General features: G+C 65.1%; 58 protein-coding genes (2 of these 58 cut by a window edge). 20 read left to right on the top strand and 38 right to left on the bottom strand.

Features of this window, described 5'->3' with window-relative positions:
• Positions 1–1,834, top strand: partial view of a glycoside hydrolase family 3 C-terminal domain-containing protein gene (locus A5785_RS03970; protein WP_064864660.1) — the 3' portion only. Its footprint begins 404 nt before the window's first position; 1,834 of the gene's 2,238 nt are visible here — the last part of the coding sequence; its start codon lies off the left edge, out of view; its stop codon occupies positions 1,832–1,834.
• A 14-nt stretch (positions 1,835–1,848) separates the two neighbouring features.
• Here A5785_RS03970 and A5785_RS23440 read toward each other — a convergent pair whose 3' ends face one another.
• From A5785_RS23440 to A5785_RS03950, 4 genes are all read right to left on the bottom strand, one after another.
• Positions 1,849–3,138, bottom strand: coding sequence for a PE-PPE domain-containing protein (locus A5785_RS23440; protein WP_231894320.1), 1,290 nt, complete (start codon positions 3,136–3,138; stop codon positions 1,849–1,851).
• 306 nt (positions 3,139–3,444) lie between these two features.
• Entirely contained in the window at positions 3,445–4,752 is a 1,308-nt protein-coding gene (locus tag A5785_RS03960; RefSeq protein WP_064864656.1) for a deoxyguanosinetriphosphate triphosphohydrolase, read from the bottom strand.
• Positions 4,745–5,218, bottom strand: coding sequence for a cold-shock protein (locus tag A5785_RS03955; RefSeq protein ID WP_064864654.1), 474 nt, complete (start codon positions 5,216–5,218; stop codon positions 4,745–4,747). Before A5785_RS03955 ends, A5785_RS03960 begins: the two co-directional genes overlap by 8 nt.
• 126 nt (positions 5,219–5,344) lie before the next feature.
• The gene (locus A5785_RS03950; protein ID WP_005206493.1) at positions 5,345–6,748 is read right to left on the bottom strand and encodes a glycine--tRNA ligase; all 1,404 of its coding nucleotides are present in this window, start codon (positions 6,746–6,748) and stop codon (positions 5,345–5,347) included.
• 187 nt (positions 6,749–6,935) lie between these two features.
• Here A5785_RS03950 and A5785_RS03945 point away from each other — a divergent pair, with 187 nt between their 5' ends.
• Together A5785_RS03945 and A5785_RS03940 are read left to right on the top strand one after the other, a co-directional pair.
• A complete protein-coding gene (locus A5785_RS03945) occupies positions 6,936–7,376 on the top strand; it encodes an ArsR/SmtB family transcription factor (RefSeq protein WP_064864652.1) in 441 nt (146 codons plus the stop codon).
• Entirely contained in the window at positions 7,373–7,828 is a 456-nt protein-coding gene (locus tag A5785_RS03940) for a Fur family transcriptional regulator (protein ID WP_064864650.1), read from the top strand. Before A5785_RS03945 ends, A5785_RS03940 begins: the two co-directional genes overlap by 4 nt.
• A gap of 31 nt (positions 7,829–7,859) precedes the next feature.
• On the opposite strand, the gene A5785_RS03935 is transcribed toward A5785_RS03940, so the two are convergent.
• From A5785_RS03935 to hrcA, 13 genes are all read right to left on the bottom strand, one after another.
• Positions 7,860–8,291, bottom strand: a complete 432-nt coding sequence (locus A5785_RS03935; protein ID WP_064864648.1) for a hypothetical protein — start codon at positions 8,289–8,291, stop codon at positions 7,860–7,862.
• A 13-nt stretch (positions 8,292–8,304) separates the two neighbouring features.
• Positions 8,305–9,141 carry an isoprenyl transferase gene (locus tag A5785_RS03930; protein ID WP_064864646.1) on the bottom strand — a complete coding sequence of 279 codons (837 nt, stop codon included), beginning with the start codon at positions 9,139–9,141 and terminating at the stop codon, positions 8,305–8,307.
• Positions 9,107–9,913, bottom strand: coding sequence for a DNA repair protein RecO (recO, locus tag A5785_RS03925; RefSeq protein WP_064864644.1), 807 nt, complete (start codon positions 9,911–9,913; stop codon positions 9,107–9,109). The genes A5785_RS03930 and recO overlap by 35 nt, the downstream gene beginning before the upstream one ends.
• Before the next feature lie 48 nt (positions 9,914–9,961).
• The gene (locus tag A5785_RS03920; protein WP_064864642.1) at positions 9,962–11,626 is read right to left on the bottom strand and encodes a YhgE/Pip domain-containing protein; all 1,665 of its coding nucleotides are present in this window, start codon (positions 11,624–11,626) and stop codon (positions 9,962–9,964) included.
• A 27-nt stretch (positions 11,627–11,653) separates the two neighbouring features.
• Positions 11,654–12,568: a GTPase Era gene (gene era, locus A5785_RS03915; RefSeq protein ID WP_064864640.1), complete on the bottom strand. Its 915-nt coding sequence runs from the start codon at positions 12,566–12,568 to the stop codon at positions 11,654–11,656.
• A complete protein-coding gene (locus A5785_RS03910) occupies positions 12,565–12,900 on the bottom strand; it encodes a hypothetical protein (protein WP_064864638.1) in 336 nt (111 codons plus the stop codon). The genes era and A5785_RS03910 overlap by 4 nt, the downstream gene beginning before the upstream one ends.
• Entirely contained in the window at positions 12,897–14,372 is a 1,476-nt protein-coding gene (locus A5785_RS03905; RefSeq protein WP_197494614.1) for a hemolysin family protein, read from the bottom strand. The genes A5785_RS03910 and A5785_RS03905 overlap by 4 nt, the downstream gene beginning before the upstream one ends.
• A gap of 2 nt (positions 14,373–14,374) precedes the next feature.
• On the bottom strand, positions 14,375–14,968 hold the full coding sequence (gene ybeY, locus A5785_RS03900; RefSeq protein ID WP_049698337.1) for an rRNA maturation RNase YbeY: 594 nt from the start codon (positions 14,966–14,968) through the stop codon (positions 14,375–14,377).
• The gene (locus tag A5785_RS03895) at positions 14,965–16,059 is read right to left on the bottom strand and encodes a PhoH family protein (RefSeq protein WP_049698603.1); all 1,095 of its coding nucleotides are present in this window, start codon (positions 16,057–16,059) and stop codon (positions 14,965–14,967) included. The genes ybeY and A5785_RS03895 overlap by 4 nt, the downstream gene beginning before the upstream one ends.
• A gap of 156 nt (positions 16,060–16,215) precedes the next feature.
• A complete protein-coding gene (locus tag A5785_RS03890; RefSeq protein ID WP_156525526.1) occupies positions 16,216–17,010 on the bottom strand; it encodes an alpha/beta hydrolase family protein in 795 nt (264 codons plus the stop codon).
• Positions 16,998–17,747: a 16S rRNA (uracil(1498)-N(3))-methyltransferase gene (locus A5785_RS03885; RefSeq protein WP_049698338.1), complete on the bottom strand. Its 750-nt coding sequence runs from the start codon at positions 17,745–17,747 to the stop codon at positions 16,998–17,000. Before A5785_RS03885 ends, A5785_RS03890 begins: the two co-directional genes overlap by 13 nt.
• Positions 17,748–17,802: 55 nt before the next feature.
• Positions 17,803–18,948, bottom strand: coding sequence for a molecular chaperone DnaJ (dnaJ, locus tag A5785_RS03880; protein WP_049698339.1), 1,146 nt, complete (start codon positions 18,946–18,948; stop codon positions 17,803–17,805).
• 164 nt (positions 18,949–19,112) lie between these two features.
• On the bottom strand, positions 19,113–20,147 hold the full coding sequence (gene hrcA / locus A5785_RS03875; RefSeq protein WP_049698605.1) for a heat-inducible transcriptional repressor HrcA: 1,035 nt from the start codon (positions 20,145–20,147) through the stop codon (positions 19,113–19,115).
• Positions 20,148–20,390: 243 nt separating this feature from the next.
• On the opposite strand from hrcA, the gene A5785_RS03870 reads away from it, so the two are divergent.
• Entirely contained in the window at positions 20,391–20,867 is a 477-nt protein-coding gene (locus A5785_RS03870; RefSeq protein WP_049698340.1) for a type II toxin-antitoxin system VapB family antitoxin, read from the top strand.
• A gap of 26 nt (positions 20,868–20,893) precedes the next feature.
• Here the strand turns inward: A5785_RS03870 and A5785_RS03865 are convergent, their stop codons facing one another.
• Positions 20,894–21,931 (bottom strand): aliphatic amidase, encoded by a 1,038-nt coding sequence (locus A5785_RS03865; protein WP_064864634.1) that lies wholly within the window; start codon positions 21,929–21,931, stop codon positions 20,894–20,896.
• A 244-nt stretch (positions 21,932–22,175) separates the two neighbouring features.
• Here A5785_RS03865 and A5785_RS03860 point away from each other — a divergent pair, with 244 nt between their 5' ends.
• On the top strand, positions 22,176–23,240 hold the full coding sequence (locus A5785_RS03860) for an AAA family ATPase (protein WP_049698342.1): 1,065 nt from the start codon (positions 22,176–22,178) through the stop codon (positions 23,238–23,240).
• A gap of 25 nt (positions 23,241–23,265) precedes the next feature.
• Here A5785_RS03860 and A5785_RS03855 read toward each other — a convergent pair whose 3' ends face one another.
• Positions 23,266–24,333: a substrate-binding domain-containing protein gene (locus tag A5785_RS03855; RefSeq protein WP_064864632.1), complete on the bottom strand. Its 1,068-nt coding sequence runs from the start codon at positions 24,331–24,333 to the stop codon at positions 23,266–23,268.
• A gap of 35 nt (positions 24,334–24,368) precedes the next feature.
• Between A5785_RS03855 and A5785_RS03850 the strand changes: the two genes are divergently transcribed.
• Positions 24,369–24,890 (top strand): MarR family winged helix-turn-helix transcriptional regulator, encoded by a 522-nt coding sequence (locus A5785_RS03850; protein ID WP_064864630.1) that lies wholly within the window; start codon positions 24,369–24,371, stop codon positions 24,888–24,890.
• Here A5785_RS03850 and hemW read toward each other — a convergent pair.
• On the bottom strand, positions 24,877–26,085 hold the full coding sequence (gene hemW, locus A5785_RS03845; protein WP_442902840.1) for a radical SAM family heme chaperone HemW: 1,209 nt from the start codon (positions 26,083–26,085) through the stop codon (positions 24,877–24,879). The two genes, A5785_RS03850 and hemW, sit on opposite strands and share 14 nt — an antisense overlap.
• A 229-nt stretch (positions 26,086–26,314) precedes the next feature.
• A complete protein-coding gene (locus A5785_RS23435) occupies positions 26,315–26,494 on the bottom strand; it encodes a hypothetical protein (protein WP_197494610.1) in 180 nt (59 codons plus the stop codon).
• On the opposite strand from A5785_RS23435, the gene A5785_RS03840 reads away from it, so the two are divergent.
• From A5785_RS03840 to A5785_RS03820, 5 genes are read left to right on the top strand one after another with little or no spacing between them, the layout of a single operon-like run.
• Positions 26,493–28,307 carry a nitrite/sulfite reductase gene (locus A5785_RS03840; RefSeq protein ID WP_049698345.1) on the top strand — a complete coding sequence of 605 codons (1,815 nt, stop codon included), beginning with the start codon at positions 26,493–26,495 and terminating at the stop codon, positions 28,305–28,307. The genes A5785_RS23435 and A5785_RS03840 overlap by 2 nt on opposite strands.
• Positions 28,304–29,053, top strand: coding sequence for a phosphoadenylyl-sulfate reductase (locus tag A5785_RS03835; RefSeq protein WP_064864628.1), 750 nt, complete (start codon positions 28,304–28,306; stop codon positions 29,051–29,053). Before A5785_RS03840 ends, A5785_RS03835 begins: the two co-directional genes overlap by 4 nt.
• On the top strand, positions 29,050–29,994 hold the full coding sequence (gene cysD / locus A5785_RS03830; RefSeq protein WP_064864626.1) for a sulfate adenylyltransferase subunit CysD: 945 nt from the start codon (positions 29,050–29,052) through the stop codon (positions 29,992–29,994). Before A5785_RS03835 ends, cysD begins: the two co-directional genes overlap by 4 nt.
• Positions 29,994–31,304 carry a sulfate adenylyltransferase subunit 1 gene (locus A5785_RS03825; RefSeq protein WP_064864624.1) on the top strand — a complete coding sequence of 437 codons (1,311 nt, stop codon included), beginning with the start codon at positions 29,994–29,996 and terminating at the stop codon, positions 31,302–31,304. The genes cysD and A5785_RS03825 overlap by 1 nt, the downstream gene beginning before the upstream one ends.
• Positions 31,301–32,032 carry a sirohydrochlorin chelatase gene (locus tag A5785_RS03820; RefSeq protein WP_064864622.1) on the top strand — a complete coding sequence of 244 codons (732 nt, stop codon included), beginning with the start codon at positions 31,301–31,303 and terminating at the stop codon, positions 32,030–32,032. The genes A5785_RS03825 and A5785_RS03820 overlap by 4 nt, the downstream gene beginning before the upstream one ends.
• A 27-nt stretch (positions 32,033–32,059) precedes the next feature.
• Here the strand turns inward: A5785_RS03820 and A5785_RS03815 are convergent, their stop codons facing one another.
• The 11 genes from A5785_RS03815 to A5785_RS03765 all read right to left on the bottom strand — a co-directional run bounded on the left by A5785_RS03815 (position 32,060) and on the right by A5785_RS03765 (position 44,281).
• Positions 32,060–33,055 carry a sulfate/molybdate ABC transporter ATP-binding protein gene (locus A5785_RS03815; protein WP_005205094.1) on the bottom strand — a complete coding sequence of 332 codons (996 nt, stop codon included), beginning with the start codon at positions 33,053–33,055 and terminating at the stop codon, positions 32,060–32,062.
• Position 33,056: 1 nt separating this feature from the next.
• Entirely contained in the window at positions 33,057–33,986 is a 930-nt protein-coding gene (gene cysW / locus A5785_RS03810) for a sulfate ABC transporter permease subunit CysW (RefSeq protein WP_049698350.1), read from the bottom strand.
• Positions 33,983–34,882: a sulfate ABC transporter permease subunit CysT gene (cysT, locus tag A5785_RS03805; RefSeq protein ID WP_082938109.1), complete on the bottom strand. Its 900-nt coding sequence runs from the start codon at positions 34,880–34,882 to the stop codon at positions 33,983–33,985. Before cysT ends, cysW begins: the two co-directional genes overlap by 4 nt.
• Positions 34,879–35,955 (bottom strand): sulfate ABC transporter substrate-binding protein, encoded by a 1,077-nt coding sequence (locus tag A5785_RS03800; RefSeq protein WP_197494615.1) that lies wholly within the window; start codon positions 35,953–35,955, stop codon positions 34,879–34,881. Before A5785_RS03800 ends, cysT begins: the two co-directional genes overlap by 4 nt.
• A 241-nt stretch (positions 35,956–36,196) precedes the next feature.
• Entirely contained in the window at positions 36,197–36,397 is a 201-nt protein-coding gene (locus A5785_RS03795; RefSeq protein ID WP_049698351.1) for a hypothetical protein, read from the bottom strand.
• 179 nt (positions 36,398–36,576) lie between these two features.
• Positions 36,577–37,953 (bottom strand): APC family permease, encoded by a 1,377-nt coding sequence (locus A5785_RS03790; protein WP_064864620.1) that lies wholly within the window; start codon positions 37,951–37,953, stop codon positions 36,577–36,579.
• A 110-nt stretch (positions 37,954–38,063) separates the two neighbouring features.
• The gene (locus A5785_RS03785; protein WP_064864618.1) at positions 38,064–38,990 is read right to left on the bottom strand and encodes a cation diffusion facilitator family transporter; all 927 of its coding nucleotides are present in this window, start codon (positions 38,988–38,990) and stop codon (positions 38,064–38,066) included.
• A gap of 57 nt (positions 38,991–39,047) precedes the next feature.
• Positions 39,048–39,650, bottom strand: coding sequence for a TetR/AcrR family transcriptional regulator (locus A5785_RS03780; protein WP_082938110.1), 603 nt, complete (start codon positions 39,648–39,650; stop codon positions 39,048–39,050).
• A 110-nt stretch (positions 39,651–39,760) separates the two neighbouring features.
• Positions 39,761–41,800, bottom strand: coding sequence for a M3 family metallopeptidase (locus A5785_RS03775; protein ID WP_064864615.1), 2,040 nt, complete (start codon positions 41,798–41,800; stop codon positions 39,761–39,763).
• A 4-nt stretch (positions 41,801–41,804) separates the two neighbouring features.
• The gene (lepA, locus tag A5785_RS03770; protein WP_039855239.1) at positions 41,805–43,688 is read right to left on the bottom strand and encodes a translation elongation factor 4; all 1,884 of its coding nucleotides are present in this window, start codon (positions 43,686–43,688) and stop codon (positions 41,805–41,807) included.
• A 143-nt stretch (positions 43,689–43,831) separates the two neighbouring features.
• On the bottom strand, positions 43,832–44,281 hold the full coding sequence (locus A5785_RS03765) for a hypothetical protein (RefSeq protein WP_064864613.1): 450 nt from the start codon (positions 44,279–44,281) through the stop codon (positions 43,832–43,834).
• Between A5785_RS03765 and A5785_RS03760 the strand changes: the two genes are divergently transcribed.
• Both A5785_RS03760 and A5785_RS03755 read left to right on the top strand, forming a co-directional pair.
• Positions 44,280–44,963: an alpha/beta hydrolase family protein gene (locus tag A5785_RS03760; protein ID WP_064864611.1), complete on the top strand. Its 684-nt coding sequence runs from the start codon at positions 44,280–44,282 to the stop codon at positions 44,961–44,963. The genes A5785_RS03765 and A5785_RS03760 overlap by 2 nt on opposite strands.
• The gene (locus A5785_RS03755) at positions 44,960–45,376 is read left to right on the top strand and encodes a type II toxin-antitoxin system PemK/MazF family toxin (RefSeq protein ID WP_064864609.1); all 417 of its coding nucleotides are present in this window, start codon (positions 44,960–44,962) and stop codon (positions 45,374–45,376) included. Before A5785_RS03760 ends, A5785_RS03755 begins: the two co-directional genes overlap by 4 nt.
• 111 nt (positions 45,377–45,487) lie before the next feature.
• Here A5785_RS03755 and A5785_RS03750 read toward each other — a convergent pair whose 3' ends face one another.
• Genes A5785_RS03750 through A5785_RS03740 form a run of 3 tightly spaced genes read right to left on the bottom strand, consistent with a single transcriptional unit; the run spans position 45,488 to position 49,064 of the window.
• Complete coding sequence (locus tag A5785_RS03750) at positions 45,488–46,336, bottom strand: transglutaminase family protein (protein WP_064864607.1); 849 nt, start codon at positions 46,334–46,336, stop codon at positions 45,488–45,490.
• The gene (locus tag A5785_RS03745; protein WP_197494616.1) at positions 46,333–47,313 is read right to left on the bottom strand and encodes an alpha-E domain-containing protein; all 981 of its coding nucleotides are present in this window, start codon (positions 47,311–47,313) and stop codon (positions 46,333–46,335) included. The genes A5785_RS03750 and A5785_RS03745 overlap by 4 nt, the downstream gene beginning before the upstream one ends.
• Positions 47,313–49,064, bottom strand: a complete 1,752-nt coding sequence (locus A5785_RS03740; protein ID WP_064864605.1) for a circularly permuted type 2 ATP-grasp protein — start codon at positions 49,062–49,064, stop codon at positions 47,313–47,315. Before A5785_RS03740 ends, A5785_RS03745 begins: the two co-directional genes overlap by 1 nt.
• Positions 49,065–49,417: 353 nt before the next feature.
• Here A5785_RS03740 and A5785_RS03735 point away from each other — a divergent pair, with 353 nt between their 5' ends.
• The 6 genes from A5785_RS03735 to A5785_RS03710 all read left to right on the top strand — a co-directional run bounded on the left by A5785_RS03735 (position 49,418) and on the right by A5785_RS03710 (position 53,757).
• Complete coding sequence (locus A5785_RS03735) at positions 49,418–49,618, top strand: hypothetical protein (protein ID WP_064864603.1); 201 nt, start codon at positions 49,418–49,420, stop codon at positions 49,616–49,618.
• A gap of 9 nt (positions 49,619–49,627) precedes the next feature.
• Positions 49,628–50,941, top strand: a complete 1,314-nt coding sequence (locus A5785_RS03730; protein ID WP_064864601.1) for a TPR repeat region-containing protein — start codon at positions 49,628–49,630, stop codon at positions 50,939–50,941.
• Positions 50,929–52,035: a hypothetical protein gene (locus tag A5785_RS03725; RefSeq protein ID WP_064864599.1), complete on the top strand. Its 1,107-nt coding sequence runs from the start codon at positions 50,929–50,931 to the stop codon at positions 52,033–52,035. Before A5785_RS03730 ends, A5785_RS03725 begins: the two co-directional genes overlap by 13 nt.
• A 188-nt stretch (positions 52,036–52,223) precedes the next feature.
• Entirely contained in the window at positions 52,224–52,718 is a 495-nt protein-coding gene (locus tag A5785_RS03720; protein ID WP_064864597.1) for a hypothetical protein, read from the top strand.
• On the top strand, positions 52,715–53,377 hold the full coding sequence (locus tag A5785_RS03715; RefSeq protein WP_082946526.1) for a hypothetical protein: 663 nt from the start codon (positions 52,715–52,717) through the stop codon (positions 53,375–53,377). The genes A5785_RS03720 and A5785_RS03715 overlap by 4 nt, the downstream gene beginning before the upstream one ends.
• Positions 53,374–53,757, top strand: coding sequence for a hypothetical protein (locus tag A5785_RS03710; RefSeq protein WP_064864595.1), 384 nt, complete (start codon positions 53,374–53,376; stop codon positions 53,755–53,757). The genes A5785_RS03715 and A5785_RS03710 overlap by 4 nt, the downstream gene beginning before the upstream one ends.
• A gap of 14 nt (positions 53,758–53,771) precedes the next feature.
• Here A5785_RS03710 and A5785_RS03705 read toward each other — a convergent pair whose 3' ends face one another.
• Entirely contained in the window at positions 53,772–54,905 is a 1,134-nt protein-coding gene (locus tag A5785_RS03705; protein WP_064864593.1) for a hypothetical protein, read from the bottom strand.
• 250 nt (positions 54,906–55,155) lie between these two features.
• Between A5785_RS03705 and rpsT the strand changes: the two genes are divergently transcribed.
• Positions 55,156–55,416 (top strand): 30S ribosomal protein S20, encoded by a 261-nt coding sequence (gene rpsT / locus A5785_RS03700; RefSeq protein WP_005205136.1) that lies wholly within the window; start codon positions 55,156–55,158, stop codon positions 55,414–55,416.
• Between the two features lie 218 nt (positions 55,417–55,634).
• On the opposite strand, the gene holA is transcribed toward rpsT, so the two are convergent.
• Both holA and A5785_RS03690 read right to left on the bottom strand, forming a co-directional pair.
• On the bottom strand, positions 55,635–56,609 hold the full coding sequence (gene holA, locus A5785_RS03695) for a DNA polymerase III subunit delta (RefSeq protein ID WP_005205138.1): 975 nt from the start codon (positions 56,607–56,609) through the stop codon (positions 55,635–55,637).
• 50 nt (positions 56,610–56,659) lie between these two features.
• Positions 56,660–57,671, bottom strand: partial view of a ComEC/Rec2 family competence protein gene (locus tag A5785_RS03690; RefSeq protein ID WP_005205139.1) — the 3' portion only. Its footprint extends 515 nt past the window's final position; 1,012 of the gene's 1,527 nt are visible here — the last part of the coding sequence; its start codon lies beyond the right edge, outside the window — the gene reads right to left on this strand; its stop codon occupies positions 56,660–56,662.

The raw sequence follows: 57,671 nt of genomic DNA, 5'->3' as shown, positions 1-57,671 counted from the left end.
GAGCGTCGACGTGGGTGCGTCGCTCAAGCACTTCGCGGCCAACAACCAGGAGACCGATCGCATGCGGGTGAGCGCCGCGATCGACGAGCGCACACTGCACGAGCTGTACCTTCGAGCGTTCGGCCACATCGTCCGCACCGCCCGACCGTGGACGGTGATGTGCTCGTACAACCGCATCAACGGCGTCCACGCGAGTGAGAGCCGCGAACTGCTCACCGACATCCTGCGAGACACATGGGGGTTCGACGGCGTGGTGGTCAGCGACTGGGGCGCAGTTGTCGACCGTGTCCGCTCGGTGGCCGCCGGACTCGACCTGATGATGCCGTTCGGGGGCGACGAACTCGACGACGACGTGGCGGCTGCCGTGGACGACGGCCGCCTCGACCCGCAGGCACTGCAGGAGTCTGCCGACCGGATGATCGCGCTCGTCGAACGAGCAGCACCGCACATCCGTTCGGAGAACGGCACATTCGACGTCGACGCCCATCACGCGCTGGCACGCGAGGCCGCTGCCCAGGCAATCGTGTTGTTGCGCAACGACGACAACCTCCTCCCCTTCGACACCTCCGAATCGCTGGCCGTCATCGGCACGATGGCCGCGCAACCGCGTTATCAGGGCGGCGGGTCGTCGAAGGTCAACGCCACCAAGGTCGACATCCCGCTCGACGAGATCAAGAGCCATGCGGGCTCGGAAGTCGTCTACGCCGCCGGCTACACCACCGACGACAACGATTCCCAGAACCGCAGCGACCTCATTTCCGATGCCGTCGCCGCGGCGCGATCGGCCACCAACGTCGTGCTGTTCCTCGGGCTCGCCGAGCACCAGGAGTCAGAGGGATTCGACAGGACCACCATCGACCTTCCCGCCGATCAACTCGAACTCGCCGAGGCGGTTCTGGCCGCGAATCCCCGTACGGCCGTTGTGCTCTCACGCGGCGGAGTGCTCCGCGTCGCGCCGCTTCTCGCTCCCGCGATCCTCGACGGTGCGCTTCTCGGCCAGGCAGGCGGAGGCGCCATCGCCGACGTTCTGTTCGGTAGCGTCAATCCGTCCGGGCGACTGTCGGAGACCATCCCGCTGCGCCACGAAGACAACCCGAGCTACCTGAACTTTCCTGGCGAATTCCAGCACGTCACCTACGGCGAGGGACTGTTCATCGGCTACCGCTGGTACGACGCACGCAAGATGAACCTCTCCTATCCGTTCGGACATGGCTTGTCCTACACCGACTTCGACTACCGCAACCTATCGGTCACCGAGACCGCCGACGGCCTGGCCGTCGAGGTCACCATCGCGAACGTCGGTAGCGTCGACGGACGCGAGGTCGTGCAGGTCTATTCTGGCATCGAGACCTCGTCCGTCTCGCGACCGGTGCGCGAACTGAAGGCCTTCGCCAGCGTTGACGTCAAGGCCGGCGAAGAGCAGCGCGTCACCATCAGCGTGCCGCGGGATGTGTTGGCGTACTGGGATGTTCGCGTCCACGATTTCGTCGTCGAAGGCGCGACGTATCGGATCGACGTCGGAGCGTCGAGTCGCGATATCCGCCTGCACGCCGATGTCGAGGTCAAGGGAGACGAGATCACCATCCCACTGACCACCAATTCGACCATCGCCGAGGTGGTTTCGGTCCCCAGCGGCAAGGATGCGTTGACCGACCTGGTCAAGAGCTCCTTCCCCGACGTCACCGAGGCCGACGGACCGGGACTGCTGGCCATGATCGGCTCGGTTCCTGTCGACAGACTGCCCGAATTCACCACGGGCGCGGTCACCAAGAGGGCGCTGGCCGAGAAGCTCGACGCCGTCAACGTCGACGCCGGAAACTCATCCGCCGAGTAGTCGCCGATCGACGGCTACGCGCCACCTGCCGCTGAGGCATCCGCCGCACGGGCAGGAGCTTCGGACGGCGCCCCTGTCGTCGCACCCTCAGTCGTCGCGCCTTCAGTCGTCCCGCCCTCAGTCGTCGCGCCCTCGGAGCCGGCCGACCCCTCCGTTCCGTTCGACACGGTCGGACTGCTCGGCACAGCGGGTTCGGTGGGCACAGCGGGTTCGGTCGGCACCGGTGACGCGGGCGGCGACTCCACGACGCTCGATTCGGTTGCAGGCCCGGATGTTCCAGAGCTGTCCGAGGATTCGGGCGTGCTCGAGGATTCGGTCGTGGCAGCGGATTCGGTCGTGTCAGCGGATTCGGGGGCAGTCGCTCGCGGTTCGGACGTGGCTGCGGCTCTCGACAGACCCGTGGTCGTGCGTGCCGCCGCAGTCGCGGCGCCAGAGTCCGCCGCGTCGGCCGCCGTGGCGGAAGGCGTTTGGGCTGCGACGTCGGAGGCGCTCTGCGGATGGTCGTAAGCGCTGTCGACGATCTTTTTGAGCGGATCGTTGAGCGCGTCTGCGACAAACCCGAGTCCGATGAATCGCAGCGGCTGCAGCAGCGGGAGGTCGTGGGACGGAATCATCACGTAGGTGGTGTTGCCGTCGGTCCACCTGACATTGTTCGGATCGTCGGGATCGGCGTCCACATAGGCGAACGGGTGGACGTACAACATGCCTGCGATGGCATTCGCGTAGGCGATGAGGTTGAAGTGCGTCGGCCAATCCGCCCACCCGTCGTACTGCCGCCACAACTCGGTGACCTGGTAGCCGGTGTCAGTTGGTGTCTTCGGCAACCAGGGCGGGCTGTAGGTGTTCTCCGGGTTGCCAACGAGCAGAAACGACGTCGTCGACGGCGGCGCGTACGAGGATGCGTTCTGGCTCAGGTTGCGCAGCCAGAATGCCGCGACCTGGCCGCCCTGTGAGTACCCGAGAACCACGACGTTCTTGTCGCCGTCGCTACGAAACGCAGCGTCGAGCGCGAAGGCGCCGATCGAGATCGGACCAACCTCGCCGAGGACTCCCCGCAGATGCGACGGGTCAAGCGCTGCCGGAGTCCAGATCTTCGTGCAGTTCGGTTCAGCTTTCAGACACGCTCCCCGCAACAGCGTTTTCATCACGGGAAAAAGGTTGTAGTCGAGTGGTTCGAGCGTGTAAATCGATGTGTCCGACGACGGGGCCGGCAGTACCGCCGCAGTCGCCCGCGGACTACCACTGAACAACGCGAGACTGACCATGCTGCAGGCGAAGAATGCAATGATTCCAGTGTTGCTCAATCGACTCCGGAGGCGGGCCATCCGCGTCATTCCTTTCGACAGCCCCCGGAGGTCTCCCAAAACAAACTGTACGCATAGATAGCGAACCAGACGCGCGTTAATCCGAATTGGAATTGCCTTTTACGTCAATAAATTCACTGAACCCAGATACCGTAAGAATCCGCTTGTACAAACCGCGGCGAATCACAATGCACACGCAACTAGTCGATACATTCTGAAACCCTGGCGTATCCCGATTCTGGGTCGCATCCGAGTCCTGCGCGCTCCCGGGTGCCGGTGCACGCCAAGGCCCGGCCAGTCTGAACCTCAGCCGAGGTGCGCCTGGGCTCCGGAGTTCTGCTTGTCCATGCGCTCGAGGCGCCCCTCGGTCATCGACGCGATCTGATCGACGATGACGCGCAATCGCGCGGCGTCGGTCTCGGCGGCCTGCCAGGTCGGGACGAAGATCGGATCGAGTCCGCCAGGAGCCGCGGCCATCAACCATCCCGCGACTCGGTGGATACGCTCGCGTTGGCGGGCCTGGTGCGACTTGTGGCGTTCGTTGGAGAAGATGAATCGCAGCGCCAAGGTCTTGAGGATCGCGACCTCGGCGGCGATCAGCGGCGGCACCGTCAGATCGGCGTCGTAGCGAGCGATCGAGCGCCCACCGACCTGTTCGCGGGTACCCGTGATGGCGGCGGACGCAAACCTGCCGATAAGTTCGCTCGTGAGTCTCTTGAGTCGCACCGATGCGTCGAGACTGCCGTCGAACACCCCTACTACACGCACGATGTCCATTTGCGAGAGCCTGCCCGCGGCGTCGATCAGCGGTTCCGGTTCCAGCTCGGGAAACTCCGCGACACCTATCTCCGCCAGCGTGCGTTGATCGTCAGGGTCGCCGAGTGACCGGAGATCGATACGGTTGGCGATGACCCCGTCTTCAAGGTCGTGCACCGAGTATGCGACGTCGTCCGACCAGTCCATGACCTGTGCTTCGATGCACTGCCGATCGCCCGGCGCACCCTTGCGAACCCACGCGAGGGTGTCAGCGTCGTCGTCGTAGGCACCGAACTTGCGGGCCGGTGGCCGGCGCAGCCACGGGTACTTGAGCGTGGCGTCCAGCGACGCGCGGGTCAGGTTCAGGCCCGCGGAAGCACCGTCGGCGTCGAGCAGTTTCGGTTCGAGTCGAGTCAGGATGCGCAGGTTCTGCGCGTTGCCCTCGAACCCGCCGATGTCGACGGCAACCTCGTCGAGCGCTCGTTCGCCGTTGTGTCCGTACGGCGGATGCCCGATGTCGTGAGCGAGACCGGCGAGTTCGACGAGATCGGGCTCGCAGCCGAGACCGATCGCGATGCCGCGTCCGATCTGTCCCACCTCGAGCGAATGCGTGAGGCGGGTGCGCGGAGTATCACCCTCGCGTGGTCCGACGACCTGGGTCTTGTCCGCAAGCCGACGCAATGCGGCCGAATGGAGTACGCGCGCACGGTCGCGCGCGTACTCACTGCGGTGATCTGTCCTGGTACCGGGCAGGCTGGCTGTCTTCGCGCCCTCACGAACGATGCGCTCGACAGCCTCCTCGCCGTACTCAGCAGTCGGAGGTATACCGGTCAGGCCAGAGAGCGGGGTACTAGTCAAGCACCCAGCCCCGACCGACCGCGAAGTCGGTGACGCGCTGACGGATGGCGACGATCTGCTTGGCAGTCAGGTCACCGGAGGCGTCGAGGAGCAGTTCGGTGATCTCCTCGGTGAATGCCGCTGCATCGAGTGACCCGCCGCCTCCACGGGGACGTCGACGGTCGGCTCCGTGCGAGCGGTCGGAACCGTGCGACCGACCGTGGTGGTCGTGTGAATCACGACGATGTGGGCGCCCCGATCCCGACTCGTCGGCGGGCGCTTCTTCGGTGACCGCGACGTTGACCGCCTTGGCTCCGCGGTCGGTTTCCTCGATGTCGAACGAGACCTTGGCGCCCGGCTTCAGCGAATCCTCGTCGATATCGATGTCATTGATGTGCAAGAACACATCGGCACCGCCGGACTCCGGAGCCAAGAATCCGAATCCTCTGTTCGTGTCGTAATGAACAACTTTCCCGCTGACCGCCACGACTCCACTCACTCTCCTCGCCGCCCGGTCGGACCCCGTGTCCGACCGCGCACGGCAACTCTTCTCAATTGTGACAGACCACCGCAGGTCAGGCCTACCCAACGACCGACTGGCGAACCGCAGACGTCACGCCCCGAGCAGTTTGCTCCCCAGATATTCGACGACGCGGTCGAGCGCGATCCGCTCCTGGCTCATCGTGTCGCGTTCGCGAATCGTCACGGCCTGGTCGTCGAGGGTGTCGAAATCGACCGTCACACAGAACGGCGTTCCGACCTCGTCCTGCCTGCGGTAACGCTTTCCGATCCCCTGGGCGTCGTCGAAGTCGACGTTCCAGTACTTGCGCAGTTCCGCGGCGAGGTCCTTGGCCTTCGGCGACAGCTTCTCGTTGCGCGAGAGCGGAAGCACCGCCACCTTCACCGGAGCGAGTCGACGATCGAGGCGGAGCACAGTACGAGTATCGGTGCCGCCCTTGGCATTCGGCACCTCTTCCTCGGTCAGCGCGTCACACAGGAACGCCATCACCGAACGCGTCAGACCGGCGGCGGGCTCGATCACGTAGGGGGTGTACCGCTCGCCCGTCGCCTGGTCGAAGAAGGACAGGTCTTCACCCGAATGCTTGGCGTGGGTGGACAGATCGAAGTCGGTGCGATTGGCAACGCCTTCGAGTTCGCCCCACGGGTTACCCGAGAAGCCGAACTTGTACTCGACGTCGACGGTGCGCTTGGAATAGTGCGACAGCTTTTCCTTGGGATGGTCGTAGAGCCGCAGGTTCTCCGGATTGATACCGAGATCGGTGTACCAGGCGAAGCGTTGATCGATCCAGTACTGGTGCCATTCCTCGTCTTCACCCGGCTTGACGAAGAATTCCATCTCCATTTGCTCGAACTCGCGAGTACGGAAGATGAAGTTGCCGGGGGTGATCTCGTTACGGAAGCTCTTGCCGATCTGTGCGATGCCGAACGGCGGCTTCTTGCGCGAGGTCGTCATGACGTTCTTGAAGTTGACGAAGATTCCCTGAGCGGTCTCCGGACGGAGGTAGTGCAGCCCCTCCTCGTCGTCGACCGGCCCCAGGTAGGTCTTCATCAATCCGCTGAACGCACGCGGCTCGGTCCAGTTGCCCGGCTGACCCGTCTCCGGGTCGTTGATGTCGGCAAGCCCGTTCTCCGGAGGATGTCCGTGCTTGAGTTCGTACGCCTCGATCAGGTGGTCGGCGCGGTAGCGCTTGTGGGTGTACAGCGATTCGACGAGCGGATCGGTGAAGACCTCGACGTGGCCACTGGCTTCCCACACGGGCCGCGGGAGGATGACGGACGAATCGAGTCCGACGACGTCGTCGCGACTGGTGACCATGCTCCGCCACCACTGCCGCTTGATGTTCTCCTTGAGCTCCACTCCGAGCGGCCCGTAATCCCACGCCGACCGTGTTCCGCCGTAGATCTCGCCGCTCGGGTACACAAGACCCCGACGCTTGGCGAGGTTGACGACGGCTTCGACTTTGGCAGGGGCAGCATTCGACGGGCGGGAGGCCACAGGGATCTTTCTCCACGGACGTTGGGACAGGTCACAAACTTTTCGCCGGCACGCTGGCCGGCAACCCTTACAGCCTAGCCGTCCGCTGACGACGCCTGACCAGCGCCGTGGAGCATCCTCCGGTCCGAGCAGCGCGACCAGTGGGGCGTCGACCACAAATGACAACCACTTCCCTTAAGATGGAGAGATGGGAACTCGCGGCCAGTGTTCAGACGGCCTCGGCTCGCGCGGCGTCGGTGCCCGCGACGTCGCTGCGCGTGAGGCTGCCAGCGACCTGCTCCGGGCACTCGCATCGCCCATGCGGATCGCCATCGTGTTGGCACTGCAGGAAGACGCCCGCTGCGTGCACGAACTGGTGGGCTCGCTCGGCGTGAGCCAGCCATTGGTCAGCCAACACCTGCGAGTTTTGAAGGACGCCGGCGTCGTGAGCGGCGAACGCAATGGCCGCGAGATCATGTACTCGCTGATCGACGACCACCTCGCACACATCGTCACCGACGCCCTCACACACGCAACCGAGCCTCGTCCGACGCCGCAGACACGTGACCCCGACGCGCCCGCCACGAACACCACGGCCGCAGCGACAACACAGCGATCGACCGCGCACAGCGACGAAACGAAACGATGAGCAGCACCGACACGACTAACAACGCCGCGACCACCGACACCACGGGCCGCGAGCGTCCCGTCACCGGAATCCGTTCCACGCGACAACGCGCGGCAATCGCCGACGCACTGTCGGAGGGCGACGACTTCCGCTCGGCACAGGAGCTTCACGAGCAACTCAAAGCCCGTGGCGAATCGATCGGTTTGACCACCGTCTACCGCAACCTGCAGGCGCTGAGCCAGGCCGGACAGATCGACGCACTCTGGGACGGTTCGGGCGAGATGCGTTACCGCAACTGTTCGTCGGTGCATCACCACCACCTGGTGTGCCGGGTGTGCGGCACGACGGTCGAGGTGCAGGCAGATCCGGTGGAGCGCTGGGCGTCGAAGATCGCGGCAGAACACGGCTTCAGCGACATCCACCACACCGTCGAGGTGTTCGGGGTGTGTGCCGACTGCCGCGCCGCGCGCTGACTTGAGTCGGCGCGAGTATGTTCGGCGGGGTTCAGCTCGCGTCGACGAGCTTACGGGCGATGTCGTCGCCGCCGGACAGTACGATGTGCAGCACCGTCAGCAATGGGATGTCGGTGAGGCCGTCGGCCGGAAATGTGTAGTACTGCAACACATCTGTGGTCACGCCGGTCAGATCGGAGCGTCGTAGGTTACCGAAGCTCAGCGTCGCGTCGAGTTCTTCGACGTCGGAACGGAGCGCGTCGGTGTTGGGAAGGTTGAGCGCGAGCAACTGTGTCACCGAGACCACCTGAAGGTCGTCGGCCAGCGAGATGACACGAACCGACGCCCGCGTCGAGCCGACAGCGACGACCACTGATTCGGCGTCGACGTCGGTGACGTCGCCGATCTCGGTCAGGAGCGTGGCCACCCTTTCGAGTAGAACCTGTTGCGCGGCAGAGGAATTCGGGCTCGACTCATTGCTCACCGACGACTCACGCTCACTCCGTCGTCATCACGCCGCCGAAGCGGCGGTCGCGTGATGCGTACTCGACACACGCTGCCCACAGGTCGCGGCGATCGAAGTCGGGAAACAGCTTCTCCTGATAGACCATCTCGGCGTATGCCGACTGCCAGAGCAGGAAGTTCGAGATGCGCTGCTCCCCCGACGGACGCAGGAACAGGTCGACATCGGGCATGTCCGGCTCGTCGAGATACTTTGCGAACGACGCCTCGGTGATCCGCTCGGGATCGAGCTCGCCCGCCGCGGCGCGTCGAGCGATCTCCTTTGCCGCGTCGGCGATTTCGGCCCGCCCACCATAGTTCACACACATGGTGAGGGTCATGACCGTGTTGTCCTTGGTCAGTTCCTCCGCGACCTCGAGTTCTTTGATCACGCTGCGCCACAGGCGTGGTCGGCGTCCGGCCCAGCGCACGCGCACGCCCATCTCGTTCATCTCATCGCGACGGCGACGGATCACGTCGCGGTTGAAGCCCATCAGGAACCGGACCTCGTCGGGGCTGCGAGACCAGTTCTCCGTCGAGAACGCGTACGCCGAGAGCCACGTGACGCCCATCTCGATGCAGCCACAGACGGTGTCCATGAGCACCGCCTCGCCACGCTTGTGCCCCTCGGTGCGTGGCAGCCCGCGCTCGGTGGCCCACCGGCCGTTGCCGTCCATCACGAGCGCGACGTGGCGAGGGATCAGTTCGGTGGGCAATGCGGGTGGTGTGGCGCCGCTCGGATGCGGGTCGGGTGGACGAACCGCGCGTCGTTCCTGTGCTGCGGCTTGCTTTGCCCGTTCATCCCGAGCCGCGGACCGCGACCGTAGCGCCATCGCCGGCTCCTCTCACATTCGGTGAAACCAGACTATGAGGGGTTGCGCGTTCGATGAGCGGCAGGGTGCGCAATTGGCGCTCGAGATGCCATTGCAGATGCGCGGCGACCAATTCGCTGGCTTGACGTCGTAGCGACTCGGTCGCGTCCGTGGTGTGCTCCCACTGCCCTCGGTACAGCGAGTCCATGAGGTCGAGGACTCCGGGCGACGGGGTCGCGGCTCCCGGCGGACGACAGTGCAGGCATACCGCACCGCCGGCAGCGACGTGGAACGCCCGATGCGGGCCAGGCGAAGCGCAGCGTGCACAGACATCCAAGGCGGGCATCCAGCCGGCACAGTGCATCGCCCTGAGCAGGAAGGCGTCGAGGATCAGCCCGCCCGGGCGCCGATCAGCTGCCAGCGCCTCGAGGGCACCGACGGTGAGCCGGTGCAACTGTGGGGCGGGAGCACGTTCCTCACCGGCAAGGCGTTCCGCGGTCTCGAGGACGGCGCACGCCGTGGTGTAGCGGGCGTAGTCGGCGACGATCGCATCGGCGAACGCGTGGATCGAATGAACCTGTGTGACGACGTCGAGGTTGCGTCCCGGATAGAGGTGGATGTCGACGTGAGCGAACGGTTCCAGCCGAGCACCGAACTTCGACCTCGTCCGACGCACACCCTTGGCGACCGCACGCACCAATCCGTGCTCCGCGGTCAGCAATGTGATGATGCGGTCGGCCTCGCCGAGCTTGTGCTGACGCAGCACAACCGCTTCATCCTGGTAGAACCTCACCCTGCCATTGTTCCATCGGGCACCGACATGGTCCGTCGAGACATGCCGCTAACCGCTGCCACTTCCGGAGTCGTCCGGTTCGCGCTCGTGGGCACCGACGTGAGTACCGGTCGACGCCTCGCGCTTGCGCACGCTGGCGCCCGCGACCCCGGCCACATGCTGTGGTGCCGGCGTGGTGATCGTCGGGAGACTGCCGCTACCGCCGTCGAAGATCTTGGCCATCCGCGGCGAGAGCCGCATGCCACCGGGGAAGCGATGCCAGCCCTTGTGGTCGTAGTACTTGGTTCCCACCCAGCCCAGCAGTCCGCCCACGATGAGCCCGACGATCGTCTGGATCACGGCACGGCCGAGGCCCGCATCCCAGTCGGCATCGAAGTACAGGATCGACCGAATCCCGAGGTACACCAGATGCATCGGCTCGAACGACGCGATCCAGGCGAACAATCGCGGGCTGGCCTCCAACGGCACGGTGCCGCCCGACGACGGCAGGCCGAGAATCACGAAGAACACCAGATTCAGGATCAGACCCGGGTTTCCGAAGACGGCCATCGCCGACGCCGCCGACACACCGACGGCGAAGATCACCAACACCGAATACGTCCACAACACAAACGCATTCGGTAACGAGGTCCCCACCGCCGTACACACCCCGACATACAGCGCCGACTGGATGAACGCGATCAGCAACATGATCGTCCACTTGGCGGCGAGAGTTCCCCAGCGCGAGATCGGCAGTCGCAGACGCAGTTGGTAGAACGGGCCGAACTCGATGGGCGTCTGGCCGAGCGCGGCGTCAACCACGATGCTCACCATCATCGCACCGGTGAAGCCGGCGAGAATCAACAGAAGTGTGTAGTAGAAGGCCGACAAGCCGTTCCCGGAGCCCTCGGGCAGCGGATTGGGTTCGACGGTCCGCACGTCCACCGGCTGCGAGAGAGCAAGCTGAGCCGCACCACTGAATGGCACGTTGGCCTTCGCGAGTTGTTCACTCACCGACTGCGTGAGTTGGTCACCCACCTGCTTGTTGACCTGCGTCGACACGCGTTCGGAGAACTGTGTCGTGATGGCTGAGGCGAACGTTCCCGAGCCACGATTGATGTAGATGTCGATCGGCAGCTTCTCGGGCTTGGCCTGCAGCACCGCCGATTGGCCAAGTGCCACAGCCCGATTGGTGAAGTTCGGGCTGATGATCACGACGCCGTAGACCTTGCCCGTGTTCAACTCGTTCAGCGCGGTGGTGCGGTCGGTCTTGTGCACCGCGATCCCACTCTTCGCCGCCTCGTCGATGATGCCCTTGGCGATCTGGTCGCCGTAGTTCTGCTTGTCCGTCCCGCCGTCGGCGTTGGGAACCTCGCCACCGTTGTCCTGGTTGGCCAATGCGATCGGGAAGTCGTGCAGATTGCGTTCCGGATCGGCGATAGCGCCCATGTACAACGCCGCCATGAACGACATGATGACGACGACGAGCAACACCGGTAGGACCCAGAACTTGGGCGCACCCAGCACCTCTGAGATCGTGCTGACCGCCTGCTCCTCGTGCGGGTATCCGTCAGCGCCGGTCTGCGCGGACCCACTCTCGTCGGTGAGAGTCTCCGTGCTGTGACCGTCGTTGTCGTGACTGTCGTGATCGTGACCGTCTTGATCGTGACCGTCTTGCGTCGAATCGACCGCGTCGGCTGGTGCCGATTCGTCCGATCCCTCGTGCTTGCCCACCGTCGTACCTCCTGAAGAGATCGGCCGTCAGAAGCCCATTCGTCCCAGCTGTTTGGGGTCTCGCTGCCAGTCCTTTGCCACTTTCACGTGCAGATCCAGGTAGACCTTCACGCCGAGCAGGTTCTCGATCTGCGCCCGAGCAGTGGTACCCACCTGCTTGAGACGCGAACCCTTGTGTCCGATGATGATGCCCTTCTGACTGTCGCGCTCCACGTAGAGAATCGCGTGGACGTCGACCATCGGTGCCTGATCGGGGCGTCGGTCCTCGCGCGGGATGACCTCCTCGATCACGACCGCCAGCGAATGCGGCAACTCGTCGTGCACACCCTCGAGCGCGGCCTCGCGGATGAACTCCGCCATCAGGACCTGCTCGGGTTCGTCGGTCAGCTCGCCGTCGGGGTAGAACGCGGGGCCCGGTTCCATCAGCGAGACGAGGACGTCTGTGAGTACGTCGAGCTGCGCGCCGCTGGTCGCCGACACCGGAACCACCTCGGACTCGCTGCCGAGCAGGTTGCTCAGTGCGAGCAGTTGGGCCGCGACCTTGTCGGTTGTGACACGGTCGATCTTTGTCACGACGCCGAGAACCGTCGTCTTGGGTGCCATCTGTCGCACCTGCGACACGATCCACCGGTCACCGGGACCGATCGCCTCGTCGGCCGGGATGCAGATCCCGATGACATCGACCTCTGAGTAGGTGTCGCGGACGAGATCGTTGAGTCGTTGCCCGAGGAGTGTGCGCGGTCGGTGCAGACCGGGGGTGTCGACGATGATCAGCTGAGCGTCCGGCCGGTTCACGATTCCACGAATGGTGTGCCGTGTGGTCTGAGGACGATTCGACGTGATCGCGATCTTCTCGCCGACGAGGGCGTTCGTGAGCGTCGACTTTCCCGTGTTGGGCCTGCCGACGAAACAGACGAATCCTGAGCGGAACTCGTCGCTCATGAGTCGACGCGATCGACGACGGCGCCGCTTCCGTCGGCGACGATCAGAGGCGCCGACGGGCTGATCTCGTGCAGGGTCGCCAGGCCGGGATCGTCGGCCCGGCCGCCGACGACGACGGCTGCCTCGAACTCGCCTGCACCGCTGCCGAGCGCTGTCGCGAGCGCGACCTGAAGACCCGTCAACCGCAGCGAGCGCGTCTCGACGTCTGCCCCGGCGTAGGTACGCCCGTCACCGTCGCGAACTGCCGCCCCCGATGCGGTCTCCGCGCGGGCGCGCGCTCCCCGGGCGAGCACGACGAGTTTGTTGTCCTCGTCGTCGAGTGTCTGGGTCACCTGTGATCCTTGCCGTTGCGTGCGTGAACCGACGTGCCGCGGTCCGAGCCGTTCCGCTCAGAGTATTCCCCATCGGTGTCGGTGTCGGCGTCACGCACTCGGCGCAGCGCGCCCGCGTCGGAATCCGCGCGGGCGTCACCGCGTCGTCGATCACGCCGTACATCGTCGTCATCCCGCGACGTGGCGTCTGCGTCGTCATCATCGGCAGATTCCAACTTGGTCACCAACACAGTGGTGATACGTTGGCGCCCTTGCTGATTGGGGCCTCCCTCTGCGACAAGCCGCAGTCCGTGCGATTCGACGTCTGCACCTGGCAGCGGCACGCGGCCCAACTCCAGCCCGACGAGTCCACCGACGGTTTCCACCTCGTCGTCGTCGATCTCGATGTCGAAGAGTTCGCCGAGATCCTCGACGGGCAGCCGTGCCGACACCCGAACGCGGCCATCACCCAGATCCTCGATCGGAGCGACCTCGTCGGTGTCGTACTCGTCGGTGATCTCACCCACGATCTCCTCGAGTACGTCCTCGATGGTGACCAGGCCTGCGATGCCCCCGTACTCGTCGACAAGGAGCGCCATGTGGTTGCGGGTGCGCTGCATGTCGGCGAGGACCTTGTCCAGTGGCTTCGAGTCGGGCATGAACTCGGCCGGACGCATGAGATCTCGCACCCGGATGACTGTGATCGGTTCTCCCGCATTCAACGTCGACGCGAGATCTTTGAGGTAGACGACGCCGAGCACGTCGTCGGGATTCTCACCGATCACGGGTATGCGCGAATGCCCGGACCGCAGTGCCAGATTCAGCGCCTGCGCGACGGTCTTGTCGTCTTCGATCCAGATCATCTCGGTGCGCGGGACCATCACCTCGCGGGCGTTGGTGTCTCCGAGGTCGAACACGGATTGGATCATCCGGCGCTCATCTGCCGCGACCACACCGCTTGCCTCCGCGAGGTCGACGACCTCCCGCAACTCGACCTCGGTGGCGAACGGGCCGTTGCGGTAACCGCGTCCGGGGGTCAACGCGTTGCCGATGAGGATGAGAAGTCGGGTGACCGGTGTCAGCAGCACACCGAGGGCCTGCAGGAACACCGCCGAGGCCAGCGCGACGCTGTAGGCGTGTTGCCTGCCCAGCGTGCGAGGCCCGACCCCCGCCGCGATGTAGGAGAGCACGGTCATGCCCGCGATCGTGACGACGAGCCCCCAGCCGACCCCGAGCGCATCGACGGCCGCGACAGCGGCGAGTGCGACCGCTGCGGTCTCGCAGGCGACGCGAAGGAACACGGCGAGCCCGACGTAGGTGGCGCGCGCATCCAACACCGACACGAGCCTGCGCGCACCGGCACGCTGCTCTTTGACCATGTCTTCGACACGAGCGATCGACACCGTCGACACCGCGGTGTCGACCGCGGCGAACACGCCTGCGAAAGCGAGCAGTACCAGAGCGACGATGAGGAACCAGATGTCTTGCGACAAGGTCACGTGTCCTTGGCCGGGGTCTGACCCGAGTCGGGGGCGTCGGGAGCCGCGTCGACCGACGCGACGTCGGAGAAGCCGATGTTGGTCAACAGCTTGGTGTCACGATCGGACTGTCGCTGCACCTGCGCGACGCGGTGACGTTCGGCGTAGAACTCTTCGAGGATGCTGTTCTGCAGCCCGAACATCTCCTTTTCCTCCTCCGGCTCGGCGTGGTCGTAGCCGAGGAGGTGCAGGACACCGTGGATCGTGAGCATCGCGAGTTCATGGTCGAAGGAGCGTCGTGCCTCCTTGGCTTGACGCTTCGCGAATGCGGGGCAGATCACGATGTCCCCGAGGATCGCCGGACCGGGTTCCGCGGCGTCGGGGCGGCCGCCGGGTACGAGTTCGTCCATCGGGAAGCTCATGACGTCGGTCGGGCCGGGCAGGTCCATCCACTGGACGTGCATGTCGGCCATCGTGTCCTCGTCGACGAGAAGCAGCGAGAGCTCGGCTGCCGGATTGACATCCATCGCCCCCACGGCGAACCGCGCGGCGCCGATGATCAGTTCCGCCGGGGCCTCGACGCCCGACTCGTTGGCGAGTTCGATACTCATGAGCGTCGTCCCTGTCCCGCGGCGCGTCGAGCCGCACGATTGCCACCCTGGGCCCCGGCGTCACGCAACCGACCCGACGAACGGTGTGCCTCGTCGTCGCGACCGTATGCATCGACGATGTCGGCCACCAGGCGATGACGCACGACATCGGAGCTGTTCAGATGCGAGAAGTGGATGTCGTCGATGCCCTCGAGAATGCGCGTCGCGGCGTTGAGGCCGCTCTGCGCTCCGCCGGGCAGGTCGACCTGCGTGACGTCGCCGGTGACGACGACCTTCGACCCGAACCCGAGACGGGTCAGGAACATCTTCATCTGCTCGCTGGTCGTGTTCTGCGCCTCGTCGAGAATGATGAAGGCGTCGTTCAACGTGCGCCCACGCATGTACGCCAGCGGCGCGACCTCGATGACGCCCGCCGCCATGAGCTTCGGTATCGACTCCGGGTCGATCATGTCGTGCAGAGCGTCGTACAGCGGCCGCAGGTACGGGTCGATCTTCTCGCTGAGCGTTCCCGGAAGGAAGCCGAGCCGCTCCCCTGCCTCGACTGCCGGGCGCGTGAGGATGATGCGGTTGACCGCTTTGCCCTGCAGCGCCTGGACCGCCTTGGCCATCGCGAGGTACGTCTTGCCGGTTCCCGCTGGTCCGAGCCCGAACACAATGGTGTTGTTGTCGATGGCGTCGACGTACTTCTTCTGGTTGAGCGTCTTGGGCCGGATCGTCTTTCCGCGGCGGGAGATGATGTCGAGCGACAGCACCTCTGCCGGCGACTCCGACGACCCTTCGCTCAACATCGACACGCTGTGCCGCACGAGATCAGGGGTGAGCGGAGTTCCGCGTCCCACCAGGTCGACCAGTTCGGCCACAACTCTTTCCGACGCCGCGACGTCGGCCTGCTGACCGCTGAGCGTCACCTGGTTGCCGCGAACATGGATATCGGCGGGGAGCAGCTTCTCGAGGGTGCGCAGGTTGATGTCACTTGCCCCGAGCAGGCCAAAGACCACCTCGGGAGAGATTTCCACGTTGGAGGTGACCACAGGTCTGCCCCCTGATGTTCCGCTGCTCGGCGCGTTCACGTCGGGGGTGCCGTCACTCACGTATGCAATCACTCCTGGTGTCTGGGGCTTTGGGCTCTATGCGTGCACTCGGATTCGGATCGAATCCGTGTCCGATACGAGTCTATCGCGCCACAACGGCCGATCAGCAGGCAATATTCCGGGCACCGTGGTGCCACGCCACACCGCCCCCGGCACTCAGATCCCGAGAACGCGCAGTGTCTGCCGGTTACACACGCTTCGCGGATCGACGAAGGCATCGTGCCCCTCGTCGGGCACCACGATGAGCTCCGCGGATTGCCCTCGCGCACAGACTGTTTCGACGTAATGCCTGCTGACGTCGACGGGGATCGCGGTGTCGAGGGTGCCGTGAATGGCGACGACGTGTGCGTCGAACGGCTCCTGTTCGATCGGCGACGCCTGCCGGTAGCGCTCTGGCATGGCGTCGTACGGGCCTCCCATCAACCCCTCGACGGAGGGTCGCGCGGCACGACCGGCACCCACGAGATCCAGTGCCGATGCCTGCGCGACGACCGTGGTGATGGACGTCGACGCTGTCTTCGCTCCGAGCTGCGCCACCGACCAGAGCGCGAGTTGCCCACCTGCGGAGTGTCCGACGACGGCCACGTCGGTCCAGTCGACGCACGCCCGCAGGTCGGGTTCGAGTGCGTCGGGAATCTCGGTATCGAGCGCCTCGATCGCGGAGCGGACGTCGGTTCCCGTCGCGGGCCACCCGGCACCCGCTTCACCGATACGTCGATACTCGACGTTCCACACCAGGGCGCCCCGCTCGGCGTACTGCCGCGCGATCGCCGATTCGATGGTCAGGCTGAACTCGGTTGTCCAGTAGCCGCCGTGCACGAGCACTACCGGGCGCATCCGGTCCGGACGGTCGTCGGCGCTTGCGACGTGGTAGAGGTGACCGAACTGCGACGGCTCGGGTCCGTACGCGATCTTCGTGCGGTGTACCGCGCACCGCTTCACCGCTCCCACCTATCGGTGAGAACGCCGATCGCTCCGAGCGCGACGGCGGCGGCGGCCGACGTCCGCAGTACCTCGGGACCCAGGACCACCGAGGTCGCCCCCAGCGCCGTCAGATCGGCGATCTCGGCGTCGTCGAGTCCACCTTCCGGCCCCACCACGAGGGCGATCTCGGAGGCACCTGCCAGCGGTAGCGACCGCAGCGGCACTGCGCCGTCCTCGTGCAGCACCGCGACCACACCACCGTCTGCGGCGACGCCCGCGCAGATCGCGCGCACATCCATCGTCGTCGCGAGGTCGCCGATGTCGGGGATCCACGGGCGTCGACTCTGCTTTGCCGCCGCGGACGCCGCAGCCTTCCACTTCGCAATTCCCTTGTCCGCCTTGCCAGTCCATCGCGCGACGCACCGCGCGGACTGCCAGGGCACGATGCGATCCGCACCCGCCTCCGTCGCAAGGTCGACGGCGAGCTCCGAACGCTCGGCTTTCGGAAGCGCCTGGATGACCGTGACGGTCGGGCGCGGACGGTCGATGAAGGTGTATCCGTGAGCGCGCGCGACGAGCGTGTCCTTCGAGCGGATCGCCTCGACTGCGCAGTCGGCGACAGAACCCCGGCCATCACCGACGAGAAGTTGCTCGCCGACTCCGAGGCGGGTGACGGTCACGGCGTGCCGCCCCTCGCTACCGGCGAGCACGACCTCACCGCCCACGCGAGGCACCTCGTCGACCCAGAACAGCGGAGGACTCACCGACGTCGACCCTTCAGCTCACGATCCACTCGTCGCGCCACTCCGCTGTGACCTGTCAGCGTCCGGCGAAGGCGTTACGAAGCCGCGAGAACAGACCGCCGGGCGCCGCGGCGGCAGTGGTGGTGACCAGATCGATCTGCTCCCCCGACGTCTCGCGATACGCTGAAAGCGCCGCCGACTGTCCGGCGTCGAGCTTGGTCGGTACATGCACGTCGAGGTGCACGTGCAAGGTGCCGCGCACACCGCTGTTCACATGGGGCATACCCTGCCCGCGAACCTTGACCACCTGGCCGGGCTGAGTACCCGGCTCGATGGCGACGGTGATGTCGTCGCCGAGGATCGATGCAACCGTGAACTCAGCACCGAGCGCGGCGTCGGCCATCGGCACCCGCAGCGTGCAGTGCAGATCGTCCTTGTCGCGGATGAAGACGTCGTGCGGACGCTCGGAGACCTCGACATACAGGTCGCCTGCGGGTCCACCACCCATGCCGACCTCGCCCTGGCCTGCCAGGCGGACCCGCATACCGCTCTCGATACCCGCGGGGATGCGCACCGTCATGGTGCGTCGCGAACGCACGCGGCCGTCGCCGCCGCACTTGTGACACGGATCCGGGATGACCTCGCCCGTGCCGTGGCAGGTCGGGCATTCGCGGACGGTCATGACCTGGCCGAGGATCGAGCGCTGCACGGCCTGGATCTCGCCCGCACCCCTACAGGTGTCGCACGTGACGGGCTTGGAGTCGCCATTGGTGCCCGAACCTTGGCAGACGTCGCAGAGGATGGCCGTGTCGACGGTGATCTCTTTGTTGACACCGGACGCGCACTCTTCGAGTGTCAGTTCCACCGATACGAGGGCCGGTTCGCCGGGCTGCACGCGTCCCTTGGGTCCGCGACTTCCGCCGAAGCCACCGCCCCCACCGAAGAACGCCTCGAAGACGTCGCCGAGGCCGCCTCCACCGAAGCCTCCTGCGAATCCACCGGCGCCGGGCCCAGCCAACGGATCACCGCCCGCGTCGACGATTCGACGCTTCTCCGGGTCACTGAGCACCTCGTAGGCGGTGGTGACCTCTTTGAAGCGCTCCTCCTCGTTGGGGTTCACGTCGGGATGCAGTTCTCGGGCCTTCTTGCGATATGCCCGCTTGATCTCCTGGTCGCTGGCACCCTTCGCCACGCCAAGAACTCCGTAGTAGTCAGTTGCCACGCTGTCGTCCGGTCCTCTGTGTCCGGGCCGGTCTATCCGGCCCCGCTATGTACGGTCTCGATTCCCAGCATGCGCCGGGGGTCGATTCCCAGCATGCGCCGGGACTGGGCAGTCCGGCTCGGTGCCGGGAATGTGACGGGATGGTTCGCTGCGCGTCGCGCCGATCAGCGCTCGGCGAGGACCTCTCCCACATACTTCGCAACGGCCGCCACCGAGGCGATTGTTCCCGGGTAGTCCATGCGGGTCGGGCCAACCACGCCAACGCTGCCGAATATCGTTCCCGATGCACCGTACCCTGTGGAGACCACCGAGGTTCCACGGAGGTTCTCGGTTTGCGTCTCCTCGCCGATCTGCACGGTGACGCGGCCCATCCGCTGTGTCGTCGCCAACAACTTGAGCACGACCACCTGCTCCTCGAGCGCTTCGAGCACCGTGTCCATGCCGCCGTTCATCGGAGCAAAATCAGCGGCAGAGCGCGCCAGATTCGACGTTCCGCCGAGCACAAGACGGTCGACGCCGCGTTCGACGAGGGTCTCGACCAGGACGGTCGCGAGCCGGATGACCTCGTCGCGAATATCGCCGGGGGCCTCGTTGGCGAGTTCGGCGACTGCTGCGGACGCCTCCTCGAGACGCTTGCCGTGGAGTGCCGCCGAGAACATGTCACGCAGCCGTGAGATGTCGTCCTCGGAACGGTCGGCACCGAGCGCCACCATCCGCTGCTCGACGCGACCGGTATCGGTGATGACCACCAGCAGCAGACGCGACGGCGACAACGTGACCACCTCGAGGTGGCGGACCGTCGCCGTCGACAGCACGGGATATTGGATGACCGCGACCTGCCTGGTCAACTGTGCGAGCAGGCGCACAGACCTCCGCAGCACGTCGTCGAGGTCGACGCCGCGGTCGAGAACGGACAGGATGGCCCGACGTTCCGCCGCCGACAGCGGCTTGACCTCGCTGATCCGGTCGACGAACATCCGGTAGCCCTTGTCGGTGGGAACACGACCGGAGCTGGTGTGCGGCTGCGCGATGTAGCCCTCCGCCTCGAGCACGGCCATGTCGTTTCGGACCGTCGCACTCGACACACCGAGATGGTGTCGTTCGACCAAGGCCTTGGAACCGATGGGTTCCTGCGTGTCCACGTAGTCGGTCACGATGGCACGCAGCACCTCGAACCGCCGATCGTCGGTCGCCGACACGTCCGCCACACCTCCTCGGGGCCTACTGTGCAATAAGCTTCAGGGCAAATGAGCTCTGGGCAAATGAGCTCTGGGCAATAAACTCAGGCACATACAGTCTGGTCAATCCAGTTCGCAGACTCCATCCTAAGCGACGGCCGACGACGAATCGGGGCCATCGCGCGGGCGTAAGTCGCCGTGAGCCGGCCCGGACTGCTCAGGAGCCGGGACGACTCGAAAGAGAAAGACAGTGAGAGCGTCGGGATGATTTTCAAGGGTGTGCGGGAGGGGAAGCCCTACCCCGACCACGGATTGTCGGTCCGCGGGTGGGCCAAGATCCCTCCTCGTCAGCTACGACTCGACGAACTCGTCACCGTCACCACAGTGCTGGCTCTCGACAAACTCCTCAGCGAGGACTCGACGTTCTACGGCGACCTGTTCTCCCATGTCGTGCGCTGGCAGGGCGACCTCTATCTCGAGGACGGCCTGCACCGCGCGGTGCGTTCGGCGCTCCGGAACCGGCACATCATCCACGCACGGCTACTCGACCTCGACGCCTATGACCTCTCACCGGGCGCTCTACCCCTCGAGGAACAACTCGACGACACCGCCGAGATTCCGACGACGTCGAGCCGTCCGACCCGACCGGTCGAGCCACCTCGAAGCCCCTCCGGCCAGGGCGGCGCGCATCGTCGACCGACCCGCGGCACGGGCTGGTCGACGCCGCCACGCCGACCCTGATCCGACGCTCCCCTACCTACCCGCCCTCACACCTCCATCGTCTTCTCGGTCGGCAGGTCGTAGACGGGACACTCGGCGACTCCGATCGTGTCGCGGGTGATCGCCTCGACGGCCGCCTGCGTTGCCTCCGCATCGTTGACCCAGTTCTTGTAGAAGTCGAACGGGCAATCGGCAACCCCCTTGTCGCCGTCACCACCGGCGAGCACACCGGTGTAGCCGCGATGGAGAAGTTTGAAGAGGTGATTCTGCGACTGGTCGTATTTGCGGGCATCCCGGATGGTCGACAGTGACAGTTGCGCGAACTGGATGCCGTAGTCCTCCTCGCCGCACTCGCCGAGTGTTCGACCGTCGAATCCGATGATCGAGCTGTGACCGAAGTAGGTGTAGACGCCGTCCCATCCGGTGGCGTTCGCGACGGCGACGTAGCAGTTGTTCGCCCACGCCATCGCCTTCGCCATGAGCACCTGCTGGTCCTTGGCGGGGTACATGTATCCCTGCGGACGCACGATGAGTTCCGCACCCTTCATCGCGCAATCGCGCCAGATCTCCGGGTAGTTGCCGTCGTCGCAGATGATCAACGAGATCTTCATGCCCTTGGGACCGTCGGTCACATACGTCTGACCACCGGGGTACCAGCCCTCGATGGGCGTCCACGGCAAGATCTTTCGATACTTCTGCACGATCTCACCCTCGTCATTGATCAGGACGAGGGTGTTGTACGGCGGCTTGTTCGGGTGGTCTTCGTGGCGCTCACCGGTGATCGAGAAGACACCCCAGGTCTTTGCATCACGACACGCCTTGGCGAAGATGTCGGTCTCGTCGCCCGGGATGCTCGCGGCCGTCGCGTACATCTCCTCGTTGTCGTACATGATGCCCATCGTCGAATACTCCGGGAAAACAACGAGATCCATGCCCGGGAGGCCGGTCTTCATCCCGACCACCATGTCGGCGATCTTGTGTGCGTTCTCGAGAACCTCGGCCTTCGTGTGTAGGCGCGGCATCTTGTAGTTCACCACCGCGACGCCGACAGTGTCCGGACTCGATGAGATGTCTCCGTGCCGCATTGTTGCCTCCTCCAGCCTCGTGGGCTTCGACTTTTCTCTTCCACTTGGAAGTACTATCACCGCCAGAGTAGGAGGCAGGGCATTACCGTCGGATTGCGTCGATGTTCGAAGATGGTTACCCACAACAGTTGTGGGCTGTCTTCGACAGCAACACACTGCACGACGCCCGCACATCTGCTTTCATTCGAAAGTAGGTGTGGATCTACGAGACCGAGCGAAGCGACGAACGACGAAGGGACCAACAGTGTCGGGATACCTGTCGCAGAAGGTCGACGACCTCAACTCCGGTCACCTCACCGCGGGACGCGCGCGATCGTTCCGCATGGGCCGAGCGTCGTCGCCCGAGCAACTCTCGGCGTCGCTGCGAGCCGCGATCATCGGCCAGGATCACGCCATCGACGCCGTCGTCCGTGGATTGACGATCGCCGCCGCGGGAATCCGGGATCCCCACCGGCCCATCGCCTCCCTGCTCTTCGTCGGACCGACGGGAGTCGGGAAGACAGAGCTCGCCCGCCGACTCGCCGCCGAGATAGCGGGCGATCCGGACCGACTGTGCCGCATCGACATGAATTCGCTTGCCCAGGAGCACTACGCCGCGTCGCTGTCCGGCGCACCGCCCGGATACGCGGGCGCCAAGGAGGGTTTCACGCTCTTCGACCGAGAGCTGGTGGAGGGCAACATCTCCCGACCGGGCATCGTGCTGTTCGACGAGGTCGAGAAAGCGCACACCACCGTGTTGCGCTCGCTACTGCAGATACTCGACAGCGGCACACTGCGATTGACCGCGGGCACGTCGAGCATCAGCTTTCGCAACAGCGTGGTGCTGCTGACGTCCAATCTCGGATCCGCGGAACTCGCAGCGAAGACCCGCACCCAGAATCCCTCGACATTGCGACGTTTCCTGTCCGGCGTCGGCCGGTCTCCCGACACGACGCACTCCGACGGTGAGCTCGTCGATCGAGCCGTCGAGGAGTTCTTCGATCCCGAGCTCTACAACCGATTCGACGAGATCGTCCGGTTCACCCCGCTCGACGAAGACAACGCGGGAGCCATCGTCGACCTCGAGCTGCGGCGACTGACCGAGACGCTCGGCGACCGCGGAATCACTTGGGCAGCAGATGATTCCGTGCGCCGCTACCTGCTCGCGCACGGCTTCGACAGGGTGTACGGCGCGCGCAATCTCAAGCGCGTCATCCGACGTGAACTGCACGCGTCGGTCGCGCAGGTCATCGTTCATCACGACGCCGACGGCCCACTCTCGATGAGCAGTACGGTTCGTGGCGGCTCGATCGTCACGTCGCAGCAATGACGATGCAGAGACGACAACGCGGGAATCACGCAACGTGGATACGTTCGAGCACGTCGAGGTCGAGATGACGCGCCGCGGCCACGTAGACGTCCTGATCCGTATGACCGGCGCCGAGCCGCAGGGCACCGCGCGAGCCGTCGATCGTCGCACCGCGAGCCGCGGCCTCGAGCGCCGGAACCGCGAGCGTGCCGGCGCGCGTTGCGATTTCGCCGAGCACGTTGATCGCCTCGTAGCAGGACTGACCAATGCTGTTGAGCATCGGCGCGTCGACACCGTGGAATCGGTGGTAGCGGGCACCGAAGTCGAGCGTCGACGTGGTGGCGAGCGAATCGAAATAGCCTGCGGCAGAGTACATGTTGGCAGTCGCCGACGCCCCCATGCCGAGTACCTGGTTCTCCTCGAGAATAGGACTGAATCGCAGACTGATCTCGTCGAGGCCGCGACGGGCGAACGCGCGGCCGAACCGGACGGCGTCGTCGCCGATCAGCAGTACGAGCACCGCGTCGGGACCATGCACCTCCAGCCAGTCGAGTGTCTCGGTGAAGTCCGACGTACCCAGCGGCGTGAAGGTCGATCCCAGGTGCGACATGCCCGCACCGGCCAGGTGCGCCTCGGCGCGCGCCGCGATCTGCCTCGGCCACACGTAGTCGTTGCCGACGACGCACCACGTGTGCGCTCCGAATTGGCGGCGCAACCAGTCGAGTGCCGGCAATACCTGTGCGCCCGGCGACTCGCCGGTCATGAACAGACCCGGTGTGCGAAACTCGCCTTCATGCAGTGCCGCATACACGTAGGGCAACTCGCCGCCGACGTACCGGAGGATCTCCTTGCGCACCGCGGAGATGTGCCAGCCGACGACGGCGTCGATCGCACCTGCTCGCCACAGAGTCGCCACCTCCTGCGCGACGACTGCGGGACGTCGACCCCCATCGACGATCACGAGTTCGATTTCACGGCCCAGAACTCCTCCGCCGCAGCTCAATTCGGCGACGGCGAGATCACCGCAGGCCTCACACGACGGCCCGAAGATGCCCGCGGATCCCTGGACGGGGACCACATAGGCGATGCGTATCGGCAACTCGCGATGGGTCATTGGACTCCCCTGACATCCGCGATCGCGGCCTGCATATGAGCCGCAAGACTACACGCGCATCGACGCAGCGGCGCGCGAACGAAGCCGAGCTCCCGCTACTCCTACGCCTGCTCAGCGCGGCGCGCAGCGTCGAATCCGGCATCTCGGAGGCGCTGTCGGCGGCGGGTGTGACGCCCGAGCAGTGGCGCGTCCTCAGCGTCCTCGAGGCGGGTGGGGGCCGCACCATGAGCGATCTCGCGCAGACCGCGGTGGTGCCGGCGGCCACCGCGACGCGCATCGTCGATCAGTTGGTCTCGAACGGCCTGGTCTATCGCCGCGCCGATCCCGCCGATCGACGTCGGGTCGTCGTGCATCTCAGTGCTCGGGGACGGCGCACGGTGGCGCCGATCCTCGACGCCGAGGCAACGCTCGAGCGTGCGGTTGTCGAGGAATTGGGACCTCGCGGGTACCTCGGCGTTGCGACGTCACTCGACCTGATCGCTCACATTCGACCCGACGACCACGCCGGCACCCCTGACGCGGCCGTCGCACCCCCGGGTTCGCTCAACCGTCCATGAGCAGGATGTCGCGAATCACGCCGTCGGCGAGGAGCCTGCCGCGGTCGGTCAGCACGAGTCGCTCTGCGTCGTCGTCGCGCAACAGCCCCGCCGCGCGTGCGCGCTCCGCCGCCACCAACTCGCCCTCGCTGAGGACCTCGGTGGGCAGTCCCTCACGGCAGCGCAGCGCGAGCATGACCTGCTCTTCGTGCCGATCGGTCGCCGTGAGCGTCTCGGAGTCGTCGACGGCAAGACCGCCCATCTCCAGGGCACGCGCATAGCGCGCGGGATGCTTGACGTTCCACCAGCGCACACCGTTGACGTGCGAGTGGGCGCCGGGACCGATTCCCCACCAGTCGTCGCTGCGCCAGTAGCCGAGGTTGTGCCGGCACTCGCCCGCCGGTGTGCGCGACCAGTTGGAGACCTCGTACCAGTCGAACCCGGCGTCGTGCAGTCGTTGATCGAGCAGAACGTAGCGGTCGGCGAGCACGTCGTCGTCGGGCGCGGGCAGTTCGCCGCGGCGGATTCGACGTGCGAGCGCTGTGCCGTCCTCCACGATCAGCGCGTACGCCGAGACATGGTCGACAGGGGTGTCGAGGACGGCGTCGACGCTGCGGTGCAGGTCGGCGTCCGTCTCACCGGGCGTGCCGTAGATGAGGTCGAGGTTGAGGTGCTCGAATCCCGCTGCCGACGCCTCGCGCGCGGCTGCGACCGCCCGTCCCGGCGTGTGGGTGCGATCGAGTGTCGCGAGCACGTGCGGAGCGGCCGACTGCATGCCCAGCGAGATCCGGGTGAATCCCGCCTCGAGCAGACCGTCGAAGAACGCGGGCGACGTCGACTCCGGGTTGGATTCCGTCGTGATCTCGGCGTCGGCGGCGAGATCGAAGCGTCCGCGCACGGCGTCGAGCAGTCGCCGCAGGCCGTCGGCTCCGAGAAGCGACGGCGTCCCGCCGCCGACGAAGATCGTCGAGACGGGGCGTCGGGGACTCAGCAGGGCTGCCGCGGTGTCGAGTTCGCGGCCCACCGCCGCGAGCCACGACTCGGGCGAGGACGACGAGCCGAGCTCCCCCGCCGTGTAGGTGTTGAAATCGCAATACCCGCAGCGCGTGGCACAGAACGGCACATGCAGGTACAGGCCGAACCCGGTATCCGGATCGACCCGAGAACACGCATCGACGATCGGTTCGGTCACGCGAGCGGGCGCATCGCCCCGCAGCTCGACAATCGTCTCGACATCCACCCGTCCATGATGCTCGCCGCCTCACGTCGACTTCTGTGCGGGGCAGGCCGTCGGCCGACTTTGCCTCAGCATGACGCAAAATAAGTGCAAGTAGACGACGGGTGCCCTCCCGTGGCACTATGGATGGCGTGAATTTCCCCGGGGTGTGGCTCGCAGCACGACGCCACGTCGATTTCAAGCGCGTCTGTAGCGCTAGCTGTCGTCCTTAGACGACGACCGGCCCCGAGAGTTCCCCGCACGCTGCGGGAATGCCGGCAGATACCCGGTGGAACACCGACGGTGTCGCCCGACGGAACACCACCGTTGCGCCCACACGGAACCGCCCAGACACAGCCCAGACCGCGCGAAAGCCGGTGCCCGTGCGCCCGGCATCAGGAGACTTCATGACGTCCACGACAGACATCACGCCCGACAGCGGTGCAGGCTCGAACGAGCAGCCCGGTGACGGCGCGTCGGGTCAGAACGGCGATCGCCGCACGACCCGCGAACGTCCTGCCCGCACCCCCCGTGCGCAGAACGGCGACCGCCCCGCTCGCAAGCCCCGCCCGACCAAGCGTCGCGCGGAGGGCCAGTGGAAGCTCGGGTATCGCGAGCCGCTGAACCCCAACGAGCAGGTCAAGAAGGACGACAACCCGCTCAACGTGCGCGCCCGCATCGAGAACATCTACTCCAAGCAGGGCTTCGACTCGATCGACAAACAGGATCTGCGCGGCCGGATGCGCTGGTGGGGCCTCTACACGCAGCGCGCGCAGGGCTACGACGGCACCTGGACCGGCGACGAGAACATCGACATCCTCGAAGACAGCCACTTCATGATGCGCATCCGGTGCGACGCCGGAGCCCTCAACGTCGAACAGCTCCGCACGCTGGGCCAGATCTCCACCGAGTTCGCCCGCGACACCGCCGATCTGTCCGACCGTGAGAACGTCCAGTACCACTGGATTCGCATCGAGGACGTCCCGACGATCTGGGAGCGCATCGAGGGCGTCGGCCTCAAGACCACCGAGGCGTGCGGCGACTGCCCGCGCATCATCCTCGGGTCCCCGCTGGCGGGCGAGGCCATCGACGAGGTCCTCGACCCGACCCCCGCGATCGACGAGATCGTGCGCCGCTACATCGGCGATCCGCAGTATTCCAACCTGCCCCGCAAGTTCAAGACGGCCATCTCAGGTCTGCAGGACGTCAGTCACGAGACCAACGACATCGCCTTCATCGGTGTCGAGCATCCCGAGCACGGCCCCGGCCTCGACCTCTGGGTCGGCGGCGGGCTGTCGACGAACCCGATGCTCGCTCAGCGTGTCGGTGCGTGGATTCCGCTCGACGAGGTTCCCGACGTCTGGGAAGGCGTCGTGTCGATCTTCCGCGACTACGGCTACCGCCGTCTGCGCGCCAAGGCCAGGCTGAAGTTCCTCATCAAGGACTGGGGCATCGAGAAGTTCCGCCAGGTGCTCGAGGACGAGTACCTGCACCGCAAGCTGATCGACGGCCCTGCCCCCACCCCGCTCACGCAGCCGCGTGACCACGTCGGCGTGCAGAAGCTCAAGAACGGCCTCAACGCTGTCGGGTTCGCGGCCATCGCGGGGCGCGTGACAGGCACCAAGCTCACCGCTGTCGCCGACGCCGCCGAGCGCGTCGGCTCCGACCGCATCCGGTTCACGCCGTACCAGAAGCTCGTCGTGCTCGACGTCGCCGACGACAAGGTCGAGGAGCTCATCGCCGATCTGGCCAAGCTCGGACTCGTCGCACGCGCGTCGAATTGGCGTCGAAACCTGATGGCGTGCAGTGGAATCGAGTTCTGCAAGCTCTCGTTCACAGAGACGCGCAAGCGCTCGCAGGTCCTCGTTCCCGAACTCGAGGAACGCCTGGCAGACATCAACTCCGAGCTCGACGTCCCCATCACCGTGAACATCAACGGCTGCCCCAACTCGTGCGCGCGTTCACAGATCGCCGACATCGGATTCAAGGGCCAGCTCGTCGAGGACGCCGACGGCGGACAGACCGAGGGCTTCCAGGTACACCTGGGCGGCAGCCTCGGCCAGGATGCGGGCTTCGGCCGAAAACTGCGCCAGCACAAGGTGACATCCACCGAGCTCGGCGACTACATCGAACGCGTGGTCCGCAACTTCGTCGACCAACGCGAAGAAGGAGAGCGGTTCGCACAGTGGGCAGTGCGGGCCGACGAGGAGGCATTGCGATGACGACGAGCACCCAGAGCAGAACCGGACGGCGGTTCAGCGAGGACGAGTTGCGTGAGATCGCTGCGCGCGGCGCAGCCGAACTCGGCGACAGCGCGACTCCCGAGGAGTTGCTGCGCTGGACGGCAGAGACGTTCGGCGACAACTTCGTCGTCGCGTCGAACATGCAGGATGCCGCGCTGGTCGATCTCGCCGTCAAGCACGTCGACCGCGCCCTGCTCGACGGCGACCCGGTGAAGGTGCTGTTCCTCGACACGGGCTACCACTTCGCCGAGACCATCGGCACGCGCGCCGCCGTCGAGCAGGTCTACGGCGTCGACATGATCAACCTGACACCACAGCACAGCGTCGCCGAACAGGATGAACTGCTGGGCCGCAACCTTTTCGCCCGCAATCCCGGCGAGTGCTGCAGGCTGCGCAAGGTGGTTCCGCTGAAGGCAGGCCTGGGCAACTACGACGCGTGGGTCACGGGCATCCGACGCGTCGAGGCTCCGACACGCGCCAACGCGCCGCTCATCTCGTTCGACGAGGGATTCGGTCTCGTCAAGATCAACCCGATCGCCGCGTGGTCGGACGAGCAGATGCAGGACTACATCGACGCCAACGGCGTCCTCGTCAATCCCCTTGTCGACGAGGGCTATCCGTCGATCGGCTGCGCTCCGTGCACCGCGAAACCCGAACCCGGATCCGATCCGCGCAGCGGCCGCTGGGCCGGTCGCGCCAAGACAGAATGTGGGCTCCACGCATGACCATCACCGAACCCTCAGCGAGCGCAGGACGTGCCGTGACCGAACCGGACGATTTCACCACTCTCGACGCACTCGAGTCCGAGGCCATCCACATCTTCCGCGAGGTGGCAGGCGAGTTCGAGCGCCCGGTGATCCTGTTCTCCGGCGGCAAGGACTCGACGGTGCTGCTGCATGTGGCACTCAAGGCCTTCTGGCCTGCGCCACTTCCGTTTTCGCTGCTCCACGTCGACACCGGCCACAACCTCCCCGAGGTTCTCGAGTTCCGCGACCAGGTCGTCGAGCGGCACAATCTGCGACTGCACGTCGCCAAGGTCGAGGACTACCTCGCAGACGGCAGGCTCACCGAGCGCCCCGACGGCGTGCGTAACCCGTTGCAGACCATTCCCCTGCTCGACGCCATCACCGAGAACCGATTCGACGCGGTGTTCGGCGGAGGCCGTCGCGACGAGGAGCGTTCGCGCGCCAAGGAGCGGATCTTCTCCCTGCGCAACGCATTCGGCCAGTGGGACCCCAAGCGTCAGCGCCCCGAACTATGGAACCTCTACAACGGTCGCCACGCTCCGGGCGAGCATGTGCGCGTCTTCCCGCTCTCCAACTGGACCGAGCTCGACGTGTGGCGCTACATCACGCGTGAGCAGGTCCTGCTCCCACCGATCTACTACGCGCATGAGCGCGAAGTCTTCAACCGTGACGGCATGTGGATGACGTCCGGCTCGTGGGGTGGCCCGCGCGAAGGCGAAGAGGTGCAACGACTCTCGGTGCGTTACCGCACCGTCGGCGACGGCTCGACGACCGGCGCGGTGCTCTCCGATGCCGCAACCAACGACGCGGTCCTCGCAGAGGTCGCCGCGTCCCGACTGACCGAACGCGGCGCAACCCGTGGCGACGATCGCGTCTCCGAAGCCGCCATGGAAGACCGCAAGCGCGAAGGATATTTCTGATGGCATCGACCACCCAGCACGTCCCCGACCTGCTCCGCATCGCGACCGCGGGCAGCGTCGACGACGGCAAGTCCACGCTCGTCGGCCGACTCCTCTACGACACCAAATCGGTGCTGGCAGACCAGATCGACGCCGTGACCAAGGCATCGGTCGACCGCGGTCTCGAAGGACCCGACCTCTCGCTACTCGTCGACGGTCTGCGAGCAGAGCGCGAGCAGGGCATCACCATCGACGTCGCGTATCGCTACTTCGCCACGCCCGCAAGGTCTTTCGTGTTGGCCGACACCCCGGGCCACGTCCAGTACACCCGCAACACGGTGTCCGGCGCGTCCACAGCCCAGCTGGTCATGCTGCTCGTCGACGCCCGCAATGGTGTCGTCTCCCAGACGCGCCGCCACGCCGCGGTCATGGCGTTGCTCGGTGTGCCGCAGCTCGTGTTGGCGGTCAACAAGATCGACCTCGTCGACGACGCCGCGTCGGTGTTCGCGGACATCTCCGCGGAGTTCGGTGAGCTGACCCGCACGCTCGGCTGGTCGCCCGAGCAGGTGACCTCGATTCCCGTGTCGGCACTGCACGGCGACAACGTCGCCATCCGTTCGGAGAACACGCCGTTCTACGACGGCCCCACGCTGATCGAGCATCTCGAGACCGTGCCGAACGCCGTCGAACGCCACGACGAGGTCGGACTCCGCTTCCCCGTGCAGTACGTCATCCGACCGCGCACCCCCGAGTACCCCGACTACCGCGGATACGCCGGACAGATCGCCGCCGGGCGTGTGTCCGTCGGCGACGAGGTCACCGTTCTGCCCTCCGGCGTGCGCACCACCGTCACCCAGATCGACACCGCCGACGGCCAATTGGCAACGGCGCACACCGGCCGCAGCGTCACCCTGCTGCTCGCAGACGACGTCGACATCTCGCGCGGCGACCTCATCGCCGCCGTTGCCGACGCCCCGGAGCCGATCGCTCAGTTCACCGCGACGGTGTGCTGGCTGGCCGAGAAGCCACTGCGTCCCGGCGCGCGGCTACTCCTCAAGCACGGCACCAAGACCACGCAGGCCATTGTCGGTGGGCTCGACGCCCTGTTCGACGAGCAGAACCTCACACTCGTCGACGCCCCGGACACCGTGGAGCTCAACCAGATCGGCCGTATAACGGTGCAGACCGCGGAGCCGATCCCCGCGGACGACTACCAGGTGAGTCGCGAATCGGGCAGCTTCCTGCTGATCGATCCGCAGGGCGGCAACACCCTCGCGGCAGGCCTGGTGGGCGACGCGCTGTCGACGCTGCACCTCAAAGAGTTGGTGTGACACCGACACTGCTCCTCGTCGCGCACGGTAGCCGCGATCCACGCTTCGGCGACACCGCACGACGCGTACGGTCAGTCGTGGCACGCAGACTACCGTGCGTCGACGTCCAGCTCGGCTTCCTCGATCTCGATACCCCTTCTGTCGCAGCACAACTGGCGGCACTGCGGGGCGAGTGCGTCGTCGTGCCGCTACTTCTCGCGCCCGGCTACCACAGCGAAGTCGACCTGCCTGCCCTGGTGGCCGAGCACCGTCGAGCGAGTGTGACGACCACCGACGTCGTCGGAGCGTACCGACTGACCGACGCACTCGCGGATCGACTCGACGAGGCGGGCGCACAGCCCGGCGACGGCATCGTCGTGACGGCGGTCGGTTCGACGAATCCCACTGCCGCACATGTGGTTCGACGACGCGCCATCGAGTTGTCGACACGCCTGCACCGTCCGGTCGACGTGGTGTTCGCGACGAAGCTGGGCACCGGAGACATCATGCTGCGCAACGCGATTCGACGACTCCGCACCGCCGGAGCGGAACGCATCGCGCTGAGTCCGTACTTCTTGTCGGCGGGACTGCTCACCGAACGCGTGGAGACCGCGCTCGATCGGCTGGTCTCCGACGCCGTCGTCGCAGGTCCGATCGGAACGCATCCGGTGCTTGTCGACGCGGTCGTCGACAGCTATCGCCGCGCATGCGCCGCCGCGGCAGTCGACATGGACTCTGCCGCAAGCTGAGTCGCCGGCCGCCGCGCCCTCACACTCTCACACCTCGCTGAGTGCAGGCACTTTCGTCGCACGGGCGTAGATGGTCTCCCCCTGCTGCAGGTGCAGCGCGTTGGCGTCGCCGCGGGTGATCTGCGCCTGGAACTCGTCACCGGTCGCAGCGGCGACCAGCTCCACCCTGGTCTCGAATCCGAGGTTCACCACGCGCTGGACCGTCGCCTTGATGACGCCGGTGTCGAGTGAGGCATCGGCCGCGGGAAGCGCGAGTTCGGGGTTGCGTCCGATACGAATGTCGTGCGGGCGCACCAGCTCTCCGTTGAGTCGCACGGTAGAGCCGAGGAACGACGCAACGAACGGGTTGATCGGGCGGTCATAGAGATCATCGGGTGCGCCGATCTGCTCGATCTTGCCCTTGTTGAGCACCGCGATCCGGTCGCTCACGTCGAGCGCCTCCTGCTGGTCGTGCGTGACGAGGACCGTCGTCACCTGCATGTCCTCATGCAAGCGGCGCAACCACTTTCGCAGATCCTCGCGCACCTTGGCGTCGAGCGCGCCGAACGGCTCGTCGAGCAGCAGCACCTTGGGGTCGACGGCCAGCGCACGCGCGAGCGCCATACGCTGACGCTGTCCGCCGGACAACTGCGCGGGAAAACGCTTCTGGAAGACCGTGAGTCCGACGATGTCGAGCAGTTCGTCGACCTTGGCGTCGATGTCCTTCTTGGCGCGCTTACGGATCTTGAGTCCGAACGCGATGTTGTCGCGCACCGTCAGGTGCTTGAACGCCGCGTAGTGCTGGAACACGAAGCCGATGTCGCGCTTCTGCGGCGACGCGCCGGAAACGTCGTCACCGTTGATGACGATGGTCCCCGAGTCGAGGTCGTCGAGACCTGCGATCGCGCGCAGGAGCGTCGACTTACCGCTGCCGGACGGACCGAGCAGTGAGGTGAGAGAACCGGCCGGGATCTCGATCGAGACATCGTCGAGTGCGGCGAAATCGCCGTATCGCTTATTGGCACCAACCACCGAGATGGACATGTCAGACTCTTTCTTTCTCGTGAAGCACCTGTTGCGAATCGATGGACTCGGGAGCATACGGCGGGGTCAGGTGGATGTCGTCGGGTTCGACCTCGTCGTCGCCGGTGGTCGTACTCGCCTCCGCGTAGCGGTTCCGTGCGCGTCGATCGACGAACGACATCGCGACAAGCACGAGCACCGCGACAAGCATCAGGAGCGTCGCGGCGGCGTAGGCGCCGTACTCGTTGTAGTCGTCGGTGTAGCGGGAATGCACGAGCAGCGTCAGCGTCTGCGAGATGCCGGGGTAGTTCGACGACACCATCGTCACGGCGCCGTACTCGCCGAGCGAGCGTGCGACCGTCAGCACGATGCCGTAGGTCAGTCCCCAGCGGATCGCGGGAAGCGTGATCCGCCAGAAGGTCTGCCACCCGCTCGCGCCCAGGGTCGCGGCCGCCTGTTCCTGCTCGGTACCGATCTCGCGGAGGACCGGCTCCACCTCACGCGCAACGAACGGCAGTGTGACGAAGAGCGTTGCCAGAACAAGGCCAGGGAAGCCGAAGATGACGCGGAAGCCCAAGCTCTCGACACCGCCGAACCACCCCCCATATCCCCACAGCAGGATCAGCGCGACGCCCGCGACCACGGGTGACACCGCGAACGGGAGGTCGACGACGGCCTGCAGAACGCCCTTGCCGGGGAATCGACCTCGGGCGAGCGCCAACGCGATGATGATGCCGAAGATGACGTTCAACGGCACGACGATCACCACGATGAGCAGGCTCAGCTGCAACGCCGAGATCGCGGCCGGCGTGGTGATCCATTCCCAGAACTGGCCGAGGCCGTGTTCGAAGGACCGCCAGAAGATCAGTGCCACGGGAACGATCAGGAGAACGAACAGGTACACGAGCGCGATGGTGCGGAGCCCGTAGCGGGTCGTCGCCGATAGTTTCATCGGTCCAGTTCCTCACGCTTGGTCTGGCGCCGACCGACGATACGCAGCACCAGAAGTGCGACGAAGGCGATCAGCAGGAGTACGACCGAGATGGCTGCGGCGTTGACCGGCTCGTCGATCTCGATCTGCTGCTGGATGTACTGCGAGGCGACCTGGGTGTCGCCGGGGATGTTTCCGCCGATGAGGACGACAGAACCGAACTCACCGATCGCACGGGTGAATGCGAGGCCCGCACCCGTGAGGATCGCGGGAAGCAGCGAGGGCAGCACGATCTTGCGGAAGATGGTGCCGTTCCGTGCCCCGAGAACCGCCGCGGCCTCTTCGACGTCGGTGTCGAGTTCGATCAACACCGGCTGCACCTGGCGGACGACGAACGGCAACGTGACGAACGTCAGCGCGATGATCAACGCGGGCTTCGTCGCCGCGAGATGGATGTCGATTGGACTGTTCGGCCCGTACAGCGAGAGCAGCACGAGGCTGGCCACGATGGTCGGCAGTGCGAACGGTAGATCGATGATCGCGTTGACAAAGCCCTTGCCGCGGAAGTCATCTCGCACCAGCACCCAGGCGATGATGGTGCCGAACACGACGTTGATGAGGGCGGCAACGATAGAGACGAGGACGGTGATCCAGATCGCATCGATCGCGTTCTCCGCAGTGACCGCATCCCAGAAGCCGCTCCAGCCGTCGTCGAAGGACTGAACGGTGATGGCGGCCAGCGGCAGCAGGACGATGATGCTCAGCCAGAGCCACGCCGTACCGATTGCCGCGGGACTCACACCCGCGAAGGTCCGTGAGCGACCGAGAAATCCCTTGGGCGGCAGCGAATTCGACGACGCTGCGTGCTGCACCGACGCGTTGTCGGGAGCGCTCGCGACCTCTCCCGCGGCGGTCATTGCTTGCCGCCTTCATTGTAGATCTTGGTGATCGAGCCCTTGGTGCCGAAGAGTGCGTTGTCCACGGCTTTCCACCCCTTCAGGTCTTTGCCCTTGTTCTTGGCCGCGGTGCCTTTACCCAGGGTCTTACCGAGTTCGTCGATTGTCCATAGTTTCGTGATGTCGCCGGGAAAAAGGGGTTTCGTCTCGGCGATCACCGAAGGCACGACCGGACGGAACCCCTGCTTTGCCCAGATCTGTTGTGCCTCATCGGTGAACAGGAAGTCGACGAAAGCCTTGGCCGCCGGCAGGTCCTTCGACGTGTTGACCACGGCGACAGGATTTTCGATCTTGAACGTCTGTGGCGGAATCAGGTACTCGACCTGTGAACTCTCCACCGCTCCGGCGTTCTTGCGCTGCAGCATGATCGCTTCGTTCTCGTAGCTGATCAGCACGTCGCCCTGACCCTGCTGGAACGTGGTGGTCGCCTCACGTCCCGACTTCGGGCGCACCTTGACGTGGTCGCGCACGAGGTCGCCGACGTAGTCGAGTCCGGCCTGCGGATTCTTGCCGCCCTCGCTCTTCGCCGCATACGGCGCGAGCAGGTTCCATTTCGCCGAGCCGGAACTGCCCGGGTCGGGGGTGATCACCTGAACACCCGGCTTGAGCAGGTCGTCCCAGTCGTGGATGTTCTTGGGATTGCCCTTGCGAACCACGAGTGCGACGACCGAGCCGAACGGGATGCTGTTGTGCGGTTCGGCCTTCTTCCAGTCCTCGTCGACGAGTCCCGCCTTGACCAGGCGCGTCACGTCGGGTTCGACGGAGAAGTTGACGACGTCCGCCGGCACGTGGCGAGCGACCTTGCGCGACTGGTCACCCGATGCCCCGTACGACGCCGAGAAGCCGATGTCCTTGCCCTCGGGAGTTGCGCGGAAGGCCGGGATGATCTTGTCGAATCCAGGCTTGGGAGTCGCGTAGGCGACGAGATCGAGGTGACGGCTTCCGCTGGAGATGTCGACACCGTCAGGAGTGTCCGTCGAGCCGCCACCACATCCGGCGACCAGTGCAACAGTTAGCGCTAGTAAGCACGCCACAACTGGTAGGCGCCATCTGCGGGCCAGACTTGGACTCACGGATCCTCCACGATGATTCCCGGCTTCGCGGGACGTCGCGGCCGGAGCAGGATCACGCTAGCAACGCCGAGCGCCTCCCCCAAGACGAGATCCGACGCCTCGCAGTCGGTCCGGGCGGATCAGCGCGTGAGGAGCCAGGCGAGCACGACGAGAACGATGAGCGCCAGCAGCGCCCAGGTCACCCGTGACTTCATCATTGCGGTCACAGCCCCTTTCCGTCGTCGTCGGCGAACCGTCGACGATCGAACACGTTCATCACGGCTTCGACCAGCACATTCAGGATGAGTGCGATGCCGATTGCGACTGGGACCACCACTGCGAGAGTGACCAGGAGCTGCGGGACGAACGACAATCCGGTGAGCCACTCCTCCACCGAATCCCACCACGCGAGGAAGCTGTCCATGCCTGTCTCCTCGCGTCTGCCCGGCCTCCGCCGAGTTTGGATCAGTGTGATTCGAATTCCGCGCTCGAGGCTTCACCATCGCATCGCGAAACCAGCTCGAGTCGAGAGCCGCGTTCACGCGGCCACTCGATCGTATCGAAATGCGCCGGACCGGCTCACTCCCCCTCTGCCCGAGTGGGTCAGCTCGCGGCCGCCGCGCCTGCGTCACCAGACGCGGGCGCGGTCTCCAGGCGCAAGCTCCGGTGCGTCACCTTCCGATACACGATCTCCACGACGAAGCTCGCAATCAGTACGACGATGAGGGTGATCCACGTACTCGCGGGTCCGGTGTGGATCGCGTATCCGAGCAGAAGGCAGAACAACGCGAGATTGAGGGTGACCGCCGCGATCAACAGCCATGCCTTTGCGCCCGTCTGGTGACGGACCCGCATGTGGCCGACGCTGACCGCCCCGTAGACGATCAAGAAGGCGAGACTCGCCATCTGCCCGACCGACGACAGCGGAAAGAAGACGACGAATGCGCAGGTGAGCGCACCAGCCATCAAGAGTCCCCACGTACCGCTGCGCCACACCCCACGCGCGAAGTCGGCAGGCATCTCACCGGACTTGGCGACGGTGAAGGCAAGGTTGGCGTCTCCGAACAACGTGGCGTTGACGCCGGATGCGGTGGCGAGCAGCGCTGCGGCACCGATCACGATGAACCCGACCTGTCCGAGCACCGCACGCCCGGCGTCGGAAAGCACATGGCCCTGGTTCGCCTCGATCTCGGGGAGCGTCATCACCATGACGATCAGAGAGCTGATCACGACATAGATGACGATCACAATGAACAGCGCCTGATACATGGCACGCGGAAGCTCTTTGGCGGGGTTCTTCATGTCGCCTGCGGAGTTCGTCACGACGCCGAATCCCTCGTAGGTGACATAGAGCAGACCGGCAGCGAAGAAGATGCCGATCACACCTTCTCCACCGCTCTGCTCGAAGTTCGACCCATCTGCCTTGAACGACGCCGCGACCACAAATGCGACGAGGATGGCCACCTCGATCGCTACGACAAACATCTCAGATCTGCCAACGAGTTTTGACCCGATTGCGTTCACACCGATCAACACGATGACCAGCCCGACGCCGATGGCCTTGCCCGACCAGTCCGGCGTATCGAAGGGCAGTAGGTGCCGTGCATAGCCCGCGAAACCGGAGGCATACAGGGCCATCGCGATGATCCAGCCGAGGAACTGAAAGATGTTGAGCCCGCCCGCGATGACACCGTCGCCGAAACAGCGGATCAGGAATTGCGCCGCGCCGCCGCGACTCGGAAACCGAGCGCCCAGTTTGGCATACGAGTACACGCTGAACAGTGAGACCAGACCACCGCTGAGGAACGCCACCGGAATCCACACGCCCGCTGTGGTCGCGGCGAGTCCGACGAGTGTGTAGAGACCGGCACCCATCATCCCGCCAACGCCGATGGCCGTCGCCGACGCGACCGTGATGGACGCCTTCTGCGAGGAGCCGTTCTGTGACGAACCATTTCGGGAAGAATCCTTGTGGGTCATCGACGTAGGTCCCGCCGCCGATCAGCAGTGACGCGGTCAACACTGCGAGTCATGCGATGCAGTATTGCACAGCTTATTCTCACTGGCAGGCCCTTGCGGGAACGGTTGCGCTAGTGCGGGTTTGAGTCCAATCTCCACGACTCGTACGCGCGCGGATCCTCGATCGGCTCGATATGAATGCTCACCCGCAGATGATCGAGGGCAGCGTGCAGTTCGTCTTCGACGCGCTCGGACACATCGTGGGCACGGTCGACGCTCCACACCCCCGGCACCAGCATGTGCATCTGCACGTACCGCTCGTGTCCCGATTCGCGTGTGCGCACATCGTGAAATGCCACCTCGTCGGTACGGAACCGGTCGAGCACGTCGTTGACCGTCGTGAGGTCGACGGCGGGCAGCGCGGCGTCGAGAAGCCCGTCACCCGAGCGCCAGATGAGTCGCGCCCCGACGACGATGATGTTCACCGCGACGAGGATGGCAACGATGGAGTCGAGCGGCAGCCAGCCGGTGACCGCAACAAGGAACACGCCAACGATGACGCCGACAGTGGTCCAGACATCGGTGAGGAGATGCTTGCCGTCGGCTTCGAGAGTCATCGAGCGATAGCGCCTGCCCGCCCGGAGCAGGATCACCGCGACGGCACCGTTCAGCACGGTTGCGGCGACCGAGATGGCGAGTCCGAGTCCCACCGCCTCCAGTTCGGCGGGATGCAGGAGCCGATCCACCGCGGCCACGATGATCGCGATGGCCGCCACGACGATCAGGATGCCTTCGAACACCGCGGAGAAGTACTCGGCCTTCGCGTGCCCGAAATTGTGTTCTGCGTCAGCGGGTTTCGCGACCACCCGCAGCGCAAAGAATGCGGCGATCGCGGCAGCGAGGTTGACCACCGATTCGAGTGCGTCGGAGAGCAGACCAACCGACCCGCTGACGCGCCATGCGATCAGCTTCATCACGATCACGACCAAGGCCGTGACAATGCTCAGGAGCGCGTACCGCGTCAGATCAGGACGCGAAGTTGCGGATGCATTCGCCACTGACCAATTGGACCACAGGACGGGCGACTCGCGCCGCCATTGAACCGGGCAGCGACGTCAGATCTCCGCAGCGACCATCCCGTCGAGGGCGCCGTAGTACGCCGACGTCAGCAGACGCATCGTCTGGTCCAGCGACAGGCCGCTGGCCAAGAGATCGAGTACCTCGCGTGGATCGAACATCTGGTTATAGAGAAACAACGCGTGATCGAAGTGGGAGTCGTCGATTCCCTTGCTGCGCAATACCGCCCGAATCGGACGCTCCCAGGCGTCACGTACCGTCTGGATCGTCGGGTCGCCCTCGCGAAGTCGGGTGAGGAAGCCCACCGGCCGACGCAACCGGACCATTGCGGGACCGTTGATCACAAGAAGCCGACCGAGTTGAGCGACAACGTCTTCGAACAGCGCCGTGCCGGTTTTCGTCGAATCCTGGCTGTAGTCACGCAGTTCGACGATCACACCCTGCAGATACTCACGGACGAGCGTCTCCAACGAGGGAAAGTAGCGGTAGACCGTCGCGGTGCCGACTCCGGCGCGCTCCGCGATCACCGGAATGCTGACGTTCTCATAGTCGTCGCGCAGCACTTCGCCCGTTGCGACAAGAATCTTCTTACGATTCCGTACGGCGTCCTTGCGCGTCGGCATGGGGGCAGCGGCCGCCATCGCGATACACCTCCCGCCGCATCAACACCCGTCGAACCCCAACCTACCCCAGCTCACGCACCGATCCTCCGGGTCAGATCAGTCGGCGCCGCCGCCCGGGGCAAGCGCCGTCACAGCCCGCGCCGCGCCAACAACGGCTCGATATAGGGCTTGCGTCCGATCAATTCCTCGTGCGCGACAAGCGGGTCGACGCTGTCTCCCCGAGACAGCGTCGACTGTGCGAATCGTCGACCGTTCTCGCGCTGCAGGCCACCCTCGGACAAGAACCACTGCTCGGTGTCGGCGTCGAGGACCTCCGACCAGATGTACGAGTAGTAGCCGGCCGAGTAGCCGCCGCCGAAGATGTGGTTGAAGTAGGTGCTCCGGTAGCGCGGCGGGATCAAGTCGGTCCCGATGCCCGCCGCACGAAGCGCCTGCGCCTCGAAGCCCGCGACGTCGGTGATCGCCTCGGCCTGCGCGGTGTCGAGTTGGTGCCACGCGAGGTCGAGGACGGATGCCGCCAGGTATTCGATTGTGCCGTGGGCAGATTCGGTTCCCGCCGACTCGCGTGCCGCCGTGGCGAGCTCCGCGGGAATGGGTTCGCCGGTCTCATGGTGGCGCGCGTAGTTGGCCAGGACAGACGGGTGCAGCGCCCACATCTCGTTGACCTGCGACGGAAATTCGACGAAGTCGCGCGGCACCGACGTACCCGACTGCGACGGATAGTCGACGGCCGAGAGCAACCCGTGCAGGGCATGACCGAACTCATGGAACAGGGTGGTGAGCTGATCGACGGTCAGCAGGCACTTCTCACCGTCATCGGGCTTCGTCAGGTTCAATACGTTGACCACGACGGGCTGTGTCTGCAGCATCGTCGACTGGTCGACGATGCTGTTCATCCATGCCCCACCGCGTTTGGACGGGCGTGCGAAGTAGTCGCCGAGGAACAGGCCGATGCTGCGCCCGCTCTCGTCGAGTACGTCCCACACACGAACGTCGGGATGGTAGGCGGGCAGTTCAGGACGCTCGACGAAACGCAGCCCGTAGAGCACGTTGGCCGCGTAGAACACCCCGCGGGTCAGGACCGTCTCGAGTTCGCAGTAGTCGGCGAAATCATCAAGCGGGACATCGGATTTCGACCGTGCCGCGCGCGCGAGCCAGTACGTGTAGTCCGCGGCACCGATCTCGGCGTCGCCCGCGAGGACCCGCAAGTCGTCGAGTTCGCGCTCCCCCGCTCGCATCGCCGACTCGCTGAGTTCCCGCAATAGGTCGTCGACGGCCTCGGCCGACGGTGCGGTCTGTTCCGCGATCACGTAGTCGGCGTGATCGCTGTATCCGAGCAACTCCGCACGCCTGGCGCGCAGCCGCACGATCTCCAACACCAATTCGGTTGTTTCGTTGTCGTTTCCGCGAGCGCAGCGGTTGATCGATGCCTCGAAGACGCGGCGTCGAACAGCGCCGTCGGTCAGTTCGGTGAGGACACTCTGGCTGGTCGGCAGTTCGAGGGCGATCAGATATCCACTGTCGTGTCCCGCTTCGGTGGCGGCGCGACGCGCGGCGGCGATCTCACCGGCCGACATACCGTCGAGCGCGGATGCGTCGTCGACGAACACTGCCGAATCGTTGGAGTCGTCGAGGATCTTCTGCGAGAACGTCGTGGTGAGCAGGGCCAGTCGCGACGAGATCTCGCGCATCTCCTGTTGCTGATCGGGCGACAGACCCGCACCGGCGCGCACCGCGCCGCGATAGTGCTTGTCGAGTAGCCGCCGCCGCGGCTCGTCGAGGTCGAGGTCGTCGGCGTCGCCGTGCACCTTCGAAATACGCTCGAAGAGAACGGGGTTCATGGCGATGGTGTTCTGGTGATCGGTCAGCAGCGTCGACAGCTCGCGGCTGATCTCGTTGCGTCTCGGGTTGGTGTCCGGACCGACGAGGTTGAAGAAGATGCCGGCCGCGCGAGCGAGATCGCGTCCGGAGAACTCGACAGCTTCGACGGTGTTGCCGAACGTCGGCGGCTCCGCGTTGTTCGCGATCTCGTCGATCTCCGCCAACTGCGATGCCATCGCGTCGGTGAACGCGGGCAGGAAGTCGTCGTCGGAAATCGAGGCGAAGTCGGGCAGGCCGTGCGGTAGATCGCTCTGCGCGAGAACGGGATTCACGTTGGTTGTACCCATGACCTCACTTGCCCTTCGGTTTGTCGCCCATCGAGTCGGTGGAGAGTGCGGCGACGAACGCCTCCTGCGGGACGTCGACCCGACCGATGGTCTTCATCCGCTTCTTGCCCTCCTTCTGCTTTTCGAGCAGCTTGCGCTTTCGGCTGATATCGCCGCCATAGCACTTGGCGAGCACGTCCTTGCGGATCGCCCGGATGTTCTCGCGCGCAATGATTTTCGATCCGATGGCCGCCTGCACGGGCACCTCGAACTGCTGCCGCGGAATGAGTTCCTTGAGCTTGGTGGCCATCTTGTTGCCGTAGCCGAACGCGGCGTCGCGGTGCACGATCGCGCTGAACGCGTCGACCGCCTCGCCCTGGAGGAGGATGTCGACTTTCACGAGGTCGGCTTCCTGCTCGCCCGCCTCCTCGTAATCGAGGCTGGCGTACCCGCGGGTGCGCGACTTCAAGGAGTCGAAGAAGTCGAAGATGATCTCGGCCATCGGCATGGTGTAGCGCATCTCAACGCGTGTCTCCGACAGGTAGTCCATGCCGCCGAGCTCACCGCGCCGTGACTGACACAGCTCCATGATCGCGCCGATGAACTCGCTCGGCGCGATGATCGTCGTCTTGACGATCGGCTCGTAGATGTGGCGTGCCTTGCCCTCCGGCCAGTCGGACGGGTTGGTGACGATCGACTCGGAGCCGTCTTCCATGACCACCCGGTAGACGACGTTGGGTGCGGTGGAGATCAGGTTCAGGTCGAACTCGCGCTCGAGCCGCTCACGGGTGATCTCCATGTGCAGCAGTCCGAGGAAGCCGCAGCGGAAGCCGAAGCCGAGCGCGACAGACGTCTCCGGCTCGTAGGTGAGCGCGGCGTCGTTGAGTTGCAGTTTGTCGAGAGCGTCGCGCAGCACCGGATAGTCGGAGCCGTCGAGCGGGTAGAGGCCGGAGTAGACCATCGGGCGCGGTTCGCGATAGCCGGTCAGCGGCTCGGTGGCGCCGTGGCGCGCGGTCGTGACGGTGTCGCCGACCTTCGACTGCCGCACGTCTTTCACCCCGGTGATGAGGTAGCCGACCTCGCCGACGCCGAGACCCTTTGTCGGCTTCGGTTCCGGCGAGACGATGCCGACCTCGAGCAGCTCGTGCGTCGCCCCGGTCGACATCATGGCGATCTTCTCGCGCGGGACGATCTTGCCGTCGACCACGCGGACGTAGGTGACCACGCCGCGGTAGGTGTCGTAGACGGAGTCGAAGATCATGGCGCGCGCGGGCGCATCGGGGTCGCCCTGCGGCGCGGGCACCAGCTTGATCACCTCGTCGAGCAGTTCCGTGACGCCCGCACCCGTCTTGCCGGACACGCGCAGCACGTCGTCGGGCTCGCAGCCGATGATGTGCGCGATCTCCTCGGCATAGCGGTCGGGGTCGGCGGCAGGGAGGTCGATCTTGTTGAGCACCGGGATGATGGTCAGGTCCTTGTCCATCGCCAGGTACAGGTTCGCGAGTGTCTGCGCTTCGATGCCCTGCGCGGCGTCGACGAGCAGAACGGCACCCTCACACGCTTCGAGCGCACGCGACACCTCGTAGGTGAAGTCGACGTGACCAGGAGTGTCGATGAGGTGCAGCACGTAGTCGGTCTGCGGGCCGTCGGGACCGTCGGACTTCCAGGGCAGGCGCACGTTCTGCGCCTTGATCGTGATGCCACGCTCGCGCTCGATGTCCATGCGGTCGAGGTACTGGGCGCGCATGTCCCGCTCGGCGACCACGCCCGTGAGCTGCAGCATCCGGTCGGCCAGCGTCGATTTGCCGTGGTCGATGTGCGCGATGATGCAGAAGTTCCGGATCCGGCTGGGATCGGTGAACGTGGTGTCGGCGAAGGTGGGAATCGAACTGCTCCTACAGGTGCGCACCAATACTCGAGTGCGATGCGGGTGTGGGTCGTCGTATCCAGTTTCTCACGGCGGGCCGTCGGCGGGTCGGGGCCGGGTTGCGAGAGAAGTGTCGGAGCGAGCCAGTCCACTCGATCCGGTCAGCTCGCGCTGGTCGGATTCGGTCACATACCCGCTGCGGCGCCCCGAGCACGGTGCGAATCCCGGCGTGCGCGCACGGCGAGATGAGCCGTCGCAACGACGATCGATGCGACGAGCAGCACAAGCGCGCCTAACGAGAGCAGGAGCCAGAAGTCAGCCCAGTTCGCGACGCCGACGAACACCAGCACGGCCATCGCGGGCACGACGAGCCATGAGACCCAGACGCGCAGCGCGACCGCGGCGATCAGTGGAGGTGACGCCAGCAGCACCCCCATCTCGATCAGCCTGCGCGGACCGAGCGCAGCGAAGATCGAGTCCTCACACGTGGCGCCGGCGTGCGCACCGGCGACCGACAGTTCGCCGCTCTTGCCGCAACTCACCGTCACCTCGCCCACCGGCATGAACCCGCACGCCACCGCGTAACCAAGAGCCGCCACTGCCATCGCAAGCCACGCCACTCGTATGGCTCTCATGCCTGCAACTTATAACGTGGACGCCGTGAGTCCCGAGACCTTCACCGGCGACGGCGTCGTCGCAGACATCTACCGTCCGGACGGCCCACCTCGCGCGGTGCTCGTGTTGGCGCACGGCGCGGGAGGCAACCGGCAGACCGCGATCATGCGGGCCTACGGCGCCGAGTTCAGCGCCCGCGGGCTGTTCGTCGCCTGTATCGATCTGCCGTACCGGCAGCGCAGGCCCAAGGGTCCGCCCAGCCCGTCGGGTGCGGCAGGCGATCGGGACGGCATCCGAGAGGCGGCCGCGCTGTTCGCATCCGAATCCGACGGTCCACTCGTCCTCGGTGGCCACTCGTACGGCGGCAGGCAGGCGTCGATGGTCGTCGCGGAGGATGGTGCCGCCACAGGCGCGGCAGGGCTGCTGCTGTCGTCGTATCCGTTGCATCCGCCCGGCAAACCCGAACGCGCACGCACCGAGCACCTCGGCGACATCACGGTACCGACGGTGATCGTGCACGGGGCGTCGGATCCCTTCGCGACGACGGAGGAAATCACCGACGCCATCGCGCTCATTGCCGCGCCGACCCGGCTCGTCGAGATCGAGAAAACCGGGCACGACCTCAAACCCGACAAGAAACCGACTGCTCAGCTCGCGGCCGACGCCGTCGACGACCTGATCCTGAACGGACCGACGCGATGACCGCTCGCACGCGGGTGCGCCCCACCCATGAGGCGGCCCGCGAGATCGTCTACTCCCCCGACCTCGACGGCGCGGCCGATCCCGGCGAGATCGTCTGGACCTGGGTGCGTTACGAGGACGATCCGAGCAAGGGCAAGGACCGTCCGGTGCTGGTCGTCGGACGCGACAACAACCAAGAGCACACGCATCTCCTCGGCCTCATGCTCTCGAGCCAGGACTACCACCGCGACGACCCGAACTGGATGGAACTCGGGACCGGCGTCTGGGACGACGAACACCGCGAGAGCTACATCCGCCTCGACCGCGTGCTGTACGTCCTCGAACACGGAATTCGACGCGAGGGCGCCATCCTCGATGAGGAGCGTTTCGACGCCGTCGCCGACCGGCTGCGGCGCGACTACGGCTGGCGGTAGATCGCTCGCGGCCCGTCACGCTATAGATGTGTGTCGAATCGAAGGATGTGGTTGCTGCAGCACCCAATTCCTTCGATTCGACACACATTCACCGGCGGCGCCGCGGGCCGGTCACGCCAGGCGCGTGATCTCCACGACGACGTCGAGGTCCGTCGCCTTGCCGCCGGTGTAGATGCCCTTGAGCGGCGAGACGTCGGAGTAGTCGCGGCCGACGCCCACCGAGACATGCTGCTCGGTGATGGGGGTGTCGTTGGTCGGGTCGTAGCCCCACCAGCCGCCTGTCCACACCTCGATCCACGCGTGGCTCTGCCCCTCGACGGTCTTGTCGATCTTCGCGTCGGGCTTCGGGTGCAGATATCCCGAGACGTACCGTGCGGGCACGCCGAGACCGCGCAGCATCGAAAGGCTGACGTGCGCGTAGTCCTGACACACACCCTTGCGCTCGTTCCAGGCGTCGACGGCGGTGCTGTGCACGCCTGTCGTACCCGGTACGTACTCCATCTCCTCGTGCACGAACTTGCAGATCGCCTCGACGGCGTCCTCCGGCTCGAGTCCCTTGGCGATGCGCCGCGCTGTCGCACCCAGCCGCCCGTTCTTCGGCACATACGTTGTGAACGAGAGCATTTCGTCGTAGCGGTCGGCGACGTACTCGCTCTCCAATTCCTCCCACGTCACAGCTTTGTCGGGGGCTGGACGCTCGCCGGCCTCGGTCTCGACGACCGACATCCCCGACACCTCCAGCTCCTCGTGCGGAGCGTGGAGGTCGAAGGCGGTGACCGCGGTGCCCCAATAGTCGGTGTAGCGGTACGCACGGGTCGCGGGCACCGTCTCCACACGGTTGACGATCACGTTCTGCCGAGTATCGCTTCGCGGGGTAAGCCGTGCCTCGTTGAACGACGAGGTGACCGGACTCTGGTAGCCGAAGCCCGTCGAATGCACGACCCTCAGACGCCAGCTCACAGTTCACTCTCCTCGATGAAGTGTTCTTCACCATCGCTGACCCGGGCGTCTGCCCACGACACATACGGTGACACATGGAAGTACTGACCCGTGACCGCCTCGTTGACGGCACGGCAGGTGTCCTGCAGATCGAGAAGTCGTTCCTGCAGTCCGTCGAGCAGTCGGCCCGGTTCCAGGAACTCGAGCGAGCTGCGCGCTCGACCCAGCAGCAGCAGCGCTTCGGCCTGCTCGCCGACGCGGCTCGGGCGCTTCTCGATCTCCGCGAGATTCTGCTCCGCGACACGAAGTGCGTGGAACACCGATCGCGGAAAGAGCCTGTCCAGCAACATGAACTGCACGATGTTCTCGGCGTCGAGCAGACCGCGATAGGTCCGCAGGTAGGTGTCGTGTGCACCGGCGGACACCAGAACATTCACCCACGCAGGCGAGTTGATCGGATCGTTGGCGCGCGAGAGCAGCATTCGGATGGTCATGTCGACCCGCTCCACCGAACGACCGAGCAACAGGTAGCGGTAGCCGTCGTCGTGACTCATCGTCGCGTCGGCGAGTCCGGCGAACATGGCGGCCCGGTTCTTCACGTACGAGAGGAACTCGTGAGGTCCGAGTCGACGCCCCCGACGCTCCGCCTCGGCCAGTCCGTTGTAGGTGGTGTTCAGACACTCCCACATCTCGCTGGACGTGACTTCCCGTGCGCCACGGGCATTCTCGCGCGCCGCACGGATGAGGTCGACGACCGATCCGGCCGACCCCTTCGCATACGCCACATGCTCGGTGAGCGACCACACGTCGAGCGGCCCGTCGGTGTCGGGCACCTCGAGTCCGAGAACCTGGATGACCATCCGAACCGCACCGTCGACGTCGGCGGAGGTGTCCTCGAGGAGCTGATGGATAGCGACGTCGAGCAGACGCGCCATGTCGTCGGCACGTTCGACGTAGCGGCCGATCCAGTAGAGGGATTCGGCGTTGCGGGCCAACATCATCGGGGATCACCGCTTTGCTGTTGCTGCTGTGTCTGTTCGAAAACCGGGTCGGGTGCGCTCTCGGCGGGCCGTGCCGCCTTGGCGGCCTTGGAGGTGACCACCTTGCCACCGCCGAGTTCGCGCTCACTCTGTGTGGCCCTGCTGGCGAGCACCCACGTGTCCTTCGAGCCGCCACCCTGACTGGAGTTCACGACGAGCGAACCTTCGGGCAGTGCGACGCGGGTCAGTCCACCCGGGAGCACCCAGACCTTCTCACCGTCGTTGACGGCGAAGGGACGTAGGTCGACGTGCCGCGGTCGCAGTGAGTCGCCGACCTTTGTCGGCACCGTCGACAGTTGCACCACGGGTTGGGCGATCCATCCGCGGGGGTCGTTGCGCACCTTGCGGGCCAGGGTGTCGAGCTCGGCCTTGGTGGCGTCGGGACCGAAGACGATCCCGTAACCACCCGATCCCTCAACAGGTTTCACGACGAGTTCGTCGATCCGGTCGAGCACTTCGTCGCACTCCTCGGGGAGCCAGCAGCGCAGGGTGTCGACGTTGCCGATGATGGGCTTCTCGCCGAGGTAGTAGTTGATGATGTCCGGCACGTAGGTGTAGATGAGCTTGTCGTCGCCGACACCGTTGCCCACCGCGCTCGAGATCACGACGTTGCCCGCGCGCGCGGCGTTGAGCAGACCTGCCACGCCGAGCATCGAATCCGGACGGAACTGCATGGGATCGAGGAAGTCGTCGTCGATGCGTCGGTAGATCACGTCGACGCGTTGCTCGCCCTCGGTGGTGCGCATGTAGACGACGTTGTCGCGGCAGAACAGGTCTCGACCCTCGACGAGCTCGACGCCCATCAGCCGCGCGAGCAGCGAGTGCTCGAAGTACGCCGAGTTCGCGACACCGGGCGTGAGCACGACGATGTTGGGGTCGGCCTCGTTGAAGGCGGCCGAGGCCCGCAGCGCGCGCAGCAGGTGACTCGGGTAGTCGGCGACAGGGCGCACCTTGTGCGTGGAGAACAGGTCGGGAAAAACCCGAGCCATGGTGCGGCGGTTCTCCATCACGTACGACACACCCGACGGTGATCGCAGGTTGTCCTCGAGCACGCGGAAGTCTCCGTTGGCGTCGCGGATCAGGTCGATGCCCGCGACGTGAATGCGAACTCCGTTGGGAGGACGGATGTTTGCCGCCTGACGGTGAAAGTGCTCACACGAATGGACGAGCCGTTTGGGCAACACACCGTCGCGGAGGATCTCCTGCTCGCCGTACACGTCGTCGAGGAACAATTCCAGCGCCTGCACGCGCTGGGTGATACCCGCTTCGAGCTTGTTCCACTCGCCGGCCGAAATGACCCGTGGCACAACGTCCAACGGGAACGGCCGCTCCATACCGGAGAGTGAGAATGTAATGCCCTGGTCGATGAACGCGCGCCCGAGCGCGTCGACGCGTGCCTCGAGGTCGGCGCGATCGGACTCCGCCATGACCTTGAAGATGCCGCGATACGCGGGGCGCACCTCGCCGTCGGCGTCGAACATCTCGTCAAAGGCCTTGCCGTACGGCCCTTTCGAGTATCCCTTGAAGATCCCGGTCTCGGTGGGGGCCGTCTCCCTGATGACCTTGGCCTTGGCGCTCTTGGCAACCTGTCCCGACTCGGCACCCTTGCCGTTTGCCGACTTGGCGGCGGTGACGGACTTCGACGACGACGGGGGCGCGGTTTTGCGCGATGCCTTCTTGGCTTGCGCACCGGTTGACGCGGGACTCATAGACACACATGGTGCCTCAGATCGCTCCACTCGGCACGACGTCTGCGCGGGCGCGTCGCAGATCCCCGGTCGGGCGGACACCGTTAGAGCGTGGCTAGTCGATTGTCGCTGCGCCCAGGCACACGGGAACCGTCTCCCGCCCGATGCGGTAGCATCCCGCGTGCCAGCTAATTAGACACCTGAACGTTTTGGGCAATTCAGACAAAGGGGTTGCTGTGGCGCCAGAGCCGCAAAGAAGTGGTGGCCAAGTAGTCGAAGTCACACCGGGCGACTTGCAACGAGCTGCCTACAAGATCGGGGTGGAAGGCTCGTCAGTAGCGCAGGCCCCAGACGCCACGTGCGTAATCCCTGCGATGCCACACTCGCAGAGCGACGGCGAGATGCCCCACATTGTCGAAGCTGTCAACAACTCGAAGCGAATCGTCGCCGGACGACTCCAGGTGATCTCGGAGGCGATCGCGACTGCGGCAACGGCGTTTGCCACCACCGAAGAACAGAGCGCTCACAACTTGGCAGCGATCGGGGATTTCAACACTCCACTTCCACGTCGCTGAGATCTGCATATGACCTACCCGACCCTGTCAGATGCGCTCGACGCAGAGCCTGGCAACTACCTCGACGCCCGCAACGGACTCAACGATCTGGCGTCGAACATCGAATCTCACGCGGCGCGCATGGTACGTGAAGTCTCCTCAGTGCCGTGGCGGGGCCTCGCGCACGATGCCGCAACCGGGCGCGCCGCCGAAGAGCAGACATCCATCGGCCGAATTGCCACCGCCGCCAGACAGTGTGCGACGGCAATTGACACACACGTGACGTCTTTGAAAGACCTCAAGTTCTCGCTGATCTATAAGGTCGTGCAACTGTTCGTCGACAACTACAGCGTAGCTAACGACTGGACGGTGACCGACTCCAAGACGTACCCGTCCGGCGATGAGGCTCAGCAATTCGTTAATTCTCAAGAGAAAGAGCGTCGAGAACAGGCAGCACGAGATGCCACTTCAGCGCTCAAGGGAAAGGCCGGCGAGTTCGCGGCTGCAGACCAACAACTAGCAAGCGCGGTCCATTCAGGAATCGAGGGGATGAACGCGTTATCACCTGCAGGCGCAGCGGTGAGTATCCACAGCGCCGATCAATTACTCGACGACCTGGCCGATCATCGCCGACTGTCCGGGACTGAACTCGCCGAACTCCGAGAAGCGACCGGGTTGACACCTGAGCAGATCGAGGCGATCCGCCAAGGCAAACCTGTTGACATCCCTCCGAACAAATACGCATATCTGCGAGAAGTCATGGCCGGGCTGGACAGCAAGAGCCCAGCAGAAATAGACCGGATCGCCGACTACCCCGATCCCGGGTCGCGCGACTCCGTGAAGACTGCGCTCGCCAACGGCATGCAACTCATGGGAAATCCGCTGATCACCGATAAAAGAGGCAACCACGGCGGAATGACTGAGTTGCCGGCCAAGGTCCGAGAGTCACTACAACGCAACCCGGTCACTTTTGATATTGACAACCCCGCAGCAGGCATATATTGGAGACTGAACAACTACCACGATCTCGTCGCCCTGACGGACCTCTTGGGAAAGGGAAACGCAGATCTACGGGTTAACACCGACGTTGATCGTGGCCTTCTCAAACAGGCATCAGAGCTCGCGAGCGCCACATCGAATCGTCAGGGCCTATTTCTGGAGACCGATGACGAGACGGGTCATCTCGTTTCCGACAAGGACCTCAACGCCACCATCAATAGCATGATCGCGCTCACTGATGCCGACCACCCTGCCATCACGGATTTCCTCCCGCGCAGCACATGGACTGCACAGTCGAGCCCGGTGGCCACTTCGATGCAGGTTCACATTTCGTGGACCTTGTGACCCATCCCTTCGACCCCGGGCAACACGCCGTCGAGGACATGTTCAACTGGATCGGCCCGAACGCCGGGAGCCCGGGACACGAAGGCGATCTGGCTGCGCTAGCGGCCAACGGTTACGCGCACCGGCTGGCCGAAAACGCCACGCTCCTGGGACTAGACACCAACGGCAGCGGAGTCGGGCACCCGACACTTGGCAGTATCAATCCCGAACTGACACAGTCATTGACGAAGAACATCATTCCCTATCTCGGCGCACTCAATGGCGTCGAGGGCATGGGAATCCACACGTTCCCTGGCTATGGTTTCGGGAATATCACCGAGATGCAGGGCATGATTCAAGCGCTCGATTCCGATCCCGTTTCCGCATCCGTTATCAACCACGCCGGGGCGGCCTGGGAGAATTACATGACCTCGATGTACGCGGCACACGATGGCGATCCGTCTTTTGCCGCGGCCTCCGGTCGTTTTCACGAGATGTTCCATGAGGCCGACACTGCCGAATTGCAGGGACTGTTCAATCAACAGAATTGGGATCGTATACAGCAATATAATCTTGATTCCACCGAATGGGACACTGCCAAGACGGTACTCACGACCGGACTGAAATTCCTTCCAGGACCTTGGGGCGAAGTCGGATCTCTCGCCGGATCGGTTATCGACGTCGCGAACCCCGGCACCAAACTCTCCGCTCTCGGAATCGTCAACGACCCGTCGACGATTCCGCATGATCATGTGAGCGACGCTATTCAAGAGGCGGTCAAGGGCTACGACAACGACACGCAAGGGCTCTACTACCAACGCGACCTCGCTTTAGGCTATGCCAGCACCCACGGCGGACTGGAGGCCGATCCGCGATGGGCTCCGTTCCTGTCACATGCTGACCCGCGCGATCCAGAGTCTCCGATGGTGTTGGACTGGGGAAAGATCACTGCGAATAATGACAGTTTCAACGACATTGTCGATAACCTGCCGATCCTGCGGGATTCGTGGAGCAACCAGGGCGACGGATACCCGAGCGGCTCACGCCCAGGCGCCAATATCGATCCCCATCAACTGTCCGCGCCGGGTGATGATCCGAGCAGGGCCCCGCGATGAATCGCCACCAGCTCGGGCGTCTCGTACTGGCAGTTCTCAGTGGCGTTGCCGTGGTGGTTGTGTCGGCGTGTGCAACGCCCAAAACTCCGACCGCTGTAACATCACCCTCACCCACGTCCGCTGGCTACCAACGCCCCGCCAACGTCCGGTGGACCGAACACTGGAATCCCACCGCAGCAACCGATCTCATGAGCGCCCACGGCACATTCGTCCGCGCCTTCATCGAAGCCGAGACCATCGCCGTACTCAGCGGAAGCGCCGCCACCGGCTCTTACCCCGGCTTCGCAGCAGCGAATCGCACCGGACGCATCCCCAAGTACTACAGCCACGGCATGCCCATGTGGATCTACACCGGATTCTCCTCCCACAGCGTCATCCGACTCGACAACACCGGACCCGACACCTACACCGCCACCGTGTGCACCCGCGAAAGTGTCAACCCGCTCAACAAAGAATCCGTCCACTTCCAGACCACCTGGCTCACCTACCACCGCCACGGCACGCCACCACCCCCCAACCAACACGGACCACGAAACGCTCCCTCCGGCGACATCTTCGGCGACTGGTACGCCACCAAATACGTCTGGGACCACAACCCTGAACAGACTCTGTGCAAAGACACCCCCATCGACCGCAGCCATACACCCACCCCCGGCTGGCCCACCACAACCGGCGACCTATGACCCGCACAACCACAGGCACCGCAATCCTCGCCGTACTGATGACCCTGACCGCATGCGCCACAACACAACCGGCGACCACAACACCCTCACCCACGCCCACCGGCTACCAACGCCCTCCCACTGCGCAGTGGACCGATCACTGGAACCCCACCCCGGCAGTCGATCTCATGAGCGCCGACGGCACATTCATCCGCGCCTTCATCGAAGCCCAGGACGTCGCAATGCACAGCGGCCAACCCGCTTCCTATCCTGGCTACATCAACGCCGACCACGTCCCACACAACCTCTTCTACTACGGCATCTCGCCCACCGAGCTCACCACAGGATTCTCCTCCCACAGCATCATCCGACTCGACAACACCGGCCCCGACACCTACATCGCCACCGTCTGCCGCCGCGAAAGTGTCAACTCGCTCAACAAGGAAGCACTCACCGTCGACATCGAGTGGCTCACCTACCACCACCACGGCACGCCCCCACCCGCCAATCAACGCGGACCGCGAAACGCCCCTCCAGACAACGTCTTCGGCGACTGGTACGCAACGCAACACGACTTCGACTTCACCACGCCCAAGCACGACGTCTGCACAGACACCCCCATCAACCGCGGCCACACACCCACCCCCGGCTGGCCCACCACCACGACCGGTGACCTATGACCTCCGCGTCCGATGAGCCCTTCGCCCGGTTCGTGACACCCGGCATGCTCGCGGAACGTAAACGGAACGACGCGGCTCTCGACGAACGCCTGCGCGCACAGGCCGCTGCACTGCGCGCACGCCCCGCGAGCGCACCCGTGCCTACCCAGACTCGCGACCTAGACGTTCTCTGTACCGACGAAATAGCACGCCAGGTCGAGTACAAGCGTCGGCTGGCCATCGCACTCGACGACGAATGCCAACGCAGTGTCGACGCTCAGATTTTCGGAATCAGCCCAGAAAGCCGAGCAGAGGTTGCATCGTACGTGCGCTCGGAGTTGCTACGCGAGCTGCGAGCGCACCTCGCTAGAAATCCACATCTGAGCGAAGACGAGGGCTAGCTGCTAGCCGGTGGCTAGCCGAGCCGGTGCCGTGCCGACACCACGCGACGACCGAATCGACGCGCGATATTCGCTGCGCGCGTCTGCAATCGAGCCGCGGTCTCGGGATAGGGCATCGTCTGCGCGATTCCTGCAATCGCGTCGAGCGAGGCGTCGAGAATCTGGTCCACTGTCGGCGGCTGGGCGTCGTCGCCTGCCATCGTGCTCACCGAAAGATCCCCGAGATTACCGGTCACGGGATACCCCGCCACGCGCACAGCCTCGATCATCGTCTCGGCTTCGTCGGCCGCCCACGCACGCTGTTCGCTGGACAGCCCCCGTGGAGTGCCGCCGGTCTGTGCGAACAAGACCTTGGCGATGATGTGACCTTTGACGACGCGCTCGTACCGATCCCACTCGATGTCGTCGGGCTGTAGGCGCGAGTTCAGCCGTCGCAGCAGCTCGGCCTGCGCCGCCGAGAGTGACGTGTTGTTGTTCGGAACGTCGATGGTCATCGGCGTCGGATCGACGTCGAGCACGGACAGAAACCTGTCCCACAACGACGATGCGCCCGTTCCCGGCTTCGCCACGGTGACCAGGTGAGCTCGTTCCGGCCCGACGAACTTGGCCCACCGTCCGAGGATGCCCACGTAGTCCTGAAACTCCCAGAAGGGCTCCTCCTCCATGTCGCCGCCCCACGACCCCGTTCGACGTGGCGCGTGCCGCCGCACCGACGTCACGAAGTCGTCGAACGATGCCAGACGCTGGTTCTTGACGTTCTCCTGCCACACCGAGGGCAGTTGGCGGGCCAGATCACGAACGGTCACGACCACGTGGACTTCGTCGGCGAAGGACAGGTCGTTCACCATCGACTCGATCTGTTCCTCGCGCGCCGTCGCGAACAACTCGTGCGACACCAGCGACGTCCCCGGCCAAGCACGCATCTGCGAGACCATCGTCGACCACCTTCCGGCGAAGGCCGGGTCGACCCAGTCGAGATAGCGACTGGGCTGTAGGTGGGTTGCGGCGTGAAAGTGATCCGCCATCTCGTTTCCCGGGTAGAGCAGCCCGGAGTGACGAAAAGCGAGGTCGCGGTTCCACCACAGGCGATCCTGGAGATGGGTGGTGCCCGTCTTGGGTAATCCGACGTGAATGAAGACAACTGACATGATGGGTCGAGTTTAGTTGTGCTCACGCACACATCCGCGAGCTCGACACATGCTGTGAGGATTCACAGCCGATCGGTGGGAGACGCACGATCGCGCGCGAGCAAACGCCTGCGGATTTGGGACCCCTGTTTCCGGCTGGTAAAGTAGACCGCTGTCGCAGAGTCGACGGCGGACACGTGCTGTCCACCCGTTTGACCTGCTCAGGAACACCCAGCAACAGCAATCACCAACAACTGATAGGTACACACGCGTGGCAAACATCAAGTCCCAGGTCAAGCGCAACCGCACCAACGAGATCCGTCGGCAGCGCAACCAGTCCGTGCGCTCTTCGCTGCGCACCGCGATCCGCAGCTTCCGCGAAGCTGTTGACGCCGGCGACAAGGACAAGGCCGCCGAGCTCGGACAGTCGGCAAGCCGCAAGCTCGACAAGGCCGCCAGCAAGGGCGTCATCCACGCCAATCAGGCAGCCAACAAGAAGTCGGCCATCGCTGTGGCCGTCAACAAGCTCTGAGGTAGCACTCTCCGGCATCAGCCGGAGCTGAACGAGTCAGAGCGCGCACCCGCGACGCGCCCCGTGCACACGGGAGCACGCCGGATCGCAGCGCCGACCGTTCCCCTGTCGAGACAACTCACCCCGGCGACTTCCACGCGGTCGCCGGGGTGAGTTGCGTGGTCGCGCACGCTCCGGCTTCTGAGTGGTTCAGTCCTGCGAGCTCAGCCCTGCACGCTTCAGCGCCGACGCGACGTCGGGCGCAACGATGCAACAGCGTCGACCGCATGCAGAAGCGCATAGTCTGCGTCGGCGGCCTGTCCCTTTACATCTCCGTTGAGTCCGGCAACCACCACGACGGCCTGCGCGATCGACGGCGAATCCCATGCCCGTGCCTGCGACTGCACCTTCTTGACACGCGACGGCGGCATGCCCAACTCCGACGCGGCCGCGTACTGATCCATCGAGCCGATTCCGCGTACGCGAGCTATCGCGTGCACAGCCTCGGCGAGCGCATCGGCCAGCAGTACTCGAGGCACCCCGTGGTGCACCGCCCACGCCAAGGACTCGAGCGCTCCGGCTCGATCACCGGTGACGGCTTTGTCGGCGACCTCGAATCCCGTGACCTCCGGGCGCCCCTGGTAGTAGACGCGCACCGCGTCGCGGTCGATCTTCCCGCCGGTGTCGGCAACGAGCTGACTGCACGCCGCGGCAAGCTCACGAAGCTCCGCACCGACCCCCTCGACAACCTGCTCGACGACGTCGGCGCTGACCTTCACGCCGAGCTCACGAAACTCCTTGCGGACGAAGTCCATTCGTTCCGACGGCCAGCGCGGCGCAGTGCAGTCGTGTTCGACGGCACCGGCCTTGCGGAGTTCGCCCACCATCGACTTCGTCCGGCCGCCGCCGGTGTGGATCACCATCAGCGTGATGCCGTCGGGAAGCTCACGAGCCGCCCGCGTGATCAGCGCTGCGGGCTCCTTACCCGCCTCTGCCGCCGACTCGACGACGACTACGCGGTCTTCGGCAAACAACGACGGACTCAACAGCTCGGCCAGTTCGTATTCGCTGACGTCGCCCGCGCGCACACGCGTCACCGGGATGTCGGAGCCTGCGTGGTGGGACAGCTCGCTCGTCACACCCGAGATCACACGTCCGGTGAGGAAGTCGTCGTCTCCGAGGAGCAGATGCAGGCGATCGGTCACGCCACTCATGGTGCCAGAACGCCCCGACAACCCCGACGACGCACCGGACACCTTCCCTACTACCGGTCGCACCCGTCCCTCCGCCGACCGTGCGTCTCGTTCCCCCGACTGTGCGTACGACGCCGCACCCACCCGATCGAGCGTCGATTCACCAACGCCGCACCCAGGACTGTGAACGCCATAACGAGCACCATCCCGGCAAGCCCGTCAGGTATTTCGATTGCCGCCCAACTCAATCCACCGAGCACCCGCGCCACGGTGATCATCCACCACAGCTCCGGCGACATCGCGCGCAGTAACACTTGGGCAACCACAGCTCCCACCTCTCCGGCGAGCCCGATCAATGCGGCGAGTGTTCCCACCACACTGATCACTCCGACGACCGGCGCCACGACGACGTTGGCCAGAATAGAGACCACGTTGAACGTCCCGCTGATCATCGCGATCAGCGGCGCCGTCACGACCTGCGCAGCGATGGCGATAGCCAGCACCTCGGCGGCGACAGGCGGGATTCTCCACTCGCGCAGCATGTCTCGGATCGACGGCGCGATCAGCACGAGTCCGGCTGTCGCCACGACCGACAATGCGAACCCCGGCGCGCTCGCAAGCTCCGGCCACCACAGGAGTCCCCCGATCACGGCGACACCGAGGGCGGGCACCGCGCGAGCACGTCGCGTCGACAACAACGCGAGCAGACCGACTCCGCCCATCATCGCCGCGCGCAGCACACTCGGCGACGGCCGTACCAGGACGACGAATCCGACGATGACGATCACCCCGCTGACAGCCGCCACCTTCGGTGACCCGCCGATCAACCTGATCAACGCAATCGCTGCACCGCAGGTCAGCGCGAAATTGGCACCCGAAACAGCGGTCAGGTGGCTGAGCCCGGCCGCGAGGAACTGATCACGGACATCTTGCGACAATGCGCTCTCGTCGCCGATGACCAACCCAGGCAACAATCCCGCCGATTCACCGGTCAGCGCCTGCGCCGAGTTCTGCTGCAGCGTTGTCCGCACGATGCCGGCTCCGCGCTGCAGCGGAGGAGGCCGCCCCAACATCGTCGGCGGT

Source organism: Gordonia sp. 852002-50395_SCH5434458 (assembly GCF_001665905.1).
Classification (GTDB): Bacteria; Actinomycetota; Actinomycetes; order Mycobacteriales; family Mycobacteriaceae; genus Gordonia; species Gordonia jacobaea.
This window is presented reverse-complemented; position numbering and strand designations above follow the sequence as displayed.

Bases quoted from the DNA above. Each gene is read 5' to 3' on its own strand.
- A5785_RS03945 (WP_064864652.1), top strand. From the start codon at position 6,936: ATGGGAACTCGCGGCCAGTGTTCAGACGGCCTCGGCTCGCGCGGCGTC.
- A5785_RS03940 (WP_064864650.1), top strand. From the start codon at position 7,373: ATGAGCAGCACCGACACGACTAACAACGCCGCGACCACCGACACCACG.
- A5785_RS03930 (WP_064864646.1), bottom strand. From the start codon at position 9,141: ATGGCGCTACGGTCGCGGTCCGCGGCTCGGGATGAACGGGCAAAGCAA.
- era (WP_064864640.1), bottom strand. From the start codon at position 12,568: ATGAGCGACGAGTTCCGCTCAGGATTCGTCTGTTTCGTCGGCAGGCCC.
- ybeY (WP_049698337.1), bottom strand. From the start codon at position 14,968: ATGAGTATCGAACTCGCCAACGAGTCGGGCGTCGAGGCCCCGGCGGAA.
- A5785_RS03870 (WP_049698340.1), top strand. From the start codon at position 20,391: ATGATTTTCAAGGGTGTGCGGGAGGGGAAGCCCTACCCCGACCACGGA.
- A5785_RS03865 (WP_064864634.1), bottom strand. From the start codon at position 21,931: ATGCGGCACGGAGACATCTCATCGAGTCCGGACACTGTCGGCGTCGCG.
- A5785_RS03855 (WP_064864632.1), bottom strand. From the start codon at position 24,333: ATGACCCATCGCGAGTTGCCGATACGCATCGCCTATGTGGTCCCCGTC.
- A5785_RS03850 (WP_064864630.1), top strand. From the start codon at position 24,369: ATGAGCCGCAAGACTACACGCGCATCGACGCAGCGGCGCGCGAACGAA.
- A5785_RS03840 (WP_049698345.1), top strand. From the start codon at position 26,493: ATGACGTCCACGACAGACATCACGCCCGACAGCGGTGCAGGCTCGAAC.
- A5785_RS23435 (WP_197494610.1), bottom strand. From the start codon at position 26,494: ATGAAGTCTCCTGATGCCGGGCGCACGGGCACCGGCTTTCGCGCGGTC.
- A5785_RS03835 (WP_064864628.1), top strand. From the start codon at position 28,304: ATGACGACGAGCACCCAGAGCAGAACCGGACGGCGGTTCAGCGAGGAC.
- cysD (WP_064864626.1), top strand. From the start codon at position 29,050: ATGACCATCACCGAACCCTCAGCGAGCGCAGGACGTGCCGTGACCGAA.
- A5785_RS03825 (WP_064864624.1), top strand. From the start codon at position 29,994: ATGGCATCGACCACCCAGCACGTCCCCGACCTGCTCCGCATCGCGACC.
- A5785_RS03815 (WP_005205094.1), bottom strand. From the start codon at position 33,055: ATGTCCATCTCGGTGGTTGGTGCCAATAAGCGATACGGCGATTTCGCC.
- cysW (WP_049698350.1), bottom strand. From the start codon at position 33,986: ATGAAACTATCGGCGACGACCCGCTACGGGCTCCGCACCATCGCGCTC.
- cysT (WP_082938109.1), bottom strand. From the start codon at position 34,882: ATGACCGCCGCGGGAGAGGTCGCGAGCGCTCCCGACAACGCGTCGGTG.
- A5785_RS03795 (WP_049698351.1), bottom strand. From the start codon at position 36,397: ATGGACAGCTTCCTCGCGTGGTGGGATTCGGTGGAGGAGTGGCTCACC.
- A5785_RS03790 (WP_064864620.1), bottom strand. From the start codon at position 37,953: ATGACCCACAAGGATTCTTCCCGAAATGGTTCGTCACAGAACGGCTCC.
- A5785_RS03780 (WP_082938110.1), bottom strand. From the start codon at position 39,650: ATGGCGGCCGCTGCCCCCATGCCGACGCGCAAGGACGCCGTACGGAAT.
- A5785_RS03775 (WP_064864615.1), bottom strand. From the start codon at position 41,800: ATGGGTACAACCAACGTGAATCCCGTTCTCGCGCAGAGCGATCTACCG.
- A5785_RS03760 (WP_064864611.1), top strand. From the start codon at position 44,280: ATGCCTGCAACTTATAACGTGGACGCCGTGAGTCCCGAGACCTTCACC.
- A5785_RS03765 (WP_064864613.1), bottom strand. From the start codon at position 44,281: ATGAGAGCCATACGAGTGGCGTGGCTTGCGATGGCAGTGGCGGCTCTT.
- A5785_RS03755 (WP_064864609.1), top strand. From the start codon at position 44,960: ATGACCGCTCGCACGCGGGTGCGCCCCACCCATGAGGCGGCCCGCGAG.
- A5785_RS03745 (WP_197494616.1), bottom strand. From the start codon at position 47,313: ATGTTGGCCCGCAACGCCGAATCCCTCTACTGGATCGGCCGCTACGTC.
- A5785_RS03740 (WP_064864605.1), bottom strand. From the start codon at position 49,064: ATGAGTCCCGCGTCAACCGGTGCGCAAGCCAAGAAGGCATCGCGCAAA.
- A5785_RS03735 (WP_064864603.1), top strand. From the start codon at position 49,418: ATGCCACACTCGCAGAGCGACGGCGAGATGCCCCACATTGTCGAAGCT.
- A5785_RS03730 (WP_064864601.1), top strand. From the start codon at position 49,628: ATGACCTACCCGACCCTGTCAGATGCGCTCGACGCAGAGCCTGGCAAC.
- A5785_RS03720 (WP_064864597.1), top strand. From the start codon at position 52,224: ATGAGCGCCCACGGCACATTCGTCCGCGCCTTCATCGAAGCCGAGACC.
- A5785_RS03715 (WP_082946526.1), top strand. From the start codon at position 52,715: ATGACCCGCACAACCACAGGCACCGCAATCCTCGCCGTACTGATGACC.
- A5785_RS03710 (WP_064864595.1), top strand. From the start codon at position 53,374: ATGACCTCCGCGTCCGATGAGCCCTTCGCCCGGTTCGTGACACCCGGC.
- A5785_RS03705 (WP_064864593.1), bottom strand. From the start codon at position 54,905: ATGTCAGTTGTCTTCATTCACGTCGGATTACCCAAGACGGGCACCACC.
- holA (WP_005205138.1), bottom strand. From the start codon at position 56,609: ATGAGTGGCGTGACCGATCGCCTGCATCTGCTCCTCGGAGACGACGAC.